The sequence below is a fragment of the Desulfovibrio inopinatus DSM 10711 genome (genome assembly GCF_000429305.1).
In the GTDB taxonomy this organism is placed as follows: domain Bacteria; phylum Desulfobacterota; class Desulfovibrionia; order Desulfovibrionales; family Desulfovibrionaceae; genus Alteridesulfovibrio; species Alteridesulfovibrio inopinatus.
The window spans coordinates 94,886-152,556 of the sequence record NZ_KE386880.1; the positions used below are offsets into that span (position 1 = coordinate 94,886).

Annotated in this window: 50 protein-coding genes and 1 other RNA gene (2 of these 51 running past the window's edge); 23 read left to right on the top strand and 28 right to left on the bottom strand. The window is 48.5% G+C overall.

Going from position 1 to position 57,671, the window contains the following annotated elements; translation table 11 throughout:
- A protein-coding gene (locus G451_RS0124100; RefSeq protein WP_027186238.1) for a diguanylate cyclase crosses the window boundary here: on the bottom strand, positions 1-433 show its 5' portion. The gene continues 1,376 nt to the left of window position 1, outside the view; the window shows 433 of its 1,809 coding nt (coding positions 1-433); it begins with the start codon at positions 431-433; its stop codon lies beyond the left edge, outside the window.
- A gap of 273 nt (positions 434-706) precedes the next feature.
- Here G451_RS0124100 and G451_RS0124105 point away from each other — a divergent pair, with 273 nt between their 5' ends.
- Both G451_RS0124105 and G451_RS0124110 read left to right on the top strand, forming a co-directional pair.
- A complete protein-coding gene (locus tag G451_RS0124105) occupies positions 707-1,462 on the top strand; it encodes a GNAT family N-acetyltransferase (RefSeq protein WP_027186239.1) in 756 nt (251 codons plus the stop codon).
- Between the two features lie 106 nt (positions 1,463-1,568).
- Positions 1,569-2,015 (top strand): GNAT family N-acetyltransferase, encoded by a 447-nt coding sequence (locus G451_RS0124110; RefSeq protein WP_027186240.1) that lies wholly within the window; start codon positions 1,569-1,571, stop codon positions 2,013-2,015.
- Between the two features lie 108 nt (positions 2,016-2,123).
- Here the strand turns inward: G451_RS0124110 and G451_RS0124115 are convergent, their stop codons facing one another.
- The 4 genes from G451_RS0124115 to G451_RS0124130 all read right to left on the bottom strand — a co-directional run bounded on the left by G451_RS0124115 (position 2,124) and on the right by G451_RS0124130 (position 8,904).
- On the bottom strand, positions 2,124-2,999 hold the full coding sequence (locus G451_RS0124115; RefSeq protein ID WP_027186241.1) for a hypothetical protein: 876 nt from the start codon (positions 2,997-2,999) through the stop codon (positions 2,124-2,126).
- Between the two features lie 316 nt (positions 3,000-3,315).
- Positions 3,316-4,557, bottom strand: coding sequence for a glycosyltransferase family 2 protein (locus G451_RS0124120; protein WP_027186242.1), 1,242 nt, complete (start codon positions 4,555-4,557; stop codon positions 3,316-3,318).
- Positions 4,558-4,871: 314 nt separating this feature from the next.
- Entirely contained in the window at positions 4,872-6,272 is a 1,401-nt protein-coding gene (locus tag G451_RS0124125) for a hybrid sensor histidine kinase/response regulator transcription factor (RefSeq protein ID WP_156921800.1), read from the bottom strand.
- On the bottom strand, positions 6,187-8,904 hold the full coding sequence (locus tag G451_RS0124130) for a two-component regulator propeller domain-containing protein (protein WP_169727934.1): 2,718 nt from the start codon (positions 8,902-8,904) through the stop codon (positions 6,187-6,189). Before G451_RS0124130 ends, G451_RS0124125 begins: the two co-directional genes overlap by 86 nt.
- A gap of 435 nt (positions 8,905-9,339) precedes the next feature.
- Between G451_RS0124130 and G451_RS0124135 the strand changes: the two genes are divergently transcribed.
- Positions 9,340-9,573 carry a helix-turn-helix domain-containing protein gene (locus tag G451_RS0124135; protein WP_027186245.1) on the top strand — a complete coding sequence of 78 codons (234 nt, stop codon included), beginning with the start codon at positions 9,340-9,342 and terminating at the stop codon, positions 9,571-9,573.
- A gap of 525 nt (positions 9,574-10,098) precedes the next feature.
- Here G451_RS0124135 and G451_RS0124140 read toward each other — a convergent pair.
- Together G451_RS0124140 and G451_RS31485 are read right to left on the bottom strand one after the other, a co-directional pair.
- The gene (locus G451_RS0124140; RefSeq protein ID WP_027186246.1) at positions 10,099-10,368 is read right to left on the bottom strand and encodes a hypothetical protein; all 270 of its coding nucleotides are present in this window, start codon (positions 10,366-10,368) and stop codon (positions 10,099-10,101) included.
- A 339-nt stretch (positions 10,369-10,707) separates the two neighbouring features.
- Positions 10,708-11,337, bottom strand: coding sequence for a C40 family peptidase (locus G451_RS31485; protein WP_051261856.1), 630 nt, complete (start codon positions 11,335-11,337; stop codon positions 10,708-10,710).
- Between the two features lie 414 nt (positions 11,338-11,751).
- Between G451_RS31485 and icd the strand changes: the two genes are divergently transcribed.
- From icd to lon, 6 genes are all read left to right on the top strand, one after another.
- Positions 11,752-12,900, top strand: a complete 1,149-nt coding sequence (gene icd / locus G451_RS0124150; protein WP_027186247.1) for an NADP-dependent isocitrate dehydrogenase — start codon at positions 11,752-11,754, stop codon at positions 12,898-12,900.
- A gap of 155 nt (positions 12,901-13,055) precedes the next feature.
- A complete protein-coding gene (locus G451_RS0124155) occupies positions 13,056-13,217 on the top strand; it encodes a hypothetical protein (protein ID WP_156921801.1) in 162 nt (53 codons plus the stop codon).
- Between the two features lie 299 nt (positions 13,218-13,516).
- Entirely contained in the window at positions 13,517-14,851 is a 1,335-nt protein-coding gene (gene tig, locus G451_RS0124160) for a trigger factor (protein WP_027186249.1), read from the top strand.
- 280 nt (positions 14,852-15,131) lie between these two features.
- Positions 15,132-15,740, top strand: coding sequence for an ATP-dependent Clp endopeptidase proteolytic subunit ClpP (clpP, locus tag G451_RS0124165; protein WP_027186250.1), 609 nt, complete (start codon positions 15,132-15,134; stop codon positions 15,738-15,740).
- Between the two features lie 49 nt (positions 15,741-15,789).
- Positions 15,790-17,040: an ATP-dependent Clp protease ATP-binding subunit ClpX gene (clpX, locus tag G451_RS0124170; protein ID WP_027186251.1), complete on the top strand. Its 1,251-nt coding sequence runs from the start codon at positions 15,790-15,792 to the stop codon at positions 17,038-17,040.
- 148 nt (positions 17,041-17,188) lie between these two features.
- The gene (gene lon / locus G451_RS0124175) at positions 17,189-19,648 is read left to right on the top strand and encodes an endopeptidase La (RefSeq protein WP_027186252.1); all 2,460 of its coding nucleotides are present in this window, start codon (positions 17,189-17,191) and stop codon (positions 19,646-19,648) included.
- Positions 19,649-20,015: 367 nt separating this feature from the next.
- Here lon and G451_RS31490 read toward each other — a convergent pair whose 3' ends face one another.
- Together G451_RS31490 and G451_RS0124185 are read right to left on the bottom strand one after the other, a co-directional pair.
- Complete coding sequence (locus tag G451_RS31490; RefSeq protein WP_051261857.1) at positions 20,016-20,738, bottom strand: FlgO family outer membrane protein; 723 nt, start codon at positions 20,736-20,738, stop codon at positions 20,016-20,018.
- 144 nt (positions 20,739-20,882) lie between these two features.
- Positions 20,883-21,410, bottom strand: a complete 528-nt coding sequence (locus G451_RS0124185) for a hypothetical protein (RefSeq protein WP_027186253.1) — start codon at positions 21,408-21,410, stop codon at positions 20,883-20,885.
- A gap of 357 nt (positions 21,411-21,767) precedes the next feature.
- On the opposite strand from G451_RS0124185, the gene G451_RS0124190 reads away from it, so the two are divergent.
- From G451_RS0124190 to G451_RS0124210, 5 genes are all read left to right on the top strand, one after another.
- Positions 21,768-22,277: a ferritin gene (locus G451_RS0124190; protein WP_027186254.1), complete on the top strand. Its 510-nt coding sequence runs from the start codon at positions 21,768-21,770 to the stop codon at positions 22,275-22,277.
- 18 nt (positions 22,278-22,295) lie between these two features.
- Positions 22,296-22,784, top strand: coding sequence for a hypothetical protein (locus tag G451_RS0124195; RefSeq protein ID WP_156921802.1), 489 nt, complete (start codon positions 22,296-22,298; stop codon positions 22,782-22,784).
- 36 nt (positions 22,785-22,820) lie between these two features.
- Positions 22,821-24,512, top strand: a complete 1,692-nt coding sequence (locus G451_RS0124200; RefSeq protein ID WP_027186256.1) for a 2-oxoacid:acceptor oxidoreductase subunit alpha — start codon at positions 22,821-22,823, stop codon at positions 24,510-24,512.
- Between the two features lie 38 nt (positions 24,513-24,550).
- Positions 24,551-25,402 carry a thiamine pyrophosphate-dependent enzyme gene (locus G451_RS0124205; protein WP_027186257.1) on the top strand — a complete coding sequence of 284 codons (852 nt, stop codon included), beginning with the start codon at positions 24,551-24,553 and terminating at the stop codon, positions 25,400-25,402.
- Positions 25,403-25,562: 160 nt separating this feature from the next.
- The gene (locus G451_RS0124210) at positions 25,563-25,910 is read left to right on the top strand and encodes a DsrE family protein (RefSeq protein ID WP_027186258.1); all 348 of its coding nucleotides are present in this window, start codon (positions 25,563-25,565) and stop codon (positions 25,908-25,910) included.
- 59 nt (positions 25,911-25,969) lie between these two features.
- Here G451_RS0124210 and glpX read toward each other — a convergent pair whose 3' ends face one another.
- The 8 genes from glpX to G451_RS0124255 form a co-directional block, all read right to left on the bottom strand.
- Complete coding sequence (glpX, locus tag G451_RS0124215; protein WP_027186259.1) at positions 25,970-26,953, bottom strand: class II fructose-bisphosphatase; 984 nt, start codon at positions 26,951-26,953, stop codon at positions 25,970-25,972.
- A gap of 343 nt (positions 26,954-27,296) precedes the next feature.
- On the bottom strand, positions 27,297-29,282 hold the full coding sequence (tkt, locus tag G451_RS0124220; RefSeq protein ID WP_027186260.1) for a transketolase: 1,986 nt from the start codon (positions 29,280-29,282) through the stop codon (positions 27,297-27,299).
- Between the two features lie 257 nt (positions 29,283-29,539).
- Complete coding sequence (gene rpiB, locus G451_RS0124230) at positions 29,540-29,977, bottom strand: ribose 5-phosphate isomerase B (RefSeq protein WP_027186261.1); 438 nt, start codon at positions 29,975-29,977, stop codon at positions 29,540-29,542.
- 15 nt (positions 29,978-29,992) lie between these two features.
- Entirely contained in the window at positions 29,993-30,376 is a 384-nt protein-coding gene (locus G451_RS0124235; protein ID WP_156921803.1) for a hypothetical protein, read from the bottom strand.
- A 69-nt stretch (positions 30,377-30,445) separates the two neighbouring features.
- Positions 30,446-31,033: a hypothetical protein gene (locus G451_RS33315; RefSeq protein WP_156921804.1), complete on the bottom strand. Its 588-nt coding sequence runs from the start codon at positions 31,031-31,033 to the stop codon at positions 30,446-30,448.
- A 200-nt stretch (positions 31,034-31,233) separates the two neighbouring features.
- Positions 31,234-32,922 (bottom strand): tetratricopeptide repeat protein, encoded by a 1,689-nt coding sequence (locus tag G451_RS31500; RefSeq protein ID WP_051261858.1) that lies wholly within the window; start codon positions 32,920-32,922, stop codon positions 31,234-31,236.
- Positions 32,923-32,988: 66 nt separating this feature from the next.
- Complete coding sequence (locus G451_RS33320) at positions 32,989-33,735, bottom strand: HD domain-containing protein (RefSeq protein WP_051261859.1); 747 nt, start codon at positions 33,733-33,735, stop codon at positions 32,989-32,991.
- Entirely contained in the window at positions 33,725-34,723 is a 999-nt protein-coding gene (locus tag G451_RS0124255; RefSeq protein ID WP_027186264.1) for a sigma-70 family RNA polymerase sigma factor, read from the bottom strand. The genes G451_RS33320 and G451_RS0124255 overlap by 11 nt, the downstream gene beginning before the upstream one ends.
- Before the next feature lie 388 nt (positions 34,724-35,111).
- On the opposite strand from G451_RS0124255, the gene G451_RS0124260 reads away from it, so the two are divergent.
- The 7 genes from G451_RS0124260 to G451_RS0124295 all read left to right on the top strand — a co-directional run bounded on the left by G451_RS0124260 (position 35,112) and on the right by G451_RS0124295 (position 42,896).
- Positions 35,112-37,535, top strand: a complete 2,424-nt coding sequence (locus G451_RS0124260; protein ID WP_156921805.1) for a homocysteine S-methyltransferase family protein — start codon at positions 35,112-35,114, stop codon at positions 37,533-37,535.
- A gap of 124 nt (positions 37,536-37,659) precedes the next feature.
- On the top strand, positions 37,660-38,133 hold the full coding sequence (locus tag G451_RS0124265; protein WP_027186266.1) for a TlpA family protein disulfide reductase: 474 nt from the start codon (positions 37,660-37,662) through the stop codon (positions 38,131-38,133).
- Complete coding sequence (locus G451_RS0124270) at positions 38,126-38,605, top strand: N-acetyltransferase (protein ID WP_027186267.1); 480 nt, start codon at positions 38,126-38,128, stop codon at positions 38,603-38,605. The genes G451_RS0124265 and G451_RS0124270 overlap by 8 nt, the downstream gene beginning before the upstream one ends.
- 20 nt (positions 38,606-38,625) lie before the next feature.
- Positions 38,626-39,153 (top strand): hypoxanthine phosphoribosyltransferase, encoded by a 528-nt coding sequence (gene hpt / locus G451_RS0124275; RefSeq protein WP_027186268.1) that lies wholly within the window; start codon positions 38,626-38,628, stop codon positions 39,151-39,153.
- A gap of 117 nt (positions 39,154-39,270) precedes the next feature.
- Positions 39,271-40,434, top strand: a complete 1,164-nt coding sequence (locus G451_RS0124285; protein WP_027186269.1) for a DUF3426 domain-containing protein — start codon at positions 39,271-39,273, stop codon at positions 40,432-40,434.
- A gap of 219 nt (positions 40,435-40,653) precedes the next feature.
- Positions 40,654-41,982, top strand: coding sequence for a DNA repair protein RadA (radA, locus tag G451_RS0124290; protein WP_027186270.1), 1,329 nt, complete (start codon positions 40,654-40,656; stop codon positions 41,980-41,982).
- Positions 41,983-42,485: 503 nt separating this feature from the next.
- Positions 42,486-42,896, top strand: coding sequence for a hypothetical protein (locus tag G451_RS0124295; protein WP_027186271.1), 411 nt, complete (start codon positions 42,486-42,488; stop codon positions 42,894-42,896).
- A 167-nt stretch (positions 42,897-43,063) separates the two neighbouring features.
- Here the strand turns inward: G451_RS0124295 and cysS are convergent, their stop codons facing one another.
- From cysS to rnpB, 3 genes are all read right to left on the bottom strand, one after another.
- Positions 43,064-44,521, bottom strand: coding sequence for a cysteine--tRNA ligase (gene cysS, locus G451_RS0124300; protein ID WP_027186272.1), 1,458 nt, complete (start codon positions 44,519-44,521; stop codon positions 43,064-43,066).
- Positions 44,522-44,569: 48 nt separating this feature from the next.
- Positions 44,570-45,778, bottom strand: coding sequence for a 2-C-methyl-D-erythritol 4-phosphate cytidylyltransferase (gene ispD, locus G451_RS0124305; protein ID WP_027186273.1), 1,209 nt, complete (start codon positions 45,776-45,778; stop codon positions 44,570-44,572).
- Positions 45,779-45,893: 115 nt separating this feature from the next.
- Positions 45,894-46,260: RNase P RNA component class A (gene rnpB / locus G451_RS33340), an RNA gene on the bottom strand.
- Positions 46,261-46,458: 198 nt separating this feature from the next.
- Between rnpB and G451_RS0124310 the strand changes: the two genes are divergently transcribed.
- Positions 46,459-47,673 (top strand): arabinose transporter, encoded by a 1,215-nt coding sequence (locus G451_RS0124310; RefSeq protein WP_051261861.1) that lies wholly within the window; start codon positions 46,459-46,461, stop codon positions 47,671-47,673.
- Positions 47,674-48,391: 718 nt separating this feature from the next.
- Here G451_RS0124310 and G451_RS0124315 read toward each other — a convergent pair.
- Both G451_RS0124315 and G451_RS0124325 read right to left on the bottom strand, forming a co-directional pair.
- Complete coding sequence (locus tag G451_RS0124315; RefSeq protein WP_027186275.1) at positions 48,392-49,387, bottom strand: PD-(D/E)XK nuclease family protein; 996 nt, start codon at positions 49,385-49,387, stop codon at positions 48,392-48,394.
- Positions 49,388-49,633: 246 nt separating this feature from the next.
- Complete coding sequence (locus G451_RS0124325) at positions 49,634-49,873, bottom strand: hypothetical protein (protein ID WP_027186276.1); 240 nt, start codon at positions 49,871-49,873, stop codon at positions 49,634-49,636.
- A 559-nt stretch (positions 49,874-50,432) separates the two neighbouring features.
- Here G451_RS0124325 and G451_RS0124335 point away from each other — a divergent pair.
- On the top strand, positions 50,433-50,975 hold the full coding sequence (locus tag G451_RS0124335; RefSeq protein WP_211236387.1) for a hypothetical protein: 543 nt from the start codon (positions 50,433-50,435) through the stop codon (positions 50,973-50,975).
- Between the two features lie 84 nt (positions 50,976-51,059).
- Here G451_RS0124335 and hydF read toward each other — a convergent pair whose 3' ends face one another.
- The 6 genes in view from hydF to G451_RS0124365 are tightly spaced (at most 45 nt apart) and all read right to left on the bottom strand, a layout consistent with a single transcriptional unit that may run on beyond the window.
- The gene (gene hydF / locus G451_RS0124340; protein ID WP_027186278.1) at positions 51,060-52,265 is read right to left on the bottom strand and encodes a [FeFe] hydrogenase H-cluster maturation GTPase HydF; all 1,206 of its coding nucleotides are present in this window, start codon (positions 52,263-52,265) and stop codon (positions 51,060-51,062) included.
- A complete protein-coding gene (gene hydE / locus G451_RS0124345) occupies positions 52,258-53,295 on the bottom strand; it encodes a [FeFe] hydrogenase H-cluster radical SAM maturase HydE (RefSeq protein ID WP_027186279.1) in 1,038 nt (345 codons plus the stop codon). Before hydE ends, hydF begins: the two co-directional genes overlap by 8 nt.
- Before the next feature lie 3 nt (positions 53,296-53,298).
- Positions 53,299-53,886 carry a hypothetical protein gene (locus G451_RS0124350; protein WP_027186280.1) on the bottom strand — a complete coding sequence of 196 codons (588 nt, stop codon included), beginning with the start codon at positions 53,884-53,886 and terminating at the stop codon, positions 53,299-53,301.
- Positions 53,883-55,319, bottom strand: a complete 1,437-nt coding sequence (locus tag G451_RS0124355; RefSeq protein ID WP_034643981.1) for an aspartate ammonia-lyase — start codon at positions 55,317-55,319, stop codon at positions 53,883-53,885. The genes G451_RS0124350 and G451_RS0124355 overlap by 4 nt, the downstream gene beginning before the upstream one ends.
- Positions 55,320-55,349: 30 nt before the next feature.
- A complete protein-coding gene (hydG, locus tag G451_RS0124360) occupies positions 55,350-56,759 on the bottom strand; it encodes a [FeFe] hydrogenase H-cluster radical SAM maturase HydG (RefSeq protein ID WP_027186282.1) in 1,410 nt (469 codons plus the stop codon).
- A gap of 45 nt (positions 56,760-56,804) precedes the next feature.
- On the bottom strand, positions 56,805-57,671 hold the 3' portion of the coding sequence (locus tag G451_RS0124365) for a sigma-54-dependent transcriptional regulator (RefSeq protein ID WP_027186283.1). Its footprint extends 594 nt past the window's final position; the window shows 867 of its 1,461 coding nt (coding positions 595-1,461); the start codon falls outside the window, past its right edge; it ends in the stop codon at positions 56,805-56,807.

Here is a 57,671-nt window from a genome sequence, read left to right on the forward strand (position 1 = left end):
TGAAGACGGGGTTTCGATTGTTAATCAAGCGTTCATTCAACGGTATAGCAAGTCCTGCCTGATCGTGATGCCAAGTATTTTTTGCACGGTAATAGAGGTCAACGTCATGAGCAAATGGTTCATCCAAGTGAATGACTCGAGCAATCTGTTTTTGGGAATTATTTGTTAAGGTGAAGCAAAACCAATAATTTGTATTTGTTGATTGAATATAGAATCGTGAAGATGTTAACTCGCCATGAATGCTTCCAGAAGCGACATCATCAATGGATAATTTCATTGTTTCATCTTTGATGACATAGAGATCGAAAGGGCCAAGCGATGTGTTTTCTTTTGAAACATCATATGATGGAATACTCAATCCATGCGATATGCCAGTGGAAATGAATAATGCAATGAAAAAAAATGATATTACAAATGAAATTTTATGGCGCATGCTTGTTTCATTGATTGGTAGTTGTCGAAAGGATTTTGTATTGAAATAAATATCATGTATGCCTGTGGAAAGAGAGGGCGTCAAACACGTAGCCGTCTCGACGGATTTATCTGTTTCATCAGGGAGTAGAACAACAGAGTCAGCATATACGAAAGATGTCCAGGTGTTAAGGTGTTGTCACTGGTATTGTTAGCCTTTTGTATATTGCTTTTCATTATGTTGTTGTACGCATTTTACCATATCGAAAATTTATTGTGTACCTGAGATGTCGCTATGTATATGACAATACATGCTGATAATATTGATCAAGAACATATATGTTGTGCCTTTTCGGATAAGAAATGCGCTGAAGGCTATCAACGAAAAAAAGACTGGCTCAAGCATGAATTTGCCAACGGCTATGTCTTCAAGCGGCTTGATAAACGGGCAAAGGTATTTATTGAATACGGACCGGCTGAACATGCGTGGGCTCCGATAACCGCTCCAGGGTATCTTTTTATAGGATGTTTTTGGGTTTCCGGAAAATATAAGAAGCAAGGGCATGGGAAAGCCTTGCTGAATGAAGCGATCAATGCAGCCAAGCATCTCAAGAAACATGGTCTCGTGACCGTTGCTGGAATCAAAAAGTTCCACTTTATGAGTGATACAAGGTGGTTGTTGCGGCAAGGTTTCGAGGTGGTAGAAGCTTTGCCGAATGGGTTTGGCCTTTTTACCCTCCGTTTGAAAACGAATGCATCCCCTGTCCACTTTAATGATTGTGCCCGAGTAGAACGACTTCAAAATACCCGCGGTTGTGTCGTATTTTATTCAAATCGTTGCCCATTTGTTGAGTATCATGTGAATACATCGCTTGTTTCATCATGCAAAAAAAGAGGGATTCCACTTGAGATTGTGAAGCTGAAAACACTGAAGGAAGCACAGTCTTCGCCGACACCGGCAACAATTTTCAGTCTGTATATAAACGGGAGATTCGTAACGACAGATGTGAGTGTTTGCATGGACAATCGGTTTGATCGCATACTCGCATGATACTGTGTCATAACATTTTTCGATGTCTTGATGATGCTTATTCGCATCTTTTTGAATGCATTGGATGTGGGGAACATCGCATTTTGAAAGAATGAAGGAGAGACGTATGCCAATCATGGCTGCGACAGCAGACGACTATCAGGAAATGATAGAGGTATGGGAAGCGTCGGTTCGAGCGACGCATGATTTTTTATCAGAAGAAGATATTCAATTTTTCAAGCCTCTGATTGCAAGTGATTTTTTCCCAGCTGTTGATCTGTATTGCACACGAGACGTTGCAGGCACAATGCAAGGCTTTCTTGGCGTGGCAGAGGGCAAAATAGAAATGTTGTTTCTTGCTCCGCGCTTCCAGGGAAAGGGATTGGGACGAGCTCTGATTCGTTTTGCGATTGAGGTGCTTGACACCACTGCCGTAGATGTGAACGAACAGAATCCTTCCGCAGTTGGATTTTACAAGCACATGGGATTTTTCGTTGTGTGCCGTTCACCTCTGGATGGGATGGGCAAGCCATTTCCGTTGCTGCACATGGAGCTTCGGCTTCGGGCAAAGTAGGGTAGCATTCAGGATCGTCACACTGAGAACGTCATTGTCATGACTCTATGTGTGGAGCTGAGAAAGATATGTCAAAACACTGTTCAGATCTCTTCCGTCGTTTACGGCTCATATCCAGCGTGACTGCAATCGGTTCAAAGGTTGAGCGGTGTTACTCGCGTGTTCTTTTTCGTTCTGTCGATGGTACATATCAATAATATTCTGCGTTTCCTGCAAGCGTTTCGCTGAACCGTCTTTGTTTTGTGAATACGTCTCACCCTCATGCTGATGGGAGACTTCAATGGGAGCCGTGCTTGTTGTGTCGGAAGAGGTGGAGGGGAGGCGTTCCGACGAAATAGACATATTATCAGCCATGGCAAGAAGCGTCGACTGCGTTTCCAGGGACTGTCCTCGCAGCCCCATTGTTCCATATATTCGGTTGGCGCGGTTCTGCTGAAGTGTGCTCGGATTGTCTGTGGAGGTTGTTTCCGCATGCTGTGGCATGGAAGAACGATCAGACTCGGCATTTTCTCTGTTATTATTTGATGTATCATCTGTATTATTGGGAAAGCGACGATTGTATTCAGCAACAATAGCGTATGGATTGTTGATGTATTGTTTTATGAAAGCAACATAATCATTTTCTTGAGAATGAATTCCGGAACTCCCAAATATACTTCTGATCTTGTCAGCAAGTTGTGGGTTTTCTTCAATAAGTTTTTCAATAAGTTCTCTTTGAGAAAGAGACTCTTCTTGAGTCGTTGTATTCTTGGCAAAATATTGTTGAGTCTGTAATTCAGCTTCGAAATTAACTGGTGTATCTTCAGAAGCTGTCCCAGAGATCTCTTTAATGTTTGAAAGGACATCGGAGAGCATTTGTCCGTCATTGGATAATCGCACAGTGTCACTCGACGTTGCCGTCGACACTCCATTGCGATCGGGCGATCTTCGTGATGAATTGATGGCGTATTGTGTATACGCACTATCGAATATTGAGGAAATCATGCCTGTCTCCAGTAGAAAATGTTCTTGCTGAATAAAAAGCAAAAAATATTCCATATGGAGCCACGCGAGCAGTGTGGACGTGATTTGTTCGTAGAGTGAGCCGCAAAGGCACTGATTGAGCGCCCTCTTCAGGGGGGGCTCAAAAAGAAAATGTTGCGTCTTTCGTTTTCACCACATGTATCAGAGGATTTCACATGGGATATCCTGGTATTTGTCAGGGAATTGACAGGTGGTGTAGATGAGCGTTGGTATAGTTTCGGGATACCCGGGAGGAGCTTGGGAGAGGGAGGGAAATCTTAAAGAAAATGTTCCTTATTCAAACTCGTTTTTGAGTGTGTCGGTGGGCATTGATCCACTCTTGATATAATGTCTGTAAAATACGATCGTTGTTGTCTTGAGACCAACGAAGAATATATTCCGCCTGTGCGTACAACTGGTCAGGAGATGATAATGCGTTCATGATTCCTTCCAGTCGTCTTTCTGCTTGCGTTATCCATGCCTCGTTGTGCGTTATTTCTGCTAATGATTTGAGGCGTTGAAATCTTTTGATGTTTGGAAAAAAAACTGCACCATAAAATATGGTTTGAGCTGCCTCCTCAAGGCGGTGTTGTGCTTGAAGCATTGCAGCAAGTACATCATACCCGTTTTCCCACAATGGATAGCTTTCGAGGGCGGAGCGTATTTCGTCTTCTGTGGTGAGTGTATCCAGGGTCTTGAATAGCGTTTCGTTTTCTTCACGCATCACCATTTCCAACCAAGGTGTCAACGTGCAGATAAATCCGTCGTCATACACAATCCGATGGAAGTCTGGTTTAAAACACCCGACGCACCGTGCGTTGAGGAGTTTCATGTTTTCACTATCAAAGCGGTTACGGCCAGGTGTCTTACTGGACCAATGATACACTTTACTCCTATTCTCCTGTACCAATCGTCCACCGGCTCTTCGCATTCTGCAACAGAGATCCATGTCTTCAAAACCGTTCGCATATTCAGGGAAGAAACCCTCCAGTTTTTTGAAAACTGTCGCTGGAACCATCAATGTCGCAGCACTCAAAGCCTGAAATTTTCGGTTTTTTTGTGTGACGACATGGTCTCCCGGAAAAAGAAAATATGGGTGACGCACACCGAGCGTTCCAGTGTAGCCGATCCCCATATGTTGAATGCGTCCATCATCCGGAAACAGACATAACGGGCTTGCAGCCATAACGGTGACATCATATCGAAAAAGATCAAAGAGGGGACTAAACCAGTTTTTTGTGAGCAGTGTATCATTATTGAGAAAAAAAAGAATTTCTCCTGCCGCTTTGCTTGCACCGAGATTACATGCAGGACCAAAATGTATATTTTCTTCAAGCCGAATGTAGGTGAATCGTTCGTCAAAAAGTTGCTTCCCAAGGTGCGGACATTCGGAAGGTGTTGAGTCCGATGATCCGTTATCAACCACGAGCACTTCATAGAAAGAGCCAGGGGTGTTTGCTTTGAGGCTTTTGAGACAATCGGCTGTGAAGTGCCAAAGATTGAGAACAGGGATGATGATTGAAAGATACGGCTTTTTCATTCTGGGTGCGTGTCCGGGCTTTTTAACGTTACTCAAGATAAAGGCGTGGCATACATTCCGGCGCGAGATGCGTGTATCGCAGGCAAGCGAAAGAAACATGCTGACGTTTGTGGGATATCATGAGAGCACGAAAAATTGCCTGAGAAAATGTTATATTAAGCCCACCTCTCCGTTTGCGACGGAAATTGGGCGTGATACACAGAAAGGTCGAAACAGTCGGCCTTTGTCAGAAAGGACTCCGCTTTTCCCGACATGTCAAAGGACTTCTGAATACATTGTTACTAAAACATCATATGATTGCAATTGGGTGGGCGTCAAGTCTGAGCGTGCAACTGCGCGCGCCACTCTTTAGGGGATAACCCGGTGATTTCTTTAAAAACACGACTAAAATAGCTGCTATTGTTAAAGCCGCTTTGTTGGGCCACCTCGGTGATGCTTATATCATGATGACGCATCAAATGCATTGAGCGTCGTACTTGCTCAAGGCGTTTGAGTTCCTGAAAACTGACACCATGGGATTTGAGGTCACGCTGGAGACTGCGTGTACTTGTATGGAGACGTTTGGCAAACTCCGTAATCGTAAGCAAAGAGAGTTCGTCAACGTCAGCAAATTGCGATTTAATATGGACCAAAAAGGCAAGCGCTTCATCTTCCTGAGGTGTTGCCGCATCGGCACCGGATGAACGATCAATCAACATGGTCTGGCGTGCACGCGCCAGGGCCCGCTGTCTATTGGTCACGAGTGCGACGATACGTCGTTGGAGTTCCTGAGGGCGAAAAGGTTTTCCGAGGCAGGAGTCGGCCATGGCGGCATAACCGAGTGCTTCAAGTCGTGAGGTATCCAGAGCACTCATAAGGATAACCGGGATGTGGGCGGCTTCAGAGGACGCCTTCAGTTCCTTCAGAATATCGAGTCCGCTTGGTCCGGTTGGTAACATTACATCGACAATGACGGCGGCGGGTTGTTCCTCAATAATTCGCTGTGCCGCATCTATGCCTGAATCCATTGCAATGATGCAGCTTTTCGAGAAAAGTTCTGAAATTTGTTCTCGGAGATCGTGATTGTCTTCGATCAGAAAGATTGTTGTGTTCTCAAGTATCGTCAAATCCAAAGGTGCACTGTCTGCCGTGGTGATCTCATGGCTTTCAGGAGCTGTGCTGAGAGGGAGAATGAGGGAGAAACGCATGCCTTTTTCCGGGCGTCGCGAGGCATGCAGGGTTCCACCATATCGCTCTGCGGTCTCCCGCGCAGAGGCCAACCCCACCCCAAAACCGGGCGTCTCGTTTTGACCTCGCGCCAACCATTCAAACATGCGGGGAATTTCACTGTCGGGTAAACCAGCTCCTTCGTCATCAACGGTAATATGGAGCATATCATCGAGCACCGTCGCGTTGACAGACACCATCCCTTTACCGCCATATTTAAAGGCATTGGAAATAATATTTCCCACAGCAGCAATAAGTCCGTCTCGATACATGGCAAGCCACACGCCTTTGGCGGGATGAAGCGCAACAGTAAAATGGCGTTTTTCAGTACTCGCTTGCAATTCAAATGGCTGTACCGCATCTTTTAAGGCGGGGTATGCTTCAAAGTATTCGGTGTTATGCGGAGCGTTTTGTGTAGACACTTCAAGGAGCGTGTTGATGAGACTGGTCAGGCGATCGGCGTAGCTTCTGGCAAGACGGATCGCAGCGGCCTTCCAATGCGTTGACAATAACGGTCAACGGTGTCCGAAGATCATGAGCCAGACTCCAAAATAAGCGCTCCCGTTCTGCTTTTTGCTGGTCTAAACGTTGGTTTTGGTCTGTGAGCTGGCGATTGGTATCCGCCAATTCCGCAGAGCGTCGAGTAACTTCGTCTTCGAGCCATGCCAGTCGTTGTCGTTGTCGATATTGACTCAACCAAAGAGCGCCTGCTGTGCACAGGATCAAAAACAGAGCGTAGCCGGCGTACGCTTGCCATGTTTTCCATGGTGGGGTGGCGACATTGAAGGCAACGGTACGTTCGGGGGTTGCCCATTGTCCATGACATTGTTGGGCTTTGATCTCAAAAGTGTATTGTCCTGGAGCCAGATCCGTAAAGGCGACATGGCCGTTTGGGGTTGTTCGCCAGGGGGTGTTCTTCCCATGGAGTCGATATTGATAGAAAATATTGTCCGGTGGTTCGAACGTCAGTGCCTCGCACTGGAATTCTATTGCTGGTTTTTGCCATGGTAAAGAGAGCATGGGGGGAGAGGAGCCGTATGTCAGCGATGTTTCTGCGGTAACAACCTGGATGAACAGAGACGGCGGCGTCGTGGGGTTTTGTGGACTTGGAACGTTGCGAGGCTGAAAGACAACGAAACCATTGACTCCACCAAAAACAAGTTGCTGGCCGGATAAACGTCCCCATGCATTGAAATTGAACTCATTATCCGGCAGACCATCACGCTTAAAATAATTGAATATGCTGAGATCGTTTGGATCAATTCGGACGAGGCCACGTATGGTGCTTGCCCAAATAAAATTTTCATCCGCAATGATCCCATAAATCGAGTTACTGGAGAGGCCGTCGTCCTCCCGCACGTTGCGTTCTATACCGGTTTCGGGATTCATAATAGATATACCGGCTTCGGTCCCCAGCCAGAGTCGTCCAGCTTTATCTTCCGCAATTGCGCGTACTCCTTCGCCCGCTAAGCTCGTTTGGGGAGACGTAGGGTCATGTTTCCAGACATCGAAACCGGACCCATCTGTACGAAGCCTGGCGAGACCATTGCTTGTTCCAACCCAAAGTTGATGATGGGAATCCAGATAAAGACCGCGAATACGGTTATGCGGCAAAGAAGATGGAGTATTCGGATCGTGTTGATATCGAATGATGTTACCGGTCTCAATGTCGTAGAAATACAACCCTTCCGATGTCCCTGCCCATATACCACGGGCGCGATCGTCCATGACGAGTAGGCGAATATCATCATTTTTCGGAGGCTGTGCTGTTGGGTAAAGTGTCTGCCAGGATGCAATGGATTGGGATTGCGGATCAAGGCGAACAAGACCTGTATGACGTACTGCGCACCAAAGAAATTGATTTTGTCGTGCAAGGGCACGCACATCGGCGTGCTTGAGCAACGTTGTCCATAGTTCATTTGTTGGTGAGTGAAGAAATGTATCGTTTTTCAAATCAAGGTGTGCAAGCCCTCGCTTGGTTCCAATCCATAACGTGTCCTGATCGTCTTCAACAAAACTCCATATCATCGGAGAAGGCAAAGAACGGTCTGCGGGCTGTAAAGGGTCATATCGAAAGGTCTTGAATACCTGGTCTTTTGAAAAGAAGGACAGGCCGTTGTCGTAGGTTCCGACAAAAACATATGGTCCAGTCCCCGCTGCAATCACGGTGACGGCATTGCTGGCAAGGCTTGTCGGGTTTGCTCGGCTATGCTGATAACTCGCCAGCACCCCCTGTCCAAGGTCGAGCAATTGGAGACCACCATTAAATGTGCCGACCCAAAGACGCCCGTCTCCGGCATCGGCGATAGCCATGACATCGGTGTCGGCTAACCCGTGGCTGGTCGGATCGATTTGATTGAAGGTCACGCTACCGTTTTCATCATGGATTGCAATAAGTCCGGCATGTTCACTCCCAGCAAAAACGCGGCCGGTTGAATCGGACATAATGGTATTGAACGTATTGTCGGTAAGACCAACATCTCCTTTGTCGAACCAGCGAACTGTTTTCGTCTTTATATCGAATCGAGCAAGTCCCTGTCCTTGGGTCGCGACCCACAGAATGTCTTCACTGCGCGCAATGCCTTTAACACGGTGATGAAATGGTTGGTTTTTATAGAGGAGCGGGATTTCATCGATATGTTTCGAATCAAAATGGAGGTATTGAAGACCCAAATTGGTTCCTAACCAAAGGCCAAATTCATCCGGCACGATTGCTCTGACATCACTATTCGAAAGGCGTTCTTCGGCAATACGCTCTATACGTTCTCCATCCGGAGCCACACGACTCAATCCACCTCCCAATGTGCCGACCCAAACGCCATTATCGGGGGTCTGGGCAAGGCAGGCAATATAATTATCAGCCAGAGACGCCGTATCGTGCAGTGATTTTTTGAAAACCCGGAGACGCTGCCCATCCAAACGGACTAAGCCGTCTTCCGTGCCGATCCAGAGTCTCCCGCTGGGTTCACGAAGAAGAGCGCGCACCGTTACTTGGGGCAAACCTGCGTCACTGCCAATGTGATGAAAACTATACGGTGTGGTCGCAAATGCTTGTCCTCCAAGAAGAACAAGGAACAAGGCGAAAACACTGGAGAGCAAGCACTGGGATGATTGGCGGATATTCACGAAGGGACAGGTCATATGCAACGAGCTTCGGAAGAGTGTTGACAAAAGAAAAGCGGCATTTTGTTTGGTAATAAACTGGTTGGAGGCATTCGAATGAATCCTGTGAAAAGAAGACGGAACGGGTTGGTGTATTGTGTGTGTTGGCATCATATTTTGGCGCCCAAATGTATTCTTTTGGCGTAAAATTTACATCATATTTATAATGATTGATGATAACATGAATTTAGTCGTCGTGTATGGAGTTATTAAAGTGAACAAGCTAGTTCTTGTGCCTTTATTTGGAATTGATGAAATTTTTTACAGTGATAAGTGTATTCTATTTTGTATATAGGGTTTTTCTTGTGTATGTTTCTTGGGGCAGGTGGTTTCATTGCAGAAATAGATATTTTGATTTGTTTGTGTTTGCTATGTATTATTTTTAATCAATACGAATTATAAGAAGAAGACACTATGTTTAATAATAGCATCCAAAGCCATAATAGAGATATTGAAGAGCAAAAGATTGAGTACAAAAATCTGGCTGATGCCATTGGCGTCAGCAATTCTCATGTTTCACAAATCTTTGCTGGAAGACGACAGTTGACCGGTGAACTCAAAAAACGTTTCGAAGTGGCTTATACCTCGTTGACAATGTGTAGTCCCTTGCATTTTACCGCAGAGAGTTTCGACACGAATAAAGAGTAATCAGGGTAGTCCTCATTGAGGAGTGATCTGAGTAAGCCGATTCACCTGCTTCTCCTTGAAAGAAAAGTTTGTTTTGGCGCGAAAATACAATTTATTGGCGCGAAAATGATAGTAGTCCTTGCTAAATAAAGTTAATAAATATGGGGAAATGTCCCTAAAGGATATCCAGCGCCTCTCTTCGATAAGCGTCTTTCGCTTTCTCTACATGCAAACTTTTCGGAAGACGCCTGCCTTCTTTATAAGCATCGAAGAACGAGTAAAGAGTGCTGCAACTGTGACGTAGCAATATGAGAGGCGCATGTCGTGTTATCGGCTGTGGAGTCCCCGTCTATTTGCTTTCTTCATTTTGTAGAGCGGGGGGGGGGGATCATCCTCCCGTTTGTGCCTGCCAATATATAAAATGTTGTTCACTCCTAGGCTGAAAAAACGATGCTGGTGAGCGAATAGACAAACCACGTACGAACAAAGTCATCAATTTATTGATGCGCTATGAGTTACACGGTAAAAGGTATTGATTTCAAGCTGTTAGCGATCTATCCATTTGACAAGAAAAGAATCTTTATCTCCCTTGTCAGCTAAGCATAAGCCCATTTTTTTCAAGAATTCGACCGTTTCTTCTAAGTGAATGGAATATACTTCTTGCGGATCAACGTTCACTTCCTTGGGGAATTGAACCGTACGTTTTTTTAAGCGAGGATCGTCGGGAAGATGCAGCACTTGGAGCGTTGCATCACTGAGCGGCGAATAATGAAAACGCGATGAAGTATGATATCGCTTTTTTTGCCAAAAGGTCATGGCTCCCTCCACATGCATATTGGAAAAGTAGAATAAGGATTGGGTAAAGTGTCAATCAGGGAAATCCTGAGTTTTGAAGAAAATGGAGCAATCGAGAGAAAAATAACACGAACTCTCTCGAGCTCGTGGAGAATTAAAGGATTTGTGAAAAGAGGCGGGTGTTTATTGTAGGATTATGCAATTAAATATTACGTTAAGAAAATCAGCGCGTTGGTCTGAAAACATAATGCACGCTTGTTCTTTCTGCGTGCATTATGTTTCCGGAAGAGAAAAATGTACAGACAACAAAAAAACCGGCCTAGGCCGGTTTTTTTGTTGTCATAGAGATGTGGACTCTTCCTAGAAAACGCGGCGTCCACCGGCATAGTGTCGTCCCCAATATGAATGATTGAGATCTGTGACTTCGATACTTTCCCCAGAGCGGGGGCTGTGGATGAATTTCCCGTTGGAAACATAAATTCCGACATGAGAAATACGCCGTCTTGTGCGGAAAAAGACAAGGTCGCCTTTGCGGAGCTGTGACTTAGGGATAGCTTTGCCGACATGGGCTTGTTCACGAGATGTGCGGGGAAGCTTATAGCCATGCTTTTTGTAAACCCACGATGTAAAACCGGAACAATCAAATCCAGTACGAGGGCTTGTTCCGCCATAGCGGTAGCGCCTACCCAATTGCGTGTATGCTGTTTTCAGCAGTTTTTCGTACACGTCTTTGCCGTTGGAATCTTCGGCAAGTTTGAACAGGTCGCCACTTAAGATCTTGTCGGCTATCAGGAGATCATCGGTTGGATCGAGATTTTTGAGGGGGGAATCGAGAAGAAAGGCTTGAGAGGCATTGGCTTTGGGGTCACAGGTGAGAGCGCCTAGATTGGAGTAGTTTTTTTTACCGCATGCGCTCAGGGTCAAAGCCATGAGAGAGATGAAAATGATGCTTTTTACTATACGAGGTTTTATATAACTTTGAGAGGGCATCTTTTCAGGCTCCAGTTACGGGTTTACAAAAAGGTGCAGTCTCAAACAAGACACACGTGAAAATGAGAGAAAATGGTGTTGGCAGACGGCACGACATAAACCAATAACACAATCACTTGTGTAGGAAAAATGCGGTAATACGCCTCACCGCTGGACGACTTCTTAACCTTGAGCATTCTCTTTTGTCTAGTTTTTTGTGGAGGTTCAGCCGAAAAAATTTGAACTGAATCATTTTAGTAGGGAAAAAATGTTGTTTAAAGTTGATGAAATGTTTATGTTTTAAAAATTTTGTTCTTTTTTATCGCAAATAATTATGGAAGGGCTTTCGCCGAGCTTTGTCTGTTGACAGAGGGCGGCGCCGTTTCGTACTCGCTTTGAGAAAGTTTTCACGAATCTGCTAAGGAGAACCCACGCATGAAAAAAACCGTATATTTTATTGCAGGTGATGGCATCGGGCCGGAAGTATTCAAAGCCGGTCGTCCGGTGATTGATGCGGCTGTGGCCAAAGCCTACAACGGTGAGCATAGTCTGGTTTGGGAAGAGCTGTTGGCTGGTGAAAAAGCCTATAAAGAAACGGGTAACTATTTGCCGCAGGAAACGCTTGATACTCTGCAGTCTGCTGAGCTCGCGTTCAAAGGGCCGCTCGCCACACCTATTGCTGGTGGATTTCGGAGCCTCAACGTCACTCTGCGACAAACGCTTGATTTGTTCGCATGTATCCGTCCCATTCGGTATTTTGAAGGCATCGAGTCTCCGGTCAAACGGCCTGACCTTGTCGATATGATTGTTTTCCGTGAAAACACTGAAGATGTATACGCGGGTATCGAATACGCTTCTGGAACTGACGAAGCCAAGCGTTTGCTGGAGTTCCTGCGGGACGAGCTTGGTGCCAATGTCGATGTCAGTGCCGGAGTTGGGGTGAAGCCCATTACGGAAAAAGGCTCCAAGCGTCTTGTTCGCAAAGCGATTGAGCATGCCGTTTCTCAGGGAAAGCCGAATGTGACACTGGTCCACAAAGGCAATATCATGAAGTACACGGAAGGTGCGTTCCGCAATTGGGGCTACGAAGTGGCCGCTGATGAATTTGCTGATTCCGTGGTGACGGAAGCCGATGCCAAAGGCGAGACGTCGAAAGTCATCATCAAGGATCGGATTGCAGACGCCATGTTCCAGGAAGTCTTGATGCGTCCGCAGGAGTATTCGGTTATCGCCACGACGAATCTCAACGGCGACTATATTTCGGATGCGTTGGCCGCACAGGTTGGTGGGCTTGGTTTGGCTCCTGGTGTGAATATGAACCAGACCTTGGCATTTTTTGAACCCACGCACGGAACGGCCCCGACTATTGCCGGTATGGACAAAGCCAACCCTGGCAGCATCATTCTGTCCGGCGCTATGATGCTTGAGCATATCGGACTGAATGATGCGGCAAGCCTGATTCATGCTGCGATGGACAAAGCGATTTCAGGTAAAAAGGTTACCATTGACTTGGTGAACCAGATGGAAGGCGCAACAGCCGTTGGTTGCACGGAGTTCGGGGAAATTCTCGCGTCCTATCTGTAGGTCTTTTTCGCGTTGTTTCGTTAAAACGCACGGTATTCTACAAAACAACACGGTTCAAAAATTTTGGACTGTGTTGTTTTGTATTTGCACAGCGTGTTTTTCTGGAATTGTCAAATTGTTGACGATCTGCGACTGTGATTGTTCTTTGGAAAAGCATGACGATTGAAGAAAGCTATGCCATGTGGACGACGACATCCAATCTCGCCAACATCGGTGTACGTTTTCCTGCAGAGTGTGACTTTGTGGGGATAGGCGCTATCGCACATTTTTTTGTTATGATTATAAACGATTTTTATATGAATAGGATACTGAATTGACGGTTCGCCAGCTTTTTCCGCGGGTCAAGAGGGCATTTGCGTAATAATGCGCACTGTCGCGATTCTATCTGGCTAATATTATACTGGTTTTGATTTTCTTCGTACACACAACGCCTCTTTGCGTGTCGTGGGTGCGCAAAATGAAGTTGCGAAACTCGAAAGGAGAAAGGCTTCCCTTTTGAAGGAAAATCGAGTAACATAATGCTTTTGCTTGTCAGTGATTTCTTCGCGGCGGCCTTGCGGCCTATCCGCATATAAACTGAAGAAGAAAATCATCCCCAAGGAGGAAGAAGTTTCCCATGGAATATACCACTACAGAGGTATCCCCCGTCGAGGTCAAAGTACGTGTCGAAGTCCCCGCGGAGGAAGTGAACGCCTCCTTGTCCGCCACCATTGCTATGCTCCGCGCCCAGGTGGACATCAAAGGGTTTCGCAAAGGCAAAGTTCCTGCCAGTGTTATTGAAGCGCGCTTCAAAGACCAAGTTTACGGCGAAGCCACTAATGATCTCATCAACGTCCATATCAACGAAGTCATGGGCGAGTTGAACCTGACGCCGTTGAGCAAGATCGATGTCGACGCCAAAGAGCTCGTCAAAGGGGAGCCTTTTTCCTACACGTTCGGTTTCGAACATGCTCCCGAGATCGAATTGCCTGAGTACAAAGGCCTGGACGTTGAAGAAACGGAAGCCGATATTGAAGAAAAAGATATCGACGCCATTATTGAACGTTTGCGCTCCAACAATGCTGAAGTGCAGGTGATTAAGGAAGAACGGACCCCCGTCGATGGCGATGTCATTGTGGTGTCCTTTGAAGCGTTCAAAGATGGCGAATCCGTCCCTGGAATCAAGGCGGATAATTTCGAAATGACCCTCGGTGAAGGGCAGGCTCTTGCCGATTTCGAAACCATGGTCAAAGCGCTTGTTCCCGGACAGGAAGGGGGCGGTGATATGACCTTCCCCGAGGACTTCATCAATCAGAATCTGGCCGGACACACCGTTGAGATGAAAGTCAAATTGCATGTCATCAAGGAAAAAGTTCTGCCGGAAGTCGATGACGAACTGGCCAAAAAAGCCGGGAATTTTGAAAGCCTTGAGAAAATGAAAGAAGTTCTCAAGCAGTCTTACGTCAAAAGCCGCCAGGAACTGTATAAGAGTGAAGCTGAAAAGAAGCTGCTCGATAAACTGTTGAAGATGGTCGATTTTCCGCTTCCGCAAGGTGTGCTGGAAGAAACCATCAAGAACATGATTGATGATTATATTGACCGCCTGGAACGGTCGGGTAAAAATCCCGAGAAGCTCGGTAAAGATGACGAATCTGTTCGTGCCGAAGTCGCCCCGCAGGCTGAAGAATTGCTGCGGAGCCAATTGTTGCTGATGTCCCTTGCACAAAAGGAAAACTTGACGGTTCAGCCGCAAGAAGTGGACGCTTACCTCTATCAGGTGGCAAGCAAGACTGGACAAGATTTCTTGACCATTAAGCAATATTACGAACGTGAGAATTTGATTTTCCAAATCAAAGACAAAATATTGTCAGACAAAGCCATGGATTTCTTGTATCGTCACGCCAATGTGACCAAAGTGCCGGCTTCTGAAGCTCCGGCGCAAGAAGAGGAATCTGAAGGTCAAGACGGCTAATTGCGCCGGATTGACAGGCAGGCTCTCGCTGGCGGAGACACGCCAGAGTAAGGGCATTTGTCAGGGCGGTCCGTTTGGATCGCCCTGTTTTTCAATAAGGCCCGAATTTTGCTATAGAAGGTACGGAGAGCACCTGCTTGAACTTGAAGTCAAATCCAGTATATGATTAACTTCAACAAGCAGATTATGCATTGTGCCTAACTGGTGTTCAACCTGCGATATGTATTCCGTACCGTTTCCCGCATCTCATCACCCTCCAGCCAAAGGGAGAAATACATCGATGGCGGCAGTCCCCATCATTATTGAAACGACAGGTCGTTCGGAACGAGCGTACGATATTTATTCGCGTTTGCTGAAAGACCGTATCATTCTTCTCGGCACCGCCGTAGATGATCACGTTGCAAACCTGGTGTGCGCTCAGTTGTTGTTTCTTGAATCCGAACATCCGGAAAAAGAAATTAACCTTTACATCAACTCTCCCGGTGGATCTGTTACTGCCGGCTTGGCTATTTACGATACCATGCAATACATTTCTTCGCCTGTCGCAACGTTGTGTATGGGCCAAGCATCGAGCATGGGAGCGTTCTTGCTGGCCGCAGGAGAAAAAGGCATGCGGTATTCGTTACCCCACAGCCGTATTCTTATCCATCAACCCATGGGTGGTTTTCAGGGACAAGCAACAGACATTGACATTCACGCTCGCGAGATTATCCGTTTACGTGAATCCTTAAATGAAATACTCGCCAGCCATACTGGACAGGATATCGAACGAGTCCGTCTCGATACCGAACGCGATTATTTCATGCGTCCGGAGCAAGCCAAGGAGTATGGACTGATTGATGAAGTCCTGTCTTCGAGAAGTGAACTGCGGGAGAAGGTGAAGGCGTAGACGTGGCGACGTTGGTCCAAACCTGACCCGAGAACATTCGAGTTACAAGATGACGAAGAAGAAAACTTCCCTTTCCCCCGAGCTGTGTTGCTCCTTTTGTGGAAAGAACCAGGAAGAGGTGCAGCGTCTTATCGCAGGACCCGACGTCTATATTTGCGACGAGTGCGTCTCTCTGTGTAATGAAATTATTGCTCAGGAGAGCCTTAATGAGGAAGTGGAAGAAGGTAAACTTCTTTCGCCGGCTGAAATAAAGCGTCTTCTTGATGAGTACGTTATTGGTCAAGATGACGCTAAAAAGATCTTAGCCGTGGCTGTCCATAATCACTACAAACGGGTGTTTTATTCCAATAAGAGTGGCGACGACATTGAGATCGATAAAAGCAATATTTTGCTTATCGGTCCCACGGGATCGGGGAAAACCTTGTTGGCCCAAACTTTGGCCCGGGTGCTGAAGGTTCCTTTTGCCATTGCCGATGCAACCACGCTGACGGAAGCAGGGTATGTCGGTGAAGACGTGGAAAATATCCTTGTGCAACTCTTGCAAAACGCCGATTACGATATCGAAGCGGCGTCGAAGGGCATCATTTATATTGATGAAATCGACAAAGTTGCACGAAAAGGCGATTCTCCGTCCATCACCCGAGATGTCTCCGGTGAAGGTGTCCAACAAGCACTGCTCAAAATTATCGAAGGCACTGAAGCCAATATTCCTCCCAAAGGAGGACGCAAGCACCCACAACAGGAATTCATTCGGCTCAACACGGGGAATATCCTGTTCATTTTAGGGGGCGCGTTTATTGGGTTGGATAAGATCGTCAAGCAGCGCGAGCAGGGGACCAGCCTGGGGTTTGGAGCCAAGGTCGAACCCAAACGCGAAGAAGATCTTGGTGTCGTATTGAGCCACGCTCACCCTATGGATCTGATCAAATTCGGTCTTATTCCCGAATTTGTCGGCCGTATTCCTATTCTGACGGCTTTGGCGGAACTGTCGCGTGAAGATCTCGTGCGCATTCTCACTGAGCCCAAGAATGCATTGATAAAGCAGTATCAAAAGCTCTTTGAAATGGATAAAATCCGGTTGCGTTTTACGAAAAACGCCCTCAACGCTGTTGCCGAAAAATCGATGGAGCGAAAAACAGGAGCCCGTGGTCTGCGCAATGTGCTTGAGTCGACCATGCTCGATATTATGTACGAGCTTCCATCGCTGACTGGTGTCAAAGAGTGCGTTATTAACAAGGCCGTTGTAGAAAAGGGCGTTGACCCGCTTTTATTCTACCATCAGGAAGTCAAAAGCGCATAATTCATGTCTTGTCGCCGGGCGGCCATACACCGCCCGGCATTTTCATTTCATTTGACTTTCCCGCCCGCGGTCTTAACTGTGGTTATTCCGATAATGAATGCACCTTTGGTGCCGACCGATCACAGCCGGTTTTTTTCAAGGAGAAGGTATGACCGATTTTTCCTTCGATAACGACGATTTTCAAGAAGACAGTGCACATTTGCCATTGATGAGTCTTCGGGAAGTCGTCATGTTCCCTCGCTCCATTGTTCCCCTGTTTGTTGGACGCGAGGCCTCAATCAAGGCGATCGAGCATGCAGTCGCCTATCATGATAAAAAGATTTTTCTCGTTGCCCAGCGGACTCCGGAAACGGAAAAGCCTGGTCCGGATGATTTGTTCCGTGTGGGGACCATCAGCAAAATTTTGCAAATGCTTCGTCTTCCTGACGGTACGATTAAAGTGCTGTTCGAAGGCTTGTATCGAGCTGTCTGGGAACATGATGGCGAACAGGAACTTGATGATTCCGAATTTGCCATGGTGGATATACGCCGCCTTCCCGACGAAGATGTGCAGAGTTCCGAAGCTGAAGCGCTCATCCGAACAACACATGAGGCCCTGGAACAATTCGGACGCATCAACAAAAAGCTTGCGCCCGAAACAATTCTCGCCATCAATTCCCTGACACTGCCGGGCAAATTGGCCGATGCCGTCATGCCGCATCTCAAGGTCGATTACCTCAAAAAGCAGGAAATTCTTGAAGAGCGCAATCCGCTGACACGGTTGGAAGAAACGTACTCTTTGCTGCAGGGCGAAATTGAAATTTCTTCTATTGAGAAGAAAATCAAAAATCGTGTTAAACAGCAGATGGAGAAGAATCAGCGGGAATATTACCTCAATGAGCAACTCAAGGCCATTAACAAGGAAATGGGACGCGATGACGATCCCTTGGCCGAGGTGTCTGAGTTTGAGGAACAGTTGAAAGCCAAGGATATGCCCGAAGATGCTCGGGAAAAGGCGATGCGCGAACTCAAAAAGTTGCGTCAGACACCGCCATCCTCGGCTGAATACACCGTGGTCCGCAATTATGTGGAATGGATTCTCGACCTGCCATGGAATGTATTACAGGAAAGTGAAATTGATATCGAGAAGGCTGCGACCACTCTGGATGAAGATCATTACGGTCTGGAGAAACCCAAAGAACGTATTCTGGAGTATTTGGCCGTCCAGAGCTTGGTGACACATTCCAAAGGCCCCATCCTTTGTTTGGTTGGACCTCCGGGGGTTGGGAAAACCTCGTTAGCCAAATCGGTTTCCCGTGCCATGGGACGCGAATTTGTTCGTCTTTCCCTTGGTGGAGTTCGCGACGAAGCGGAAATTCGTGGACACCGACGCACCTATGTGGGGGCTTTGCCTGGCAAGATTATTCAGTCACTCAAGAAAGTGAATTGCAATAACCCGGTGTTCTGTCTCGATGAAGTCGATAAGATGAGCACGGATTTTCGGGGTGATCCATCAAGCGCACTGCTTGAAGTCCTGGACCCCGAGCAGAACTACGCTTTTAATGATCACTATCTTGATTTGGACTATGATTTGTCCAAGATTTTTTTCATCACCACGGCGAACGCTTTGCATACCATCCCCTTGCCTCTGCAAGACCGGATGGAGATCATTCGTATTCCTGGATATCTCGAAACCGAGAAGATGAAGATTGCCAAGCGATTCTTGTTCCCGAAATCGCTTGAGCAGAATGGCTTGGCGGAAAATAACCTGAGCTTGTCGGATAACGCCTTTTTGGAAATTATTCGGCGCTACACGCGAGAAGCCGGGGTTCGTAATCTGGAGCGCGAGATTTCTTCTGTCTGTCGCAAGGCTGCGAGAAAAATCGTTGAAAGCAAAGATTTGGATACCTCGGTTACTGTCACAAAGCAGAATTTGAGTACCTACCTTGGAGTGCCCAAGCATCGCTATGGTGAAAAAGAGGAAGCTCCGCAGGTTGGGGTGACAACAGGATTGGCGTACACCGAGCTCGGCGGTGAACTCCTCATGGTGGAAACGGCTCTTATGCCGGGAACAGGGAAAGTCGAAATTACGGGGAAACTCGGGGATGTTATGCAGGAGTCGGCTCGAGCTGCGCTGTCATATATCCGTTCGCGATCCCATTTGTTTGGACTGAAACCGGATTTCCATAAGGAAATCGACATTCATATTCACGTTCCTGAAGGTGCGACCCCTAAGGATGGCCCCTCGGCCGGTATTACGTTGGCAACAACGATCGTTTCTGCGTTGCTCAACATGCCGGTGGCAAATGACATTGCCATGACTGGGGAAATCACGTTGCGCGGTCGTGTGCTGCCCATTGGTGGGCTGCGTGAGAAATTATTGGCTGCACACCGCGGGCAAATCTCACGAGTGCTTATTCCGGCCGATAATGTGAAAGATCTTAAAGATGTACCAGAAGCCATTTTGCGTGACCTCGAAATCACCGAAGTCGAGCATATGGATAAAGTTCTGGAACAAGCCTTGATCTGCTCTGACCCGGATAAAATCTTCTGCGGTCGAGACGAAAATCTGCCGACTCTGGCCAGCGGACTGCTCAAACAGGAACACCAGAATCAAACACGGCATTAATTCGAAAACGTTTTTCCTTCGGTGACTAGGGAGAGGGAAAAAAGGGGTCCTCCCTTTTTTCCTCCCCTGGCTCCCTCCGTCTCCTCTCCTTTATCTTCCCGAACTTTTTTGCTGGATGTCGTTCTGCGTTCACGTAGGACGAGAACCAGGTTGCTTCTTTTTTTGAACCTAATTTTTTTTCATGAGATGTGCGTGAAGCTGCAGCCACTCACAGGAGCGCGTTTGCATACTCATACAAATCCAATCTCTGTCTTGTATCATTACGTAGATATTGATTATGTTTGTGGAAGGCAGGCGGACGGGGGAGGGGAGGGGAGAAGAGGGGAAATCGTTTTCCTTAAAAAGGATTTTCCCCTCCCTCAGAAACTTATGGCAAAAGGAACGAAGGAATCTGTTGTCGCAGAGTGCGGTAATCGGGTCTCGTTCGGACGCTTGGAACGACTCCGCCACCACCATCACCTATCAGGCTCGCCACTGCCGGGGTATAGGCCTGAGTTCGGCTGGACGCTGCAATGACATTATTATTCCAGGCATTGAGCACTTCCATGTTGAAGCGTACTCCCTGACTGGTTTGAGTATAGGTTCCGGCAACAACGAGTGTACTTGTCGCGCCACGGTTAAGAAGCTGATTGACATCGCGTGTCAGAATAAATTCCCCTTGCTTGGGATTGAAGACGATATCGCTTCCTTTACGAATTTCTTGCACATTATAGCCAAGTTGTACCAGGGCCGATCCAACTTCTTGCGCCATGAGTCGGCCAAGAGGAGACGTCTGTGTCAGATCGTTGAGGTTGACAGGCACGGTGACAACGACCCAGTAGAGGCCTCGGCTATTATCACCGCCGAGCAGCATGCGGCGGGCAATTTGACTATCGAGATCGCGGGCAAGACTTTGCGCTACTTGCCAGTATTGCAATCGTTGCGCAGTGGATGCATTGCCATTGCCGTAGTTGCTCCCGGCCTGATACTTGACCATATTGTTTTGCATGGGGGTGCAGGAAACAAGGAGAAAGAACAGGCCGGCCATGATCGTGCTCTTCAGCGACACGACAGGGCGGGCTCGTTGAGCTGGAGTCTGACGTATGCGCATAGGCGTGTCATCCTTTGAGGGCCTTTGGGCCGACAGTTAAGGGTTTGGTTGCATTGTTGAACGTATTTAGTCTGTTCGACACATTCCGATATATCTTTAGTCTTATGTTGCGCTGTATGTGCCAAAAGGAGATCGTGCGTAAAATTACGGCGTTTCCAAGGTTGATGATGATGGTGTCATGGTCACTGCGCCTTTAGACGTTGCCGAGACATCGTTCTGGCTTATCGAAGGGAATGGGAGCGCTGACAAACTCGGCTCTTCACTCGTTTTCTTCTCAAGCTTGGGAAGCGGCGGTGTCGTGACTCGAGGAATTTTCAATCCTTTGTCATTCGTTGATACATGCGTTGTTTTCGAGGCAGGCTTTTTCTTCGCGGCCACCTTTTTATGAGATCGTTTAGGCGGAGCAACGGAGCCGGGGATAAAAGGTACCGGCCGGGGGCTTGGCGCTTCGGTTACACTACGGATTGGAATAACCGCCGGAATAGGGGCCAAAACCCGAACGTATGCCGGTTCGGACACTGCTCTCGCGGTTGAGGTTTGTGCCGTGGTTGCCCGTGCATAATAGTATTTTGAAGACGTGGTGGATGGCGGGCACACCGGGTCTGCTATGGCCAATGATATGGTCATAGTGGAAATAAAAATAATGATACTGATACGGATAAAGGTGCGCATGAAGCCTCCGGCAAGAGCGCCAATGTTTCTGGTTCATCTTCCTTATCGGCAGGGTCGATGAAAAGCTTTAGCGGCGTATTGAAAAATGAGAGAGGGGAGCGGAATGTTCGGTAAATTCGTTAAATGTTCATCACATTGAGATATCAATGTTCAAAGATCGTTTCGTCTTTTTTGTTTGGACCTCGGATTGTCCCTTGCAGAATTGTTCTGGAAATGGTTAATAATAAATCCAGTTTCTTTGGGATTTCATACGGTTTGTAAAGCTTACGGTCGAACGTTTGGCCGTGGTTGAATACAGATCGTTTACCTCTTCACGGTATATTGACCGACACTTTCAACTCTCAAGGATAAAATGACATGTTGAGCAAAGAAATGGAAAAAGCGTTGAATGATCAGGTGAAATGGGAATTGTACTCGGCCTATCTGTATCTCTCCATGGCCGCGTACTTTGATAACCTTGGTTTGCCTGGTGCGGCTAACTGGATGCGCTGCCAGGAGCAGGAAGAGCGTTTTCATGCTTTGAGGTTCTTCGATTTCATCAGTGAACGTGGTGGCCGTGTTGAGCTGCAAACGATTGAAGCTCCCAAAGCGGATTGGGAAAATCCGTTGCAGGTTTTTGAAGAAACTTTGGAACACGAACAGCTTGTCACGAAACGTATCAACGATTTGATGGACATGGCTGTCACTGAACGCGATCACGCGACAATTACCTATCTGCAATGGTTTATCAGCGAACAGGTTGAAGAAGAGGCAACCGTGGGCGATGTCATTGCTAAACTGAAACTTGTCGAGAAAACGAACGGCGGTATGTTTATGTTGGATAAGGATCTTGGGCTCCGTGTGTTTACTCCGCCTGTCATCAATTAGTGCATTGGGATCGTTCCTATGACTTGTACGGCACCTGGAACGATGCTTGCCCAGGCGCTTGAGCTGCTTGAAGAAAGCATGGTTTTCTATGACAAAGCGATCTTCGACTGTCCAAGCGCCAAAGGGCAGGAAGTGTTCCACATTATCTTGCGAGACAAGCTGCAACAAATCGAACGTATTCGTATTATGGCTGAACGCCTCAGACGTGCTGGAGGATGGGAAGCCGCATCATTTTTCGATGCAGAAACACGATCGATAGGAATTTCTTTTTCCGATTTGGCGGATGAGGCTGAGCCCTTGACGCAAACCTGCGTGAGTGAAATCGAAGCAATAGACATTGCTCTTGCAACAGAAAAACGCATTGCTCGTGTTTTTCAAGATCGCATCGATCAAGGTGGCAATGCAACACGCATCGCTTTTTACGAACTCTTGCTGGAAGAAACCTGTGGAATCATCACCGTATTGATAAGCACCCGGGCCGCGTTGACGACAAGCCCGACTGACTGACGAAAGCAGTGCAATCCAAAAGACAACGAGGACGTTATGAGTGACACATCTGTCAACATCGTCATCGGCGGAGAGGCAGGCCAAGGTCTTGTCACCGTCGGCGATTTTCTCTCCAAGGCCCTTGTGCGAGCCGGGTATGAGATTGTTGTCTCACAAGATTATATGTCCCGCGTTCGTGGTGGACATAATACGTATGCTATCCGCACCAGTCCTGATCCGGTGCTGGCTCCCAAAGATGAAATTGACATCCTTGTCGCATTGAATGCCGAAACGGTTTCATTGCACAGTGATGCGTTAAGCGAACGAGCCGTGGTATTGGCGGACGAGTCGGTTTCTTTTGAAAGCAAACGTCGCCTCAAAGTCCCTTTTAAAGAACTCATTCCAAAAACGATTTTCGAGAATACGGCAGCTCTTGGTATTTTGGCCCAGCTCTTGTGTTTGGAAAAAACATGGTTCCATCGGCTTATTGAGGAAACCTTTTCCAAAAAAGGCAAGGAGATCGTTCAGCAAAATATCGATGTCTTTGAGGGAGCATTTGCTTGGTCACAGGAGAATGATGTCAGTTTCGAATGCATCGCCCCGGCAACACGAACAGAAAAACGACTGCGACTCCATGGCAATGAAGCCATTGCTCTTGGGGCCTTAGCCGCAGGAGTGAATTTTTGTTCATTTTATCCCATGACCCCGTCAACGTCGATTGCACTCAACCTTATTGCGAAGGGTGAACGCATGGGGTTGGTCGCTGAACAAGCTGAAGATGAAATTGCTGCCGTCAACATGGCTTTGGGCGCTTCGTTTGCTGGTGCATGTGTCCTTGTCCCGACATCTGGTGGCGGATTTGCGCTTATGACGGAGGGCGTCAGCCTGGCGGGTATGACCGAAACACCGGTTGTCTTTGCCCTGGCCATGCGACCGGGGCCGGCTACTGGCCTACCGACACGGACGGCACAAAGCGATCTGAATCTCGTTCTCTATGCCGGACATGGTGATTTTGTTCGCGCCATTTTTACACCGGGCGATATTGAGGAGTGTTTTTATTTGACGTGGAAGGCTGTCGATCTGGCCGAGCGCGTCCAATCCCCAATGTTTATATTGACCGACCAATTCCTGGCGGATTCCTATCGGGCGGTCGCTCCATTTGATCTTGACAGTCTGGCCGATGTGACAAAGCCCGATCTTTCTGAAGAGCCTGATTCGAATTATATGCGCTATGCGATGACGAAGAACGGAGTCTCTCCACGAAAGCTTCCCGGTTTTGGAGAATTTTTGGTTATTGCCGACAGCGATGAGCATACTCAGGACGGGCATATTACCGAAGATCTTGCTGTAGCCGTGGATATGGCCGACAAGCGCATGCGTAAGATGGATATTCTTAAAGAAGTCATTGTCCCTCCAACGCTGGACGGCGACGATATCCCTGAGTTGTTGTTGGTGTGCTTCGGATCGACAAAAGGGGCGGCTCTGGAAGCTGCATCCATGCTACGGGAAGCTGGAGGCAAAGTGGCTGTGATACATTTTTCTCAAGTGTATCCGCTTGATTCAGCACATTTTCTCGACGTCTTCGAAAGTGCGGATCGCGTGGTGTTTGTCGAGGGCAATGTCACAGGGCAATTTGCCGACCTTGTACGCAAAGAAACCGGCTTTGAAGCCGATGATCGCATTTTGCGATATGATGGTCTGCCTTTTACGGCGGCATACATTATCGATCGACTCGAAGCGACTCGCTAACGCCGTCAACCATGGGCGAGAACACCCAAGGAGATGATATGGTCAGTGTAGACGAATACGGCGAATTCGAAACGGCTTGGTGTCCCGGTTGCGGAAATTTTCAGATTCTCAAAGCACTCAAACAGGCACTTGCTGGACTTGGCCTCAAGCCGCATCAAGTCCTTGTCTGTTCCGGTATTGGTCAGGCTGCAAAAACTCCTCATTATTTGAAATGTAACGCGTTTAACGGGTTGCATGGCAGGAGCCTGCCACCGGCAACGGGAGCCAAATTGGCGAACAAGAATCTTGCTGTAGTTGTCACGAGCGGTGATGGATGCAACTACGGCGAAGGCGGCAATCATTTTTTGGCCGCTGTCCGACGCAATATCAATATTACTTTGTTGGCTCATGATAACCAGATCTATGGTTTGACCAAAGGCCAAGCCAGCCCGACAACGCTCAAAGGGCAGAAAACCAAAGCGCAACCGTTCGGTGCGCCTTCGGATGCATTCAATCCCGTTGCCGTCGCCGTTGCAATGCACGCCGGTTTTGTCGCTCGCGGTTTTTCCGGCAATGTTGATCACCTCGCAGACTTGATTCAACAAGGTATTCAACATGAGGGGTTCTCGTTAATCGACATTTCGCAACCGTGTGTGTCGTTTAACAAGGTGAATACGTTTGGCTGGTACAAAGAACGCTGTAAACCATTGCCCGAGGACTATGACCCCACTGATTGGGGGACGGCTATGAATACGGCAATGCAGTTTGGAGAGACCATACCGCAAGGGGTTATTTATAAGAACGATCGCCCAGCGTTTGGAAGCAATATTCCTGCGATGCAAGGCGAACCCTTGGCACGACGGAATCCCGACCTCTCCGTTCTGGCAGAGATTCTGGAAGAATACGCCTGATTCTATTGCACAGAACTGCTGCCCTTGTGACATGGCAGGCAGCGGAAATGACACGGTTTCCTGCTATGCCAAGTCCTGATTGAGACCTTTTAAACTACATCGCGGACCTGACCGGAACGTTGCGACCGGTACAAGGCACAATGATAAGGAGCGCAACGCCATGCAAAAAATGGCATTATTTGCTTTTCGAGGAGAGATGGGCTGCTTTATTCATGTCATGCTGAACGCCATAGACATGAAAGAGAAGGGCTTTGAAGTTGTTGTTGTTCTTGAAGGGGAGTCGGTCAAGCTTGTCGGAGAATTGGCCAAAGACACCAACCCCATGCATAAGCTCTTCGAGAAAACCAAATCACTCGGTATTTTTGCTGGAGCCTGTAAAGCCTGTTCGCATAATTTCGGAGTGTTGGATGTCGTAAAAAAAGAAGGCTTCACTATTTTGGAGGAGATGAACGGTCATCCCAGTATCGCTCGATTTATCGAAAGCGGGTATACAATTTTAACGTTCTGAACAGTATCCACAAAGCAGGTGCCCGGAATTCGGTTGCCTGCTTTGTGGTTTGTTGTGTATTAATCGTATTTGACAGAGCTGAATTTCATCAGTTTATTCCAAGAGTGATGTGCTTCTATACGGCGTAATGTGCCCGTTTTTCCACGCATGACCAAAGAGTACGTGTTGGCCCCCGTCCCTGAATACACAACGCCGGGAAGAAAGGTTCCGCCGGATATTCCGGTAGCCGCAAAAAACGTATCTTCACTTTTCACGAGGTTGGTTACGCTCAGCACTTCGTTTAAATCGATGCCGTAATCCAGACAGGCTTGTCGCTCTGTTTCGGATTGTGGATCGAGTTTTGTCAGCATCTGTCCACCTAAGGCTCGAATTGCGCAAGCAGAGAGAACTCCTTCGGGCGTTCCCCCCGTTCCCATCATGACATCAATTTCTCCACGAGGATCGACAGCCATCAATGAGCCGGCAACGTCGCCGTCCGTATGGAGTTGAATCCGAGCGCCTGCTTTACGAATATCATCAACAAGCTCTTTGTGTCGCGGTTTATCCAGGACAAAGACAACAAGGTCATCGACATCTTTGCCCAAAGCTTTGGCAATGCTTTTCAGGTTGACTTCAACGGGAGCATCCAAATCAACCACTTGCGCTGCTCCAGCCGGTACGACCAGTTTTTTCATATAATAACTGGGGCCGGGATCGAACATAGTCCCTTCCGGAGCAATGCCGACAACGGAAATCGCGTTGGGCCGGCCATAGGCAAGCAACCGGGTGCCTTCGACGGGGTCGACGGCAACATCAACACCAGGTCCACGACCAGAACCAACTTTTTCCCCGTTATACAGCATGGGGGCTTCATCCTTTTCCCCTTCGCCGATAACAATTGTTCCCGTGATATTAAGCGATTGAAAACACAGCCGCATCGCATCGACGGCGGCCTGATCGCCCGAATTTTTGTCGCCGCGTCCAAGCCAACGTGCTGATGACAGAGCCGCGGCTTCTGTAACGCGTACAAGATCCAAAGCAAGATTTCTATCTGGAGCTTCCATGGCCTCTCCTCATTGATTGAATTGTCGCCTTGTATCCGAAAAGCCTTCGGGAATCAAAATATGGTGAGAAAGACGTGGGGAAGGGTTTTCCCTCTTCCCCTCCCCCCACACCCCCTCTCTATCTCCCTTCTTTCCCAAGCCTTTTTGACGGGAAAACAAGTCTTTTCTTCAAAGAAAGTGAGTCTATACAGAAATATGCAGGCAAAAACGTCGGAGTGACGACAAGACAGATCGTCCTGAATGCGGACTGCTTCCAAGGGGGGATTGTGGAAGAGAAAGGGAGCAACGTTTTTGAAGGAGTTGCTCCCTTTTTTCTTGACGCTGAAGTCGTTGTTATACTTCGTTATGCAAAGTGCGAACGAATTGCTGATGCGAGCTTTTCTGCAGTAAAACCGAAACGATCGGCAAGTTGATTTGCCGGAGCCGAGGCTCCATAGTGATTGATACCGTGGACGAATCCTTTGTGACCAACGAACTTGTACCACAGACCGGAGCAGCCAGCCTCGACGGCGACACGTTTATCGAGATCAGGCAGAATGACGCTGTCTATGTACTCTTGCGACTGTTCTCCGAAAAGTTCGAAGCTGGGAACATTGACAATACGGATTTTGTACTCGGTGAGAAGCTGAGCCGCTTCCAGTGCCAGGGATGCTTCAGACCCCGAAGCAAAGAGAATCATGTCCGGCTCTCCATCTTTGGGATCCTGCAAGACATACCCACCTTTTTTGACGCCTTCGGCCATGTTCGGGTAGACGGCTGGATCAAGAACCGGCAGGCCTTGGCGCGTCAGCAAGAGACAGCTCGGACGGGTCTTCTGGCGCAGAGCAATTTCAACACATGCTGCGGCTTCCGTGGCATCGGCCGGTCGTAAGACGAGCAGGTTGGGGATAAGCCGCAGAGAAGACGCATGCTCGATGGGCTGGTGCGTGGGACCATCTTCGCCAACGTAGAACGAATCATGGGTGAAGACATGGAGGACAGGCAATTCTTGCAAAGCCGACATACGGATGGCGTTGCGTTCATAATCCGAAAACATGAGGAACGTAGCACCGAACGGGATGAGTCCGCCATGTAATGCGATGCCGTTCAAAATTGCCGCCATAGGAAATTCGCGGACACCAAAATTCAGGCTGCGACCAAGCGGGGTTTTGCCGCTGAAATGTCCGGTGGTATCGCGAAACTTTTGCGTTTGGTTTGAAGGATCGAGGTCGGCCGATCCACCAACGAGAAGAGGCAATGCCTCAATGAGGGATTCTAAAGACGCTCCCCAGGCTTTTCTCGTCGCAATCTTTTGACCGATTTCGAACGTCGGCCAGTTGAATACGCGGTCGGCCGGATCGAGCTGGACATTTTTCCAGGTCGTCGCGAATGCGTCATCAGCGCATTTGGCTTCAAGATTTTTTGTCCAAACTTCTCTTTCAGCACTGAGTGCGTCAAAATGCGAACGGAACGCATCAACAATATCGTCGGGCAGATCGAAAGATTTTTCAGGATCGAGTCCGAGTTTCTTTTTCGTTGCGGCGATTTCTTCAGGAGGCAGAGGGGAGCCATGAGTAGAGTGATTGCCTTCAAGCGTGCTGCAACCTTTCGCCATGGTTGTGTGACCGATGATGAGCGTAGGCTTGTCGTCCGATGTCTTGGCTTGCATGAGTGCAGCATCGACGGCAGCAGCATCGTTGCCCTCGACATCGATAACGTTCCAGCACAATCCTTCGTAAATGGCTTTGTAATCCGCGCAATCACAATCGGCAGTCGGACCGGCAAGCTGAATTTTGTTGCTGTCGTAGAAGACGATCAGTTTGTTGAGCCCCCAGAGGCCGGCTAAAGCGGCAGCGCCATAACTCACCGGCTCCTGGATATCGCCGTCTGAACATAACGCATAGGTGTAATGCGAGACGACATCATCACCCAAACGAGCACGTAACATGGCTTCGGCAACAGCCATACCCACGGCATTACCGATTCCTTGACCCAACGGTCCTGTGGTGGCTTCAACACCGGGAGTCATGTGATTTTCAGGGTGGCCGGGAGTGCGGCTATCAAGCTGACGAAACTGTTCGAGGTCTTCAATGCCGATGAAGCCAGTCAACGTCAGCATGGTGTAGAGCAGCGCAGATTCATGACCACAGGAAAGGATAAAACGGTCACGGTTGAACCAGGTTGAATCCTTGGGGTCGAAACGCAGGTGTTTTTTGAACAGCGTATAGGCAAAGTCTGTGGACGACATGGCACCGCCGGGGTGGCCCGAGTTGGCCTTGCGGACCGTGTCCATAATGAGACCTTTAATCGTGTTGATAGTACGCTGATCCATTTCAGGAGTGTGCGTCATTGCTCATCCTTTGTGTTGGTCGGGTTGGAGAGACATGGCGAACGTCGTCAGCGTACGTTCGCAGTCGATAAAAAAGTCATGCATCGTTGAGAAATAATGGAAGACAGACAGGGGATAATGCTGTCCGTCGGTGTTCGCACCGAAACACACGCAACGCAGAATGCAGAACCGCATGGAGTATCAGATCGAGTGAGCGGAGAATGGAAAATGCATTTTGCATAGGCGGTTTCATGTGCGGGAGGCTCAACACATTGGGCCTACGCAAAATGATCAAATAAATCGATGCGCCGGGCGTGTCGTCCGCCTTCAAATTCCGATTCAAAGAACGTGTCGACAATGGACAGAGCATGATCGACACCGGTAATGCGTTCTCCCATGCACAAAATATTTGCATTATTATGTCGTCTCGACATGCGTGCGTGGAATTCGCTGGTGCAGAGTGCCGCGCGGATATTTTTGAATCGGTTGGCAGCCATGGACATACCGATGCCAGATCCACAAATAAGAATCCCTAAACCGGCATTATCTATGACTTCCCGGCAAACTTTCTCAGCATAAACAGGATAGTCCGTGCTGCATGTATCGACGGGACCGAGGTCGACAACGGTTGCACCTTTATTTTGCAGATGTTCGATGACGGTTGCTTTGAGGTTAAAACCTCCGTGATCGGAACCGATATAGACAGTCAGAGACATAGGTATCTCCTGGTTTCAGTTTGCGTCGTTTTGCCTCAGGTTCCATTGCCGAGCTCGAGCGGCGAGCATATCGCGTCGTTTACTCTCCCAGAGGAGTTCGAGACGTGCGATTTCCTCTTTAAGGAACGAAACCGTTTCGAACGCAGCGGCGACGCTTCGTTCAGGGTTGTCTTCGGCGTGTTCAAGGTCACGGTCCAAGGTATTGCTGAAGCTGTGCTCGCCAAGGGCCTGGTACTCAAGACGAAGCCGTTTTTTGAGTTGGCGAATTTCATATGCGTGTATGGACTGAGAAATGCGCCAAGCGACTTCGGCGGCAACGACCTTGAAACCGAAAAAAGCATTGTCGAGCATTCCGCGTGGCGGAGATATGGGACACAAGTCGGGTTTTCTCGGTGACATGCTGTAATAAGGGTATCAGGTTGTAGAAAGTGCCCCGATTGGATGCTGCTCAGGGCATCTGACAGCCAATCACATCACAGGCAGTTCGAGGCCGGTGTCGGGCATGGGCTCCTGGAATTGTGCGAAGGACTTGACGCGCAAAACGATCTTGGCTTTATCGCTGGTTTCAACAACGATTTTTTCATAAGCCGGGCCGGGGATATCCGAAGACCATGGCGTCAGTTCGGCATTCCACGCCGATGCTCCGTGACCCGTGAGATGAACTGCTTTGCCTGTGAAGTCAAGGGTAATAGAAGAGAAAGGGCTCGTATCCGGCAAGGTATAGCGAATCCCTTGCTTGGTTTGCGTGGCATCGGATGCGGTGCTGGGAAGGAATTCATCGAATTGTCCCAAAAGGATAGCGGCGAGCTGGCGAAGCGAGAAGGGAAGGTCCATGCCGAGTGCTGCAGCGGCCTGGGTTGCATCGGGAAACGTACGAACTTCATTTTTTTCGGGGAGAGCGACGGTGACACCAAGGTCGTCTTCACGCCATAATGCAATGACAGTACCGACACTCGCTTTAAGGTCAAGACGAAGTGGACGATTGGTATTGCCAAAAAAATCGACAAGAAGACGATGACCGCTTCCCTGTTTTGCGTAATGAATGACAGCACTCATGGAAAACGCACGGACTTTTTTTTGTCCTGTTGTATCGAGAAATGTTTGCCACAGAGTATTCGCCGAAACGTCCAGAGGGGGGGGCGAGGTGCCAGGTGGCGATATTATTGAGCAACCTGTAATCCCGAGAAGGCCGAGGAGGAGGAGAAAGACGAACCCTCGTGCAACGGTTCGGTGTTGCTGTATTCGCGAAAGGTGTTTCATAACGATTTGAGTTTTTGACGAAGTGTTTCTTCGTCATTCGGTCCCATTTCCAAAGACTTTGTGTAGCCTTTGCGCGCTTCATCCGTGTTCCCAAGCGCTTTGGCTATATCGCCGTAATGTTCCCATATAATGGGATCTTGAACCGTTTGCGTGACAGCGCGTTGAATCTCGGTAAACGCTTTTTTCACGTCACCTTTCCGGTAATAGGCCCACGCGAGGGAGTCGATGAAATACGCGCTATCCGGATTGCTTTGCAACGCACGTTGAATGAGTTCAAGGGCTCGATCCAGGTCTTGTCCTCTATCTGCCAGTGTATAGCCAACAAAGTTGAGGGCTTCGGCATGATTGGGATCAAGGGCGATGATTTTCTCCATAACGTCCAGAGCTTGGTCGTTTTTTCCGGCACGTTCAAGGATGACGCCGTAACGATAGAGAATTTCAGTATCGCTTGCTCCTTGTTCGGCTGCTTGAGCCATAATGTCAGCCGCTTCATCAAGGCGTCCAAGCTTGTCCAGCGCGGCAGCCTGAAGAACAAGAAAATCAAGGTTTTTCGGTGCAATAGTAGAGCCCTGACGTGCTAATTCGAGGGCTTTTTCGTTGAGGTCGGACTCCAGTGCAATCTGGGCTCCGAAATCCAGGCTCTTGGTGTATTGTGGGTGCGATGAAGGAATTTGCTGTAAATAACTCAAAGCTTGGCGAGGGTCTTTGTCTCGTTCATACGCAAGTATGGCGCGATAGAAAACGACATCTGTCGCAAAGCGATCATCATCTGCCATTAACGTGAGAAGATCATCGGCTTTCTGGGGGTATCCTTCTTCAAGAAACGCCGTGATGGATTCAAGCAGAAACGAACGATCTTTGGGGGCATTATCAATGAGTTCCAACGCACGGTCGGGATTATTCATTTTGAGATTGAGCCGAACGAGCCGCAACCAGACTTCCGGGCCTTCCTCTCCTAAGTCCATAATGCGTTTATACGCTTCTTCGGCTGCAGCATAATCTCCGTCGAGTTCGTACAAGTAGGCCAATTCCGCCCATGCAGCGAGCATATTGGGGTCTTTGTCGAGCGCTTTCTTGAGATAATCGACGGCTTCTTCTTGCCGCCCGAGTCCCGCATTGCTTCGCGAAAGATAATAGAGGATGGCCGGGTTGCGTTCCTTCGTCGGGACTTCTTCTAAAATAGTTAAGGCATCTTCATATTTTTGCGCTTCGATTAAAATGGCGGCCATTTCCCGCCGAGCGATCCAATCGTGTGGCTTCTGATCAAGGTAGGATTTGAGGACCGCGCTGGCTTCTTCGTAATCTTTTTGGAGCAAATACGCATTGGCCAGATAAAAATGGAGATTTTTATTGTTGGGAAATGCTTTCAATCCAAGACGCAATGTCTCGATACTTTTATCCTGTTCGGACAAGCTCCAATAAAGGTTGGCGAGCTCGAGGTACATCTGCGATGTCGGTGCAATGGCGAGAAGTTTTTCGAGAACATCTCTTGCTTGTTCTTTGTCTCCAGCCTGCTGAAAATCCTGATAGAGAAGAAAATAGTAGTCGGCTGTCGCGCTTTTTGACAGTCCCTCTGCTGAAAAAATCTTGGAGAGGGATGTCGTTGGCGTACAGGCGCCGATAATAAGTCCCAGACAAATGACGCAAAAGCAGAATGCAACCGTATGTGAGCGGCGTTGGTGCATAGGAGTATGCCTGGTGACAAGGTTGCGAAAGGGCATAATAAAAAAGGGCATCCGTATCATGTGACTCTAGTCGGACTGAAGCGTCGCGACGTGCTTTTTGAGTTCTTGGGCGATGTGTATTCCAAAGCGTAACACATCTGCACCGAACTGTCTTGCTGTAGGTGTTAAAAAGGCGTCAATATTTGACATATTGAGTTCGATACTTTTATCGAGCGCAGCGAGGACTTCATCCTGAGGAACAAAGCTCGTGCCATAGAGTTCCCAAAGAGAAGTCGAAAAGGGGTCATACCCCCAACGGAGCATGTCGGCATCATGCAGAGCATTGCGGACAAGCATGGATTCTGGAGCCTCGGAATAACTCTCGATGTCGGCTTCATTGAAAGCGATGGCATCGAAAATAATGGCACGATCGTTCTCATCAAGGAATTTTTCGCGCAGCAGGATCAAAGCAAGATCGCTGCATTTATCGGTTTGAAGTTTGTCTTGACGACACACGTTGTGGAGAAGACCGGCAACCTGGGCCAAAAAGGCGAGATGTCGAACCGTACTGGGGGGGAACTTGTCGGTGCCTTCCTTCAACACAAGGGCTGAGGCATCGATTGCAACTTTTTTCGAGTGCTCCACTCCATGTCCAGGATCTTCGTATAAGAAGGGAAGAACATCGTCCTGGAGGTCGAGCAGGAGTGGATGATCGAAAAAAAATTCGCGAGAGTAGGCAATTTCTCCAGCAAGTGTACGGTGAAGTTCGGCGGGCGCATTGGCAGTCAATTCTTTGGTTATGCCTAAAAGCGCCACAAGCTGATCATGCGTCATGTTTGATCCAGTCATCAGAAAAATCTTCGATATTTTCAGTGAAATATTCTCGCAGCTTCTGGAGAAGTCTGGCCTCAATCTGTCGTACACGCTCTCGTGTTATGCCATATTCATCCCCGATTTCACGTAATGTCAGGGGTGAATCCGAAAGAATGCGCTTTTGAAGAATATCGCACTCTTTTTCATTGAGGCTTGGCATCATTTTGCGGACGTGCTGCTCCAGGAGGTCGGAGATCTCGTCCTTGGCGAGGAGTTCTTCAATCCCGGGAGTCAACGCGGGAAGGAAGTCGAGTCGGGTCGTGCCCGAGTCTTCGCCTAGGGAAACATCTAAAGAGAGATCATTTCCGCTTAACCGCTGATCCATCTCGACAATATCAGCTTCGCTGACATTGAGACTTTGAGAGAGATTGGATGCGGTGGGGTCAAAGCCTTGGACCTGAAGCCTTTGACGCTCTTTGTTCAAATTGTAGAACAGTTTGCGTTGTGCTTGTGTGGTCCCGATTTTGACGAGCCTCCAATTATCCATGATGTACTTCAGGATGTAGGCCTTGATCCAATACGCGGCGTAATATGAGAATTTGATCCCTTTGTCTGGATCAAATTTTTGGACCGCTCGCATGAGACCAACGTTGCCTTCCTGAATAAGGTCAAGGACGTTTTGCATCCAACGGCGCTGAAAGTCCATGGCGATTTTGACCACGAGCCGTAAATGAGATGAGATAAGTCGAAAAGCGGCATCTTGGTCGTTGAAGTCGTGAACACGACGGGACAGTTCGAACTCCTCTTCGGGTTCGAGCATGGGAAATCGTCCGATTTCTTTCAAATACAATTGCAGGCCGTCTTGTGTAGCCGGCTTGTTCCCACCGCGAGGGGCGGGGAGGGAGAAGTCATCGTCGTCGGGTTTGGACGTGGTCGTCTCGGAATCATCTTCGAGATCAAGAAGTTCGACTTCGTCAACCACGGCGGCGTCGTCGTGTGATTTTGTCATGGTGGTGTATCCGAAAATCCTTAACTCCCCGAAGCAAATAGAATGATTCGGGGGCAGTATTTGGCTTGAAGAAAAACAAGCCCATCTTTTTCTATTTCCACTATAGAGGCTTTACCTGTCCATTTCAACGCTTTTCACTCCATGTACAAGGAGGACGTTTTGCGGAGAACGAAACGAAATTGACGAATTTACCGAAAAAACCCATTTATCGTCGTTAACAACGCAGGAAAGAGGGAACAACGCAGAGTGTGGGCTTGCTTTTTTCGGCAAGGTATGAAAGCGCTAAGCCTTTTCAACGAGATGCCTCCCCTATGTTTGCCCGACTCTGGGCGCATCTGGCAGAACTCAAACGCACTCATACTCGAACACACCTCAAGAGGAGAGTATTTTGAATACATTCCGTTCGCTTTTGCAGTCTGATACCATTCTTGTTTTTGATGGAGCCATGGGAACACTCTTGCAAAAACGAGGCCTTCCTCCTGGAAGTTCCCCTGAGGCTTTTGGTCTGGCTCGGCCAGATATCATTGAAGACATCCATCGACAATATATTGACGCTGGTTCCATGGTCGTTACGGCTAATACGTTTGGCGGGACACGATTCAAGCTGCCCGCGGATATCGACCCGACCGCTTTGAACCGAGCTATGGCCGAAACGGCAAAAAAAGCCGTTGCCGGTCGGGCTCTCGTTGCGGGCAGTATCGGGCCAACTGGTCATTTCGTCAAACCGCTTGGTGATGTGACAATGCGCGAGCTGGTTGCCGCGTTCAAAGAGCAAATAACGGGCCTTGTTCAGGGTGGGGCGGATTTGCTTGTTGCGGAAACCCATTTTGATTTGGCGGAACTCAAGGCTGTTATCTTGGCCGCCCGAGAAGTATGTGATCTTCCCATCGTCACCTGCATGACCTTCGAAGAAGGGGCGAGCCTGACCGGAACGCCTCCTCGAACCTATCTTGACACTATGCAGAATCTCGGGGTGGACATGATTGGCATCAACTGTGGCATGGGGCCACAGGGAATGATGCCGCTTGTCCGGGAATGGCTTGAGGCCATTGAAATTCCGTTCTTTGTCAAACCTAATGCGGGTATTCCCAAGCTTGTTGATGGTCAGACCGTTTTCGATCTTGGACCCGAAGAGTTTGCCGAACAAACCGAAGCATTCGTCGATCTCGGCGCCAAGGCGTTGTCCGGATGTTGCGGGACGTCGCCTGAACATATTGGTGCATTGGCCAAACGCCTGGCTAAAAGAAACTGGACACCGCCGACTGCCGACACTCCCGTCTGGTTATCCGCGACGTCACGATTTGCCTCCGCGCATTTGGGTTTTGGATGCAAAAGTGTTCTCATCGGTGAACGCATAAATCCTACCGGTAAGAAGGTGTTGACGGAAGAGTTACAGCAAGGGCGGTTTACCGAAGCACTTCGGCTTGCCAAAGAGCAGGTTGAGCTTGGAGCCGGAATACTCGATGTCAATGCCGGTGCGGCCATGGCCGATGAAGTTTCTCTTCTGCCGGGGTTGTCACTCGAACTGATGAGCCGCTTCCATACTCCATTGTGTTTCGACTCCAATAATAAGGATGCCATTATCGAAGCATTGTGGACGTATCCGGCTTCGGCACTGGTCAATTCGATCAGTGGTGAACCCGGTCGCATGGAAACACTTGGACCGGTCTGTAAACAACACGGTGCGCCGTTTGTCTTGCTACCGCTCATTGGGAGAAAATTACCGGAATCGACCAAAGAGCGACTTGATATTATTGAAAAGTTGCTTGTCCAGGCCGAGGCTTTGGGTATTCCAAAACGGTTGATTCTTGTAGACGCTCTTGCGTTGACGGTGTCGTCTAAACCCGATGCGGCGGTGAGTTGTTTGGAAACGATCCGTCATTGTCGTGAAGTTTGGAAGTTACCGACTGTTCTCGGGCTGTCGAATATTTCGTTTGGATTGCCGGCACGCGAACTCATCAACGCCGAATTTTTGACGATGTGTATGGCTGCGGGCTTGTCTGCCTGTATTGCCAACCCGAGTTCGGAGACATTGCGTCGATCCGCTGCAGTTTCGGAAGTACTGCTTGGTCGAGATCGGCAGGCAGAATCCTTTATAGCCAACTACGCAGATTGGACGCCTACCTCAGGATCCGGTGCTTCGGGAACGGGATCAGCCAAAGGCACTGCTTCTTCGGCGAAAAAAGCCGATACAATCAAGCAGGCCGTTATCAAAGGTGACAAAGACGCCATTGTCCCTCTTGTCCAAGCCGCTTTGGAAAATGGTGTTTCGGCAAAATCCTTGCTGAATGAGGAACTTATCCCCGGAATTATGGATGTTGGCGAAAAGTATGAACGAAAGGAATACTTTTTGCCTCAGCTGCTGCTGTCGGCGGAAGTCATGCGTTCCGGGTTCCATATCGTGAAACCACTGCTTGGAGAAGATGGTGATGTCGAGAAAAAGGCGACGGTCATCATGGCAACGGTCGAAGGCGATATTCATGATATTGGGAAAAATATTGTTTGTCTCATGCTCGGCAACCACGGTTTCGATGTCATTGATTTAGGAAAAGATGTGTCGGCTGAAAGCATTGTGGATGCTGCACAGCAGCATGGTGCACGACTGATCGGGCTGTCTGCGCTCATGACGACAACCATGGTCCGCATGAAAGATACGATAGACCTGCTTCGTCAACGTGGCCTTGATACCAAGGTAATGATCGGCGGAGCCGTTATTACTGCAGCATTTTGTGAGGCTATTGAAGCGGACGGTTTTGCCACTGATGCTGTTTCCGCCGTCAAGACCGCCGAACGTTTGACGCAGTTGCAATAAATTCTGACGCATACTCTCGCATTGACGCGAGAGGGCGTTTGACTGCAAACGGAAAAAAATCATGGCGGCCTGGAAAGCCTTTGGCTACAACAAGAGCCGTCCCGTTTGTACTGAGGAGCATGCCATGAAGAAATATTGTGTTTGCGTGATGTTTACGGTCATGCTTGCGCTTGCCGGCCTTGTTGCTCCGTTGCAAGCTCGTGCAGCTGATACTCTTGGCTTGGAAGAACTGATTGATTTGATCAGCGATGCACGAGGTAAAGTTGTGCTTGTCAATTTCTGGGCGTCGTGGTGCGGACCGTGCCGATTCGAGATCCCGGAAATTATAAAGTTACGGAGCCGATATTCGGAAAGTGAACTGCTTATTGTTGGTGTTTCCATTGACGAAAGCAGACCGATGTACGAAGCATTTTTGCAAAGAACACCGTTCAATTATCCGGTATATCTGGCCGGACCGGGAACCGCCGGTGCATTTGGGGTGAATGTTGTCCCCAAAATGTTAGTTTACAACAAACAAGGTGAACAGATCGTCAGCCACAACGGTTTTATGGGGGCAGAAGATCTGGAAGACGTGGTGGAAAAAAATATCAATGGATAACATCATTCCCAGTGTCTATTTGCGAAAAGCCAGAGTGCAGGATGTACGACAAATTCATGCCTTGCTGATGCATTGTGCCGGTAAACAGCAGCTGCTTCCGAGGTCGTTTAATAGTCTCTATAGCCATGTCCGCGATTTTTATGTGGTGGCATCACGCGAGGGAAGTACTGTTTATGGATGTTGTGCGTTGTCCATCTCGTGGGAAGATCTCGCCGAAATTCGGTCCTTGGCTGTTTCGGAAGAGTGCCAACGCAGAGGCCTCGGCTCCAAACTGGTTGAGGCTTGTCTGAGTGAAGCTGTCACGTTGGGTATTTACCGCGTTTTTACCTTGACGTATGAAGCGGCTTTTTTTGCGCGTCATGGATTTGTCGAAACGGCAAAAGAAGCTATGCCACAAAAGGTTTGGGCCGATTGCATCAACTGTCCGAAATTTCCGGAATGTGATGAAACGGCTATGATAATGGATATGTAGCCAAGTAAAGGACGAAGAGAGTGGGAGAGCATACCAGGCAGGTTATGTACAGCCGTGAAGAGATTGCTGCTCGTGTGGCCGAGTTGGGCCGCGAGATTTCAGAGTATTATAAGGATAAGCAGTGCGTCATGGTTGGCGTCCTCAATGGCGTCATTGTCTTTTACGCCGATTTGCTTCGCAGCATGTCTTTTTGTCCGGAAGTCGATTTTGTGCGTGTCAAGAGCTATGGAGCCAAAGATACACCCGATGAAATCGTCACCTTTACCAAGGATGTCGAAGTCGATATACAAGGCAAAGATTTGCTTTTGGTTGAAGACATCGTCGATTCCGGGCAAACAATCGATTTTTTAAGACGGATTTTTCTCGAACGCGGCCCTCGTAGCGTCAAAATTTGCGCATTGCTTGACAAAACTGGCCGGCGACGAGTCGATGTGCCTGTTGATTTTTATGGGTTTCGGCTCGAAGACGGGTTCGTCATTGGCTATGGGCTGGACTTTGCTGAAGATTACAGGCATTTGAAGGACATCGAAGAGATCGTGAAATTCTAAAGTCCGGCATTGATACAGTTCGCGCACACAATGCGCGATGTTTTCACAGTTTTTGGGGGCGTGATCGGTTGCGCCCGGCTGTGATCGACACCACGACTTCCAACGGCGAGAATGACCATGATCGTGACCTGCCCGAACTGCAATACGAAATACAATCTGCCCGATGGGAAGATTGGTCCGAAGGGGTTACCTGTACGGTGCGCCCGCTGTAAACATGTTTTTCATGTTGATCAGCATGGGCAGACCTCTTCTCCCGAGGCCTCAGCGCCTCAAGAGCCGTCTAAACCGGCTGCTTCATCGACGCCAAAAGCACCTAAAAAGCCAGCTCCGCCACCTCCTCCACCGCCTGTGGAAGACGATGAGCCGGAAGAGGACGAAACCGATCTCTTTGCAGGCTTGGATGATGAACCGGAAGAAGAATCGCAGGCTCCTTCTCCTGAAGACAATGAAGCCGATGACCTCTTCGGTCCAAGTGATGATGAGGAAGAAGAGCCCCAGGCTCCTTCTTTTGAAGATAGTGAAACTGATGACCTCTTCGGTCCAAGTGACGATGAGGAAGACGACGTCATTGATGAGGATGAAAAAGCCGCTCCTGCCAAGGGAGGCTTCAGCCTTGAGGATGATGATACCGGTTTCGATCTTGATGCGAAGAAGAAAGACAAAAAAGAAAGCAGTGGCGGAGGGATTAAAAAACTTCTGCTCCTGGGTGGCATTTTGTTGCTTATTCTGGCTTTGACAGCCGGAGCGTTGTTCTATCTTGGGCTTATTCCTGGACTTGTCGGTGAAGAAATGACGCAGGAAGAGTCGGTGATGGAAGAACAAGCACAGACGGACGTCGGCTCCGAAGCGCCGGCTCCAAAAGCAACAGCCCAAGCGAGTGAATCGCTTGATGTATCCAAAATTGTACTGCAGAACGTGCGCCAGTACTATGTGAAGAATGAAAAGATCGGTCAGCTTTTTGTTATCGAAGGCAATGCCAAGAATCAGTTTCAGGCGTCGAAAGAACTTATTGAACTTGAGGCGAACCTGTTTGACGGCAATGGAGCCAGTGTTGCGTCGAAAAAAGTGATGGGTGGGAACACCGTTTCGCTCTTCCAGCTTCAAGTCATGACGAAAGAAGAGCTGGAGAATGCGCTCAACTCGCAAGTTGGGGTGCTCACTAACAACACCGACGTCAAGCCGGAACAAGAAGTACCCTTTATGATCGTATTCTTCGACATCCCCGAGAACGTCCAAGAATATCAAGTGAAAGTCATCAGCGCCAAGAATCCGGCGTCGTAATAATACTGAGGGATGGAGAAGGGGAAGGGGGTTTTCCCGTCTTCTCTTCTCCATCCCCCAGCCCCTTCCCTCTCCTTTTCATCTCTGTCTCGAAGCCTCTTTTATGGCTTGGGATGGGATTTCTTTGCTACAATATTATGATGGTGATTTTCCGTGTATTTTGGAATCTTGCCATCATATTTTTTTGAAATGTGAACAATCTCCCGGTAGTATGGCGATATGAAAAAGAAGACCGTGTATTATTGCAGTGAATGTGGAGCGCGTTCACCCATTTGGAAGGGGCAATGTCCAGGATGCCAACAGTGGAATACCTTGGAGGAACGCCAGGAAACGCCTGTTCGTGCAGGGAGGACGCTTCCTCCTGGTTTGTCTTCTTCAAAGCCCGTTTCGCTCGTTGATCATCCCGATGCCGATCATGTTGCGTATTCAACAAGCATCGACGAACTCGACGCTGTGCTTGGTGGGGGGCTTGTCCCTGGTGGAGCCGTCTTGCTCGGCGGAGAACCAGGGATAGGTAAATCAACAATCTTGTTGCAGCTCTGCGCGAAAGTGAGCCGAGAAGGGCGTCGTGCTGTCTATGTGTCCGGAGAAGAATCGCTGTCACAAATTAAAGGGAGAGCTCGCCGGCTTGATATTTTGGAAGACGGTATTCAGGCACTGGCAACCAATGATGCTGAAGCCGCCGTCAATATCATTGAAAACGAATCCCCCGACCTCATCATTATCGATTCGGTGCAAACAATGGCATCACGCGATGTTGATGGACATGCAGGAAGTGTGTCGCAGGTTCGTACAGTCTCCCAAATGCTTATCGAGCGGACAAAAGCTTCCGGGACGACGCTGATTCTTGTCGGCCATGTCACCAAAGACGGTCAAATCGCCGGGCCCAAACTCGTTGAGCACATGGTGGATACGGTGTTGTATCTTGAAGGTGATCGGCGTCATCTCTTCCGCATTCTCCGTGTACTCAAGAATCGTTTCGGACCGAGCGATGAATTGTTGGTCATGGAGATGGGGGGGACCGGCTTGACACCGGTGCCCGATCCCTCAACCTATTTTTTGGAGGATCGAGACGACTCCCTCTCCGGATCGGCTGTGGTCATGACCCTGGAAGGCCGGCGACCGTTTGCCGTAGAAGTTCAGGCTCTGGCCAGCAAAACCTATCTCGCCATTCCTCGCCGAACAGCGCTTGGATTCGACCAAAATCGACTCCATCTTCTCCTCGCCGTCATTGAAAAACGTCTCGGCGTCAATCTTGGACAAAGTGACATCTATACTAAAATTGGCGGCGGCCTCAAAATGAACGATCCCGGTCTCGACCTTGGCATTGTGGCGGCTGTTCTTTCCTCGTTTTTTGATCGTCCTCTCCCACAAGGCGCGCTTTTCTGGGGAGAAATCGACCTCAACGGCCGTATACGACCCGTCGAAGGTGGAGAAATCCGCGTGAAACAAGCCAAACGCCTTGGCTACAAGCCATTGTTTCATCCTGGTATGGGAAAGAAAAATGTGGCAACGCTGACAGATTTATACGGAATGTTGTTTGAGTAGAAGAAAACTCTCATCGCTTACAGAAATTTTATGTGTACGTCTTTCACGGAGTGTTTGTAGAATATCCATCTGTTGCATATCGTTTGAGATCTTTTTTCAGATGAACGGATATCGTGCGTCAGGCGGTCAATAGTATCTGCGTGAATTGTACAAGAGCTGTTTCGTTGAAATTGAGAAGATTGACCACGCTCTACGTTGAATGGAAGGAGAGTTTGTTTTTTATTGACGTTTCGCCTTCATCATACAGGCGGTTGTCATCGCGTGTTTTGAAAATTGTACGCAAACCTCCCTCAAAATGTCATGCCTGCTGTCATAGTTTGACATCGAGAGCTGTTGAGTCGTCAACAGACCTTTGGAGCACCAATAATCCATATTTCGCTCAAGGATTTTAAAGCTCTCGAAGGTGCGAAAGCGATGTTGAAGTTCGCTTTCGTAAAAACTCTGGAACGAAGTTCTTGATACGGCTTTATTCTTGGCAAACTCTGATGCAAAGGAGGGACGTGGTGAATACCACTGAATATCTACCGAGTCGGGTCGTTGCGCTGTTTAACTGTTCACTGGACGTGGAAAAACAGACGCTTTCGTGGGGGAAAATGCTGGACCTCCCGGATATGACCGGAGTCGTGACGGATTACGACGGAGACAGTGGCTTTGATGTGACCTGTGATTTTCATGTGAAATCGAATTCAGCGCATACAGGGTACTATATTCAATCTGGAAAGGAGAAGTGGGAAATATACAAAAGCCCCGCGTATCCCGCGTATTGGTATATCCCGTATACGGATGGACAATCGCCCATCGACGAAGGGGCAATTCGTGAGTTGGACGGATGCACTACGCTTTATCGAAACACCATGATTGACGCCGCGTATGCGTCAGAAGGACGTCCTCGCCGAGCTTCCCGTCACGTCTAATACACTTGAATACGAGCGCGTTTCGTAAAAATACTCGATATAAACGTTGAATTTTTTGAGTATTTTTCTGGCCTCTCACCCCGTAAAATAATGTTGAAGAGGGGTTGGCTCTGCACTCACTTTCGAAAAGAACGTTTCAGAAAGTGAGTGCAGGGGGCAGAGGCAAATTACATTACATCCCAAACCGTTCCTTCCGGCGTGTCTTTAACTTCGACATGCATGGCGGCAAGCTCATCGCGGATGGCGTCGGATGCGGCAAAGTCTTTGGCTTTCCGGGCGTCTTGGCGTTTTTGAATCAGCGCTTCGACCGCTGCCGGGTCAATGTTGTGGCGTTTCGCCCGGCTGGATTTGAGATTTTCCAAAAATTCGGCCGGCGGAGTGTCGAAGACCGCGAAGACATCGGCAAGACCACGGATTGTGTCGCGGATTTCCAGCGTGAGATCTTTGGCTTGTCCACTTTTCTTGAGTGCTTTGTCATCAAGAATACGCCCGGCCAAGCGGACAAGGCTGAAAATGTGACCCAATGCTGCTGCCGTGTTGAGATCGTCTTCAAGCGACTCGGTGATCGCGGCTTTGTGCGTCTCGTACTCTTGGCGCATGTCGTCGGGAAGCGGGGTACCGGACCATTTGGTACGCTTGGAGGCTTCGTCAATGGCGGCCAGTGTTTGATAAATACGTTTGATGCCTTTCTCCGCTTCAGACAAGGCCGCGTCGGAATAGTCCAGTGGGCTGCGGTAATGCGTTGTCAGCAGGAAAAAGCGTAATACTTCGGGAAGGTACAGCTTGAAGATGTCACGAATTGTGATGAAGTTGCCCAGCGATTTGGACATCTTTTCGGAGTTGATCTGTACAAACCCATTGTGCACCCAAAAGCGGGCAAACTCTTTGCCGGTGGCGGCTTCGGATTGAGCCAGTTCGTTTTCATGGTGCGGAAAGAGCAAATCCTGACCACCACCATGAATGTCAAACGGAATACCGAGAAGTTTTTCACTCATGGCCGAGCATTCCAGGTGCCATCCCGGACGACCGGGGCCCCAGGGGCTTTCCCACGTGGGTTCACCCGGTTTAGCGCCTTTCCATAATGCGAAATCGAGCGGGTCTTCTTTTTCTTCGCCAGGTGCGATGCGCGCCCCGGAACGCATTTCTTCGATATTGCGGCCCGAGAGTTTTCCATACCCATCAAAAGAACGAACACGGAAATATACATCGCCGGACGGGGTCGCGTAGGCATGACCTCTTTCGATAAGGGTCGCAGCCAGGTCGATCATTTCCTGGACAAATTCCGTAGCCTTGGGCTCATGGTCGGCACGTTGAATACGCAACGCGTCCATATCATCGTAAAAGGCTTGAATATAGGTATCGGCAATGTCGCGCTCGGTGGTATTTTCACGAGCGGCACGTTTAATGATCTTGTCGTCGATGTCGGTGAAATTGCGAACAAAGGTGACCGTGTTTCCGATTTTTCGCAGATACCGCACCAAGGTATCGAAAACCACGGATGAACGTGCATGACCAATATGGCAGTAGTCATAGGCCGTGATGCCGCAGGCATACAACCCGACGCGCCCCGGAACAAGTGGGGTGAAGGCTTCTTTCTTTTTGGTCATGGAATTGAAAAGCTGCATATTTCCTCCGAATGGATCGTGTCGGGATAATCAAAAGGGGAAAAGGCGTTACGCCAGAACCGTGACAAGGGCAACGGCCTTGATGCCTTTTTTTTCACCGGTAAAACCAAGGCCTTCTTCTGTCGTTGCTTTGACATTGACACAGCCCGGCCCGATTTCAAGGAGCCGGGCCACATTTTTTTGAATATTGGCTCTGTGCGGGCCAACTTTAGGTATTTGACAGATAATAGTGAGATCCACATGGTGAATCGTCATTTTGCGGGTGTTGATGCTTTCCATAATCTCGGAAATGAACACCGCGCTTTCCATGTTATCATAAGCCGGGTCGGAGTCGGGAAAATGATGACCGATATCGCCTTGAACCAGACATCCAAGAAGAGCATCGGCCAAAGCGTGTAAGAGGACGTCCCCGTCCGAGTGTGCCAGAACGGCGGGGGCTCCGGGAATGGGCACGGTTCCAAGTTTCATCGGTCGAGGCGGGGTGCGTGAAACAGCATCGGGGTCGGCATATCGGTGGACATCATAGCCATATCCGACACGAGGCAAGCGGAGTTCCATAGGATCGTCCTTCGGGCGAAGCAATTCCAAATCTTCGGGGGTGGTGATTTTGATGTTTCTTTCATCACCGGGAACAATCACGGCTTTCAGGCCAAGATGTTCGATGAGCGATGCATCGTCTGTCACGTCGAAATCATCTTGTTTGACCTTCGCAAAGGCCTTGAGCAGCGAGGGGCGGCGTACGGCTTGTGGGGTTTGTACGGCAGCAAGATGCGATCGCTGCAGGGTTGTTTCAATGACGTCGTCGTGGACAACCTTGACGGTATCTTTGACGGGAATCGCCGGAACAGCGGCGTGTGCCCCGTTTTCAATAGCCGTGAGAAGATCGGTGACAATACGTGGACTGAAAAACGGACGGGCCGCGTCATGAACCAGCAGCACATCTGCATCTTTCGGTGACGTGTTCATCCCGTTTTCGACAGAGTCCTGGCGACGTACGCCACCGGCTGTCACAAGATACGGTAACCCGAGATCTTCTTTGGCAAACAGATCGTTCACGGTTTGTTGTGCGCTATTGAATTCTTCGGGAGGAAAAACGAATACGAGACCAGACAAAGCCGGACACATGGCGAAGGTTCGGGCCGAGCGCCAAAAAAGGGGCGCATTTTCATATTCGATAAACTGTTTTCGAACGGCGAGACCGGCTTCTTTGAGGCGTGAGCCTTGCCCGGCTGCCAGGATAATGCCCCAAACGGACATGTCGGGCTCCTTGCAAGCGAATTGTCGTCGAATCAAAAGGGGAAACGAATGTAGACGTTTGCATTCCAGGACGCAAGGTTTTGCATCCTGGCATAAATGAATTTTTCCATAATAAATGGGGAGTCGGCCGATAAGCCGGGTCTTGTTCCCCGTATAAACGGGGTGATCGTCATTCCTCTAGGATCGAAATTACTCTCGACCTCAAGCAACCAACCCGGGAACAGAGTCGGGCCGACCCATGTGTTCCCCTATTCGGTCTTGCTCCAGACGGGGCTTACCTGGCCGACCGTGTCACCACGGCCGCCGGTGGGCTCTTACCCCACCGTTTCACCCTTACCTGCCGAGATGTTCGGCGGGCGGTCTGCTTTCTGTTGCGCTTTCCTGGGATCACTCCCACTGGGCGTTACCCAGCGCCTTGCCCTACGGAGCCCGGACTTTCCTCCCCGAGCCATACGGCTCGCGGCGACGATCTGTCCAACTCCCCAGCAGACACAATAAGTCTTTCTTCGTCAATCGTCAAAGCACGTTGAGAAGGTGCGTTATGATAGGGCTACACGGGGAAGGTGTTTTAATGTGCGAATAACATGCTGATATTTTTTATTATTTGTTGTGAGGTGAAAGATGTGATACATTTTTGCCTGCGCAAGGAGTTTGTTTTTTTATGTGAAGGAGCAAGTATAATGTCGATGCAATCGGAACGTCCATCGGATGATATCCAATGGAATTTGCGGATTATTCTTCCGCTGATGGCCGTGGTTTTTATTGCGTTTCTCGTTATTGGCATGGCCATTCCGGTTGTCCCACTCTATGTTTCGCGCAAGCTGGGATATGGTCCGGTGATGGTCGGTGTTGCCGTGAGTTGTGAATTTGTGGCCGCACTGTTTTCACGTTTCTGGGCTGGGCGGTATGCCGACACGCGAGGGACAAAACGAACAGTCATTATTGGCCTGGTTACTGGGTTTGGTTCCGGGGTATTTTATTTGTTGTCACTGTGGCTATTTCGTCTGCCGATGGTTGCGGCGATGATGCTTTTGTTGGGACGAATATTACTTGGTGGAGCGGAAAGCTTTATCATCACCGGGGCGCTGACGTGGGGACTGAGTATTGTCGGGCCGTTGCATGCCGGTAAAGTCATTTCCTGGATTGGTACCGCAATATGGGCGGCATTTGCCGTGGGAGCACCGGTTGGAATGGCGTTGTATGATCCGTTTGGATTTTTCGCCGTCGCATTGGGAACCGCGGTGTTACCGCTCGCGACATTATGTGTCGTCATCCCGCTGAAACAAAGAACTGTGCATAGAACATCAACGGTCCATTCCTCCATTTCGCAAATTCTCCGTGCTGTTTGGCTTCCCGGGACTGGACTGGGACTGACTGCGGTCGGGTTCGGTTCCATCACAACCTTTGGGGCATTGTTATTTGCCGATCGTGGCTGGGAAGCGACGTGGCTTGTATTCACATCGTTAAGTGCCGCCTTTATTCTCGGACGGGTTGTGTTCGGCCATATACCGGATAGGATTGGGGGGGCGCGTTCGGCGTTAATCAGCGTGTTTGTAGAAGCAGCGGGTTTGTTCTTGATATGGCTCGCCTCAGGACCGCTCTTGGTCTTTATCGGGGCTGCGGTAACTGGTTTGGGATACGCCCTTGTGTATCCAGGCTTCGGACTGGAAGCGATGCACATGACCCCTTCAGAAGACCATGGTCTCGCCATGGGAGCCTATACTGCATTTCTCGACCTGGCTCTTGGCATTACCGGTCCCTCTCTTGGTCTTGTGGCAAGTTGGGTCGGCCTGGAATTTATTTTTCTTGTCGCCGGGATAAGCGTCCTCGCTGCCGCGTGGATTGCACTCGTCCTGATGCGGAATGGAAGAAGGGCGCCGGGTGCAGCTGGCTAAACCTCCAGAGATTTTCTGAAGTTCACTCACTTTCTGTTCTTTAATATCTTGCGAATAAGACATTAAGGTTTGGTGCTAAAACCAAACCGTTGCTCATCTCTTGAGTGAAGTTTTGAAAGGGGCTCAATAAGAAAAAATAAAAATAAAGTCGGTGAGTTAAAACTCTATACAGGACTGCTGGGCACTTTAAATTGAAGGCCTGGACCTATGTGACCTTGAGCGGTGTTTTTTCGTGGCAACGAATCTTGTGGTCTGTCGCAGTGGAGCCTGTTTTTATGATAATTTTCTTGTAACACGTAGTCTCAAATCTAAAAGAGGAGTATAAATGCTATAGCACAGTCATGTTGTTATTTATTGATACAGTCGACGAGATAATTCGTGATATAATTCGTATAATACATATACCTCGTTGTTTTTGATTTTTATAATTGAAATCGGAGTTTTATGTTTGATTGTTGAATATGGAATTGCATTTATTGGCAAGGATAATTCATATTTCACTTTCTGGAGTTGTTGTGTTATAATCCATGTCTATATATCGAGTGTCAAGTTGCCAAGATTAAAAGAGAAAGAAAACTGATTTTGAGGAACATTGTCAAAGAATAATAGAATTTGAAACAGAAAAATAGAAATGGTCTTTAGCTCCGTTTAAAGAGTCACAGATAATGGGAGTGGGGGGTGTTCTCTCCAATTATCTGTGACTCTTGAGTCAATGTCATCAACCGGTACAGTCTTTTATAAGGGTATATGCTTCTTCAATGTTCATTATGGTTTTTTCTAGGTTTATAATTCCATCTTCATCTACAAAGATGTAGCCGTTGTCTCGAGTTACTACGGTCATATATGATCCAGATCCAAATCTGGCAGGTTTGGAATAGCATAGCGACGAATTTTTAGCAGTTTCAGAAACAATATCGTACCATTGTTTTCTCGTTTCAGATCTTTTTTCTTTATTATTTTCCAATATTTTGATGCACAGGGCCTTCTCTTGGAGGCTTATATGGAGATTTTCTCCATAATGTAGCCAGTAGCTCATAAAACCACCATTTGGATTTGCTATATACCCCCATCCATGTTCGTTAGGTTTAAATTTTTTAGAAAAATGATCGTATATTTTAGAATAAAAGCCAATCCAGGCAGACCAATTAGTACTCCATATTGAAAGTGGACTCGACATCCATGAATTCATCTCTTCTTCTTGTTTTTCTAGGTAAGAATAAAAATCATGAAAAAGAGGGTGGATGTCTTTTTTATCAAACAGATCAAGTAAGTCACGTCGTTGAACAACTGAATACTCATTTTTTATTGCCTCATCATATTCACCACTTTCAGGATTTCCTGTTTTTAAATATATTGGAACAATTTTAGCACGAGGAATTTTGTCTTCTTCAACTAGCCTATCAAGATATCTTTTTAATTGATTTCCATGTTGATTTGAATGGACTTTGTCTTCAATAAGTATTGTGTATTCATTGTTTACTATTATGAGTATGTCTATCGAGTAGTATTGTTGTCTAATTTCAAGAGACTCTACAGAATTGACTTCTGAAATCCCACCATGTTTCAATAGCCATAGTATGAATTGTTGAGCACATTTGTGCATCGTTGGTTCATTTGCTGCATATTTTGGATCAGCCCAAGCTGATAACCAGCAAAGGAATGCATCTTGTGACAGCTCTTTCGTCGCATATGTAAAGAGATTTGGAGTATTCATTGTGTCCTTTGGAGATTTATTGTTAAGTCCGAAAAGATTCCTTTTCTGAGGGATGGCCCTATCTCATATTGAACGGAACCCTAAGGTGAAACAGATTTATGAATAGCTTGTTGCGTGTTGGCATATATAGCTATTCATGTTGTTGGAGTATTCCTTTTTTTGTCATGATTACCGTCAATGATTGTTTTCTTTGGACAAATTGTATTTCCAAAAAATTCATTTATCCTCTCAATTCAGCTCTATTTTTTAGAATCTCGCTTTCTTTAGAATAGAACTCAATGCTTGCAATCTGCTTGATAACAATTGTTCTTCAGCTGAAAACTCTTCTGAAAGATCACAGATTTGATCAAGCTCAACAGGATCAGTTTGATTATGGAAAGTATCCTCATCGATTGTAGCTGTAGATCCTCTGCTCAAATAAAGTGTTGCAACCATAAAAATCACAATATCTACAGCTCTATGCAAAGGTACTTCTTCACTTTGCATACTCAATTTTTCGTCAGTATGTCTCCATATTTTTCCTGATAACTTGTTTGAGCTACTTTCATCGGAAATTTTTTTAAAAGAACATCAATCATTTTTTTCTGTGTAGTTGGCACTGCTTCCTCCTCTGTTTTGGGTATCAAACATCATTGTTCCCATACCAAAAGGATATAGTGAGTCTTTCTTATGGGAGTGTATCTGTGATAAAGCCTTCAACTTGTTTCGATTAGCAAGTCTTGTTCTTTTCTTAAATAATCATATTATTTTAACAGGTTGGTTAATGTTGTTTCTAGGTGCTCAGGAGGGATATTTAAAATGCCGAAATGTTTATGAAATATCAAAGGTCAAAGGAGGGGATAGAATATTGTTTTTCGTGCATTTATTTCTTTAGTGATGTAATTACAAGATTGTCATATTCTTTTGAGTAAATGAATCGAAGGATATTATAACACTCCAGGAAAGATCAAGGTCAACATTGGATTTATCACAACGTGTTTCATCGTCGGAAAAGATACGTAAAAAATTTCTCATTATCGGCCATCCTCGGTCTGGTACGGGATATATGACGGTTTTGATGCAAGCTGCTGGATATACTGTCGGACACGAAGTGATGAAAGAGGATGGGATCAGCAGTTGGGTTTTTGCAGCACCCAATGAATACCAATGGTGGATTGATACAACGTTGAGAAGAAGTGACTACGATTTTGAAAAAATCATTTGTGTTGTTCGCGATCCTGTTCAAACTGTCGCGAGCACGATGTACACGGAAGTTATGAGTTTACCACTTCGCGCGCAATATATTGATTTTAGAAAATGTAAGAATCCAATTGAGCAATCAGTGTTATCAGTCGTGGGATGGTATATGCTCGTTTTGAAACAAAATCCTGACGTGATTATCCAGCTTGAAAACCCGGAAAGAATTTTTCACTGGCTGTATGAACAAGGTTATACTGACACGAAAGTGACGGAATACTCGACGCAAAAATATAATACGCGAAGTCATCCTGATATTTCTTATGAGCAAATTGCGAATTCCATTTCTCGTGATATGAAAATACTGTTTGATAGCCATATACGCCGTTTCGGCTATCAATATGCCACCTAGGCGCAATATCGATGCATGCACTATGGAGAGGGAACTGTATATCGCGTCGTGTATGCTCTTGTTTCTCGTCTTTCGTTCGCACTCCTATTCCAAATCAAACGGTTTAATCACGCGTTCTAACACTCCTTGTACCTTGGATATCGCAACTCCATAATTGGTGACGGGGACGCCGCGACGGGTGCATTCCCGGATACGGCGGAGCATTGCTGTACGGTTGATCATGCAACCACCGCAATGGATAGCCAGAGCATAGTCTTCAAGATCTTCGGGAAAATCATGCCCAGAATACATAATGAACTTCAGGTCCTTGCCGGTGTACTGCGTAATCCATCGGGGAATTTTGACACGACCGATATCGTCGGCAACGGCGTGGTGGGAACAAGCTTCGCACATGAGAACCCTGTCTCCATCCTGGAGAGAATCAATTGTTTTGGCTCCCTGTACAAGGCTCGCGAGATTGCCTTTATAGCGGGCAAAGAGGATCGAAAAGGTAGTCAGCGGAATGGTCTCCGGAACATCGGCGGCAACTTTGAGCACGACCTGAGAGTCGGTGACAACAAGAGCAGGTTCGTCACTGAGCATGCTGAGGGCGTGTTCAAGTTCTCGTTCTTTGACAACAAGGCCTATGCCATCACTGTCAAGGGTGTCGCGTAGAACCTGGATTTGGGGCAGGATCAGTCGGCCTTTGGGGGCGGCAAGATCAATAGGGACGACACAGAGCACGGTATCGCCTTCGTTGATAAGGTCGCCGATGAGAACCGGTTCCTCCGTGAATTCGCGAGGAGCGTGATCAATGACCGTTTTTTTGAGATCATCAATCGCTAAACCGGCTTTCGCGCTCACGCTCATGTGCGGAATGCGGTTTGCCTCACAAAACTCGACATCGTCGGTACGAAGGCAGGCGACGTCGGCCTTGTTGAAGACAACGATGACGGGAATCGTTTCTTTATGGAATGTGCGTAAAAATGTGCGCTCCGCATCGCCCAGACCGCTTTCGCCAACGACGAGCAATGCTACATCCGTACGGCTGAGGACTTTCTTGGTTGCGTTGACACGTTGTGCGCCGAGTTTGCCGGTATCATCGAGTCCGGCCGTATCGTAAAACGTGACCGGGCCAAGAGGTAACAGTTCATAGTGTTTGGCAACGGGATCGGTCGTGGTGCCGGGCTGCTCGGAAACAATAGCAATTTCCTGTTCAGCAAGAGCATTGATGAGTGAGGATTTGCCCGCATTGCGTCGACCAACCAGGGTAATGACCATTCGTACCCCTCTGGGAGCGTTTTCAGACATGACGATGTTCCTTTTCAGAGGTGAGGTCGGCGTATGCAGCGTGAAGTCGTGTAGGAGAAAATCCGCGGGTGGAAGAGGGGATATATCCCGCGATGCGAAGTCGATGTTGGAGTGTTGCAACGGTCCTCTGGACGGACAGGGAGGAACTGTTTTTGCCGGGGTAGATGGTGTAGTCAGCGCGAACCGGTTCGGGGGTAACCGAAGGCATGACGACATTTGCGCCAGCATCAAGTCCGCGTTCGCGTCCTTTGGGGAGAAGTGCATCCAGCGCACTTGTTGCCGGAATATTGGCCAGTGGATTCATGATACGTAAAAGCGCTATTGCACGAAGCGCTTCATCCGTATTGCCCGCAACATACGCCCCGAGAGGGGTGTCGTGGTGCGGAACAAAGGGACCAATAGCAATCATACTCAATGGAAGTTCGCTGAGTCGGAGGAGATCATTGGCAAGGACGGTCGTTGTCATGCCGGGGAGACCGCTGATAATGCCGGAACCGGTTTCATATCCTAAACGATGGAGCGCTTCCAATCGCCGAAAGCGTTTAGCTACTGTTTGGTTCGGCCGGAGACGGGCATGCAGGGTTTCGTCGAATGTTTCTATTTTCAAGAGGTACCGATCCGCTCCGCAATCGCGCCAATAGGCATAGGTTTCGGTCGCATGATCACCCAACGAAAGGGTTACCGCGACGTCGGCAATCTTTTTGATATGGGTGATAACATCACCGACAAGCCTAATATCCATGGCATGGTTTTCACCCGACTGCAAGACGACAGTCCCTATTTTCATGCCCACGACATGACGAACCGCCGTCAGGATGGTGTCTTTTTCCAACATGAAACGGCGAATTTGTGTGTTGGCGTGACGGAGGCCGCAATAGTGGCAGTTCTTTTGACAGATCGTGGAAAATTCCACCACCCCACGCTGATATACTTTTCGACCGAAGATGGAGTCACATAACGCACGGGCTGACGCGAAAAGAGCTGTTGCATCCGGTGCATGGAGAACGTCAATGATTTCATTGCGTTGCATAGGTTACATCGTGATGGGGATCGCCCGGCTAATCGTATGAACACATTCCGAAATAATGCGAAATGTGGCGCGTAGTACTGGATCGCTGGTCTTTGGTTCTGTTCCTTGATCGGCATGTTTCATAAAATCATCCACAGGGGCCGTGACACTGCACCAGAATCCATCTGGTGTCATGACGGTACTGTGAGCAAAATGGCTGAAGAAGACGGTTTCATCGATAATCAATAGAGGCAAAGAAGGAGGCACTTGCATTTCTAAAAGGCGTACCCGAGTGGGGGCGTTCCTGGCAAAATGTTGCAGAAAAAGTCTGCATCTGTTGAGCTCGTGTTCCACTTCGGCGCTGTCTCCCTGGGGACGTAAGAGGCGCATAAAATCCATAACCCATGGATACATATGGATATCTGGTAGACATAATGCGGTCAGTGTAGGGCCATCCGGCCGGAACAGTGTAGATTCCAGAGCATGAAGGATAGTGTTGTTGCGTGCGAATGGCCCGTATGGTGGCGCATGAAGGATAATGCGGGTGTGTGCATTGGAAAGCACTTTGGGCAAATCGAATTGTTGTACTCCAGCTTTTATATGAAGTGTCATGATTTCACCGTATTGATACGGAGAGAGGCATATGTCTCGTCCGTGTAGCCGAGTTGCCGCATGCGTTGCGGGGTCAATACCGAAGCGACATCTTCGACGGACACACCGAGAACGGTCGCGGCTGCTTCAGGTATAGATATATGCTGTTGTCTGGCGAGTTCGGTTATATGTTCGGCTGTCTCATAGCCTACAGCCGGCACAAGCACGGTTGCCAACGCACCGCCCGAGGCAAGATGCTCGGCACATCGATCGGTGACGGGTGAGGCTTGGGCAAGACAACGCTGGTGTAACAGCACCACGGCATGGTTCAGCATGTGCAGTGATTCCAAAAGACAATGCGCCAAAAGTGGCATGAATTGATTCAACTCCAAGTTGCCCAGAGCGGCGACGTTCCCAGCTAAACCATCGTTGGCCATCACGCGCAATGCGGCCTGTGATACGGCTTCGGGAATCACGGGATTGATTTTTCCCGGCATGATGGACGATCCGGTTTGCTGTGTTGGAATGTGCAATTCACCGAGTCCTGCCATTGGTCCACTGGCGAGCAGGCGTATATCGCTACAGATTTTTAAGAGATTGACGGCGCACGTTTTGAGCATTCCTGAGACTTCGACAAAACAGTCCATGTTTTGTGTGGCGTCGATGAAGTTTTCTGCCCGGGCAATTTTGAGGCCCGTGATAGAACGCAAAGCATCGGTCACGCGCAAGATATACTCACGGGGTGCGCCAAGCCCCGTGCCAACGGCGGTGCCGCCCAGATTGACGAGCTTGATGCGTTCGCGACATTTGAAGATGCGCCAACGATCACGGGATATGGCTTCGGCCCAGGCGCCGAATGTCATGCCGGCTGTCATGGGCACTGCATCTTGGAGTTGGGTGCGGGCAAGACGCAGGATGTTTTGATACTCCTGTTCCTTGTGTTGGAGTGTCGTCTGAAGATCGGCAATCGATGGTTCGAGTCGCTTCAGCTCGTGGAGCATGGCAACTTTGAGTGCGGTGGGGTATGTGTCATTGGTGGATTGGTGCAGATTCACATGATGCAATGGATGGACCACATAAGCACCATACGGATGCCCCAGTAATGCTCCGGCGCGATTGGCGAGCACTTCGTTGATATTCATATTGGTCGATGTGCCGGCACCACCTTGAAAGGCGTCAACGACAATAGCATCATGGTGTTCACCACGGATGACTTCTCTACAAGCCGTGTCAATGGCCTGCGCAATGTCGGTTGGGAGATATCCCAGCGCGAGGTTGGTCCTGGCGCAAGCTAATTTGACTTCGGCATACGCGCGAATCAATACGGCGGGAAGCCGTAGGCCCGAAAGCGGGAAATTGGCGGTTGCTCGGGCCGTATGGATTCCATACAAGGCATTGGCAGGAATTTCGACGCAACCTAAGGCGTCGTGTTCCGAACGGAATAGTGTTGCCATGCTTTCTTTCTCCAACATGCGTGTTGCCTCTTAAAAATAGAGGTCACGCTCTCCTTGTTCTAAACGACATAACCGTGCCGTGACGATGTTGCGTCGTGTGTCGGGTAATGTTTCCATCTCATGCTGCAGAAGCGGCATGCCGATTGCACGCGTGGTGTCGCTGGCGTAATCTTCCAAGTATTCTTTGAACGTCAACATGGCGTTGGGAAGGCAATATTGCTGGATGAAGCCTGCTTTTGCGAGTCCCATAAAATGTTCACCGGTTCTGCCCAAACGATAGCATGCCGTACACCACGATGGGATGTATCCTTGGTGGATGATTTCTTGAATGACATCGTCGAGACTGCGGTTGTCACCCACGCAGAATTGTTGCACCTCGGGCCTGTTGTAGTTGGGGTCGGCGTAGGCGCCGGGGTAGGTCCGTGATCCTGCACTCAGTTGGGAAACACCGAGATCGAGCAGTTCTCGCCGCATGGTTTGGCCTTCACGTGTGCTGAGAATGAGGCCGGTATACGGAACCGAGAGGCGTAAGACCGCAACCAGACGTTTGAATTGGGCGTCTGTTATGGGAAAGGGCGGATTGAAGGTGATATCGGCATTCAATGCCGGTTCCAGACGAGGAAACGAAATGGTATGCGGGCCAACGCCGAAATGTTTTTCCAGTTCGGCTGCATGGGCAAGCAACGCCAGCGTATCGAATCGATAATCATACAGGCCGAGCAGTGTGCCCATGCCGACATCATCAATGCCGGCTTCCATGGCTCTATGCATGGCATGAAGTCGCCACAAGAAGTTTTGCTTGTGGCCGCTGGGATGAAGCATCGCATACGTGTCGGTATGATAGGTCTCCTGAAAACATTGGTACGTGCCGATACCGACGTCATGAAGTTTTTTGAATCCTTCCACATCCAGCGGGGCGCAATTGATGTTGACTCTTCGGATTTCGCCGCTTCTTTGGGAGATTGTTTGGTACACCGTTTGGACGGTCTCAGCGATCCAGTCCGCCCCGAATTTGGGATGTTCACCGTAAACCAACAATAACCGTTTATGTCCCTGGTCTTCAAGCACGGTGACTTCACGTTGGATTTCTTCGGCACAGAGCGTCCGTCGTTCCAACTCCGTATTCGTTGCCTTGAACCCGCAATAGGTACATCGATTGCCGCATTCGTTGGTGATATAGAGTGGGGCAAACAGCACCAGACGATTACCGTAGATTGTCTGTTTGACGGTGCGGGCGGTTTCGAAAATGGCCTCATTGAGTTGTGGGTCTTCGACATGGAGCAGACAAGCGGTTTCGTCCAACGTCAACCCTTTGGCTTCACGGGCTTTTTCAAGGATATCGTGAATTCGGGCCGCGTCGGTCCCGGCGGTGTCCTGCACGGTTTTCCATATCGCGTCTTCATCAATAAAATTTTGTAACCCTTTGATATCCGGTTTCATCATGTTCTCCGTGGTTGGCGTACACAGTGGTGTACCCCATACGGTTTATGCTTTTGCGTTCGGGTCGGCATCCTGCCGTTTGGCTGCAAGCCGATAGTGAAGCATGCGAATGGAGATACCGAGTTGCTGGGCTGCTCGGGTTTTGTTCCCCGATGTCGCGAGCAACGCGGCATTGATATCGTCGTCAGTCGGCCGCGGTTTGCGTTTCGGTGCACGTCGTAACGTCGGTGCGGTATCGGGTACGGGAGAGGCTATGAGATCCGATCCCTCGAAAAAGCCGGCTATATGTTTGGGACGTAATTCCTGTGCATCGTGCATAACGGAAACCCATTCCATGGCGTTGCGTAACTCACGAACATTCCCAGGCCAAGAATGTGTGTGTAGAACATTTGCGGCGTCTATATCAATATCTGAAAATGATTTACCGCGTTTTTGGGAAAACGCCGTGAGAAACATACGCGCCAGAGGAATGATATCATCCTGACGGTGACGAAGTGGAGGCACGACAATGCTCCCCACCCGGAGCCGATAGTAGAGATCACTTCGAAAAAGCCCCGCCTTAATGCGCTCGGTCAAATCGAGGTTCGTGGCGGCGATAATGCGAATGTCGGTCTTGATTTTGGTCAATCCTCCGACGCGATAAAACGCTTTCTCTTCAATGACGCGTAACAATTTGGCTTGAAGCTCGACAGGGATCTCGCCGATTTCGTCGAGAAACAGCGTTCCGCCTTTGGCGAGATCGATCTTCCCCCGAGCGCCGCGAGTGGCACTGCCGGTAAATGCACCGGCTTCGTACCCGAATAATTCACTTTCAAATAAATTGGCCGGAAGAGCTGCACAATTGATATCGACAAACGGTAAAGTTGTCTGTTCCTGACCATAATGGATGAGCTTCGCTACGATGTCTTTCCC

What these genes read in the sequence shown, in the direction of transcription:
- G451_RS0124105 (WP_027186239.1), top strand. Translation starts at nt 707, where the DNA reads ATGTATATGACAATACATGCTGATAATATTGATCAAGAACATATATGT.
- G451_RS0124110 (WP_027186240.1), top strand. Translation starts at nt 1,569, where the DNA reads ATGCCAATCATGGCTGCGACAGCAGACGACTATCAGGAAATGATAGAG.
- G451_RS0124115 (WP_027186241.1), bottom strand. Translation starts at nt 2,999, where the DNA reads ATGATTTCCTCAATATTCGATAGTGCGTATACACAATACGCCATCAAT.
- G451_RS0124120 (WP_027186242.1), bottom strand. Translation starts at nt 4,557, where the DNA reads ATGAAAAAGCCGTATCTTTCAATCATCATCCCTGTTCTCAATCTTTGG.
- G451_RS0124130 (WP_169727934.1), bottom strand. Translation starts at nt 8,904, where the DNA reads ATGACCTGTCCCTTCGTGAATATCCGCCAATCATCCCAGTGCTTGCTC.
- G451_RS0124135 (WP_027186245.1), top strand. Translation starts at nt 9,340, where the DNA reads ATGTTTAATAATAGCATCCAAAGCCATAATAGAGATATTGAAGAGCAA.
- G451_RS0124140 (WP_027186246.1), bottom strand. Translation starts at nt 10,368, where the DNA reads ATGACCTTTTGGCAAAAAAAGCGATATCATACTTCATCGCGTTTTCAT.
- G451_RS31485 (WP_051261856.1), bottom strand. Translation starts at nt 11,337, where the DNA reads ATGCCCTCTCAAAGTTATATAAAACCTCGTATAGTAAAAAGCATCATT.
- icd (WP_027186247.1), top strand. Translation starts at nt 11,752, where the DNA reads ATGAAAAAAACCGTATATTTTATTGCAGGTGATGGCATCGGGCCGGAA.
- G451_RS0124155 (WP_156921801.1), top strand. Translation starts at nt 13,056, where the DNA reads ATGACGATTGAAGAAAGCTATGCCATGTGGACGACGACATCCAATCTC.
- tig (WP_027186249.1), top strand. Translation starts at nt 13,517, where the DNA reads ATGGAATATACCACTACAGAGGTATCCCCCGTCGAGGTCAAAGTACGT.
- clpP (WP_027186250.1), top strand. Translation starts at nt 15,132, where the DNA reads ATGGCGGCAGTCCCCATCATTATTGAAACGACAGGTCGTTCGGAACGA.
- clpX (WP_027186251.1), top strand. Translation starts at nt 15,790, where the DNA reads ATGACGAAGAAGAAAACTTCCCTTTCCCCCGAGCTGTGTTGCTCCTTT.
- lon (WP_027186252.1), top strand. Translation starts at nt 17,189, where the DNA reads ATGACCGATTTTTCCTTCGATAACGACGATTTTCAAGAAGACAGTGCA.
- G451_RS31490 (WP_051261857.1), bottom strand. Translation starts at nt 20,738, where the DNA reads ATGCGCATACGTCAGACTCCAGCTCAACGAGCCCGCCCTGTCGTGTCG.
- G451_RS0124185 (WP_027186253.1), bottom strand. Translation starts at nt 21,410, where the DNA reads ATGCGCACCTTTATCCGTATCAGTATCATTATTTTTATTTCCACTATG.
- G451_RS0124190 (WP_027186254.1), top strand. Translation starts at nt 21,768, where the DNA reads ATGTTGAGCAAAGAAATGGAAAAAGCGTTGAATGATCAGGTGAAATGG.
- G451_RS0124195 (WP_156921802.1), top strand. Translation starts at nt 22,296, where the DNA reads ATGACTTGTACGGCACCTGGAACGATGCTTGCCCAGGCGCTTGAGCTG.
- G451_RS0124200 (WP_027186256.1), top strand. Translation starts at nt 22,821, where the DNA reads ATGAGTGACACATCTGTCAACATCGTCATCGGCGGAGAGGCAGGCCAA.
- G451_RS0124205 (WP_027186257.1), top strand. Translation starts at nt 24,551, where the DNA reads ATGGTCAGTGTAGACGAATACGGCGAATTCGAAACGGCTTGGTGTCCC.
- G451_RS0124210 (WP_027186258.1), top strand. Translation starts at nt 25,563, where the DNA reads ATGCAAAAAATGGCATTATTTGCTTTTCGAGGAGAGATGGGCTGCTTT.
- glpX (WP_027186259.1), bottom strand. Translation starts at nt 26,953, where the DNA reads ATGGAAGCTCCAGATAGAAATCTTGCTTTGGATCTTGTACGCGTTACA.
- tkt (WP_027186260.1), bottom strand. Translation starts at nt 29,282, where the DNA reads ATGACGCACACTCCTGAAATGGATCAGCGTACTATCAACACGATTAAA.
- rpiB (WP_027186261.1), bottom strand. Translation starts at nt 29,977, where the DNA reads ATGTCTCTGACTGTCTATATCGGTTCCGATCACGGAGGTTTTAACCTC.
- G451_RS0124235 (WP_156921803.1), bottom strand. Translation starts at nt 30,376, where the DNA reads ATGTCACCGAGAAAACCCGACTTGTGTCCCATATCTCCGCCACGCGGA.
- G451_RS33315 (WP_156921804.1), bottom strand. Translation starts at nt 31,033, where the DNA reads ATGAGTGCTGTCATTCATTACGCAAAACAGGGAAGCGGTCATCGTCTT.
- G451_RS31500 (WP_051261858.1), bottom strand. Translation starts at nt 32,922, where the DNA reads ATGCACCAACGCCGCTCACATACGGTTGCATTCTGCTTTTGCGTCATT.
- G451_RS33320 (WP_051261859.1), bottom strand. Translation starts at nt 33,735, where the DNA reads ATGACGCATGATCAGCTTGTGGCGCTTTTAGGCATAACCAAAGAATTG.
- G451_RS0124255 (WP_027186264.1), bottom strand. Translation starts at nt 34,723, where the DNA reads ATGACAAAATCACACGACGACGCCGCCGTGGTTGACGAAGTCGAACTT.
- G451_RS0124265 (WP_027186266.1), top strand. Translation starts at nt 37,660, where the DNA reads ATGAAGAAATATTGTGTTTGCGTGATGTTTACGGTCATGCTTGCGCTT.
- G451_RS0124270 (WP_027186267.1), top strand. Translation starts at nt 38,126, where the DNA reads ATGGATAACATCATTCCCAGTGTCTATTTGCGAAAAGCCAGAGTGCAG.
- G451_RS0124285 (WP_027186269.1), top strand. Translation starts at nt 39,271, where the DNA reads ATGATCGTGACCTGCCCGAACTGCAATACGAAATACAATCTGCCCGAT.
- radA (WP_027186270.1), top strand. Translation starts at nt 40,654, where the DNA reads ATGAAAAAGAAGACCGTGTATTATTGCAGTGAATGTGGAGCGCGTTCA.
- cysS (WP_027186272.1), bottom strand. Translation starts at nt 44,521, where the DNA reads ATGCAGCTTTTCAATTCCATGACCAAAAAGAAAGAAGCCTTCACCCCA.
- ispD (WP_027186273.1), bottom strand. Translation starts at nt 45,778, where the DNA reads ATGTCCGTTTGGGGCATTATCCTGGCAGCCGGGCAAGGCTCACGCCTC.
- G451_RS0124310 (WP_051261861.1), top strand. Translation starts at nt 46,459, where the DNA reads ATGTCGATGCAATCGGAACGTCCATCGGATGATATCCAATGGAATTTG.
- G451_RS0124315 (WP_027186275.1), bottom strand. Translation starts at nt 49,387, where the DNA reads ATGAATACTCCAAATCTCTTTACATATGCGACGAAAGAGCTGTCACAA.
- G451_RS0124325 (WP_027186276.1), bottom strand. Translation starts at nt 49,873, where the DNA reads ATGCAAAGTGAAGAAGTACCTTTGCATAGAGCTGTAGATATTGTGATT.
- G451_RS0124335 (WP_211236387.1), top strand. Translation starts at nt 50,433, where the DNA reads ATGACGGTTTTGATGCAAGCTGCTGGATATACTGTCGGACACGAAGTG.
- hydF (WP_027186278.1), bottom strand. Translation starts at nt 52,265, where the DNA reads ATGTCTGAAAACGCTCCCAGAGGGGTACGAATGGTCATTACCCTGGTT.
- hydE (WP_027186279.1), bottom strand. Translation starts at nt 53,295, where the DNA reads ATGCAACGCAATGAAATCATTGACGTTCTCCATGCACCGGATGCAACA.
- G451_RS0124350 (WP_027186280.1), bottom strand. Translation starts at nt 53,886, where the DNA reads ATGACACTTCATATAAAAGCTGGAGTACAACAATTCGATTTGCCCAAA.
- G451_RS0124355 (WP_034643981.1), bottom strand. Translation starts at nt 55,319, where the DNA reads ATGGCAACACTATTCCGTTCGGAACACGACGCCTTAGGTTGCGTCGAA.
- hydG (WP_027186282.1), bottom strand. Translation starts at nt 56,759, where the DNA reads ATGAAACCGGATATCAAAGGGTTACAAAATTTTATTGATGAAGACGCG.